This is a genomic window from Bacillus sp. N13C7, assembly GCF_026790065.1.
Classification (GTDB): Bacteria; Bacillota; Bacilli; order Bacillales; family Bacillaceae; genus Bacillus.
In genome coordinates this window covers 1-55,195 of the sequence record NZ_JALAMO010000025.1, presented here as the reverse complement: position 1 = coordinate 55,195, position 55,195 = coordinate 1, and the positions used below count along the sequence as shown (strand labels likewise).

The 55,195-nt window shown below is 42.9% G+C and carries 59 protein-coding genes and 2 tRNA genes; 1 reads left to right on the top strand and 60 read right to left on the bottom strand.

The features are described from left to right. Nucleotides 1–331: 331 nt before the first annotated feature. The 47 genes from lysS to metG form a co-directional block, all read right to left on the bottom strand. Nucleotides 332–1,831, bottom strand: coding sequence for a lysine--tRNA ligase (gene lysS, locus MOB98_RS19970; RefSeq protein WP_268360646.1), 1,500 nt, complete (start codon nt 1,829–1,831; stop codon nt 332–334). A 91-nt stretch (nt 1,832–1,922) separates the two neighbouring features. Continuing rightward, entirely contained in the window at nt 1,923–2,924 is a 1,002-nt protein-coding gene (gene dusB / locus MOB98_RS19965) for a tRNA dihydrouridine synthase DusB (protein WP_268360644.1), read from the bottom strand. Between the two features lie 14 nt (nt 2,925–2,938). Then, nucleotides 2,939–3,157, bottom strand: coding sequence for a helix-turn-helix domain-containing protein (locus tag MOB98_RS19960; RefSeq protein WP_268360642.1), 219 nt, complete (start codon nt 3,155–3,157; stop codon nt 2,939–2,941). Next, the gene (gene folK / locus MOB98_RS19955; protein ID WP_268360641.1) at nt 3,109–3,612 is read right to left on the bottom strand and encodes a 2-amino-4-hydroxy-6-hydroxymethyldihydropteridine diphosphokinase; all 504 of its coding nucleotides are present in this window, start codon (nt 3,610–3,612) and stop codon (nt 3,109–3,111) included. Before folK ends, MOB98_RS19960 begins: the two co-directional genes overlap by 49 nt. Next, on the bottom strand, nt 3,609–3,971 hold the full coding sequence (gene folB, locus MOB98_RS19950) for a dihydroneopterin aldolase (protein ID WP_268360639.1): 363 nt from the start codon (nt 3,969–3,971) through the stop codon (nt 3,609–3,611). Before folB ends, folK begins: the two co-directional genes overlap by 4 nt. Further along, entirely contained in the window at nt 3,964–4,821 is an 858-nt protein-coding gene (gene folP, locus MOB98_RS19945; protein WP_268360637.1) for a dihydropteroate synthase, read from the bottom strand. Before folP ends, folB begins: the two co-directional genes overlap by 8 nt. Continuing rightward, complete coding sequence (pabC, locus tag MOB98_RS19940) at nt 4,803–5,684, bottom strand: aminodeoxychorismate lyase (protein WP_268360649.1); 882 nt, start codon at nt 5,682–5,684, stop codon at nt 4,803–4,805. The genes folP and pabC overlap by 19 nt, the downstream gene beginning before the upstream one ends. After that, on the bottom strand, nt 5,684–6,268 hold the full coding sequence (gene pabA / locus MOB98_RS19935; RefSeq protein ID WP_268360635.1) for an aminodeoxychorismate/anthranilate synthase component II: 585 nt from the start codon (nt 6,266–6,268) through the stop codon (nt 5,684–5,686). Before pabA ends, pabC begins: the two co-directional genes overlap by 1 nt. A 13-nt stretch (nt 6,269–6,281) precedes the next feature. Further along, the gene (locus MOB98_RS19930) at nt 6,282–7,694 is read right to left on the bottom strand and encodes an anthranilate synthase component I family protein (protein ID WP_268360633.1); all 1,413 of its coding nucleotides are present in this window, start codon (nt 7,692–7,694) and stop codon (nt 6,282–6,284) included. A gap of 161 nt (nt 7,695–7,855) precedes the next feature. Next, on the bottom strand, nt 7,856–8,782 hold the full coding sequence (gene cysK, locus MOB98_RS19925) for a cysteine synthase A (protein WP_003218399.1): 927 nt from the start codon (nt 8,780–8,782) through the stop codon (nt 7,856–7,858). A 75-nt stretch (nt 8,783–8,857) separates the two neighbouring features. After that, nucleotides 8,858–9,751 (bottom strand): peptidyl-prolyl cis-trans isomerase, encoded by an 894-nt coding sequence (locus MOB98_RS19920; RefSeq protein WP_268360631.1) that lies wholly within the window; start codon nt 9,749–9,751, stop codon nt 8,858–8,860. 47 nt (nt 9,752–9,798) lie between these two features. Further along, the gene (gene hslO / locus MOB98_RS19915; protein ID WP_268360629.1) at nt 9,799–10,674 is read right to left on the bottom strand and encodes a redox-regulated molecular chaperone HslO; all 876 of its coding nucleotides are present in this window, start codon (nt 10,672–10,674) and stop codon (nt 9,799–9,801) included. An 11-nt stretch (nt 10,675–10,685) separates the two neighbouring features. Beyond that, entirely contained in the window at nt 10,686–11,462 is a 777-nt protein-coding gene (locus tag MOB98_RS19910; protein ID WP_268360628.1) for a type III pantothenate kinase, read from the bottom strand. A gap of 190 nt (nt 11,463–11,652) precedes the next feature. Then, the gene (gene ftsH, locus MOB98_RS19905) at nt 11,653–13,566 is read right to left on the bottom strand and encodes an ATP-dependent zinc metalloprotease FtsH (protein ID WP_268360627.1); all 1,914 of its coding nucleotides are present in this window, start codon (nt 13,564–13,566) and stop codon (nt 11,653–11,655) included. Between the two features lie 97 nt (nt 13,567–13,663). Continuing rightward, nucleotides 13,664–14,206 carry a hypoxanthine phosphoribosyltransferase gene (gene hpt, locus MOB98_RS19900; RefSeq protein ID WP_268360626.1) on the bottom strand — a complete coding sequence of 181 codons (543 nt, stop codon included), beginning with the start codon at nt 14,204–14,206 and terminating at the stop codon, nt 13,664–13,666. Continuing rightward, nucleotides 14,203–15,621 (bottom strand): tRNA lysidine(34) synthetase TilS, encoded by a 1,419-nt coding sequence (tilS, locus tag MOB98_RS19895; RefSeq protein ID WP_268360625.1) that lies wholly within the window; start codon nt 15,619–15,621, stop codon nt 14,203–14,205. The genes hpt and tilS overlap by 4 nt, the downstream gene beginning before the upstream one ends. 103 nt (nt 15,622–15,724) lie before the next feature. After that, on the bottom strand, nt 15,725–16,741 hold the full coding sequence (gene prkT, locus MOB98_RS19890; RefSeq protein WP_268360624.1) for a serine/threonine protein kinase PrkT: 1,017 nt from the start codon (nt 16,739–16,741) through the stop codon (nt 15,725–15,727). Next, complete coding sequence (locus tag MOB98_RS19885; RefSeq protein ID WP_268360623.1) at nt 16,707–17,444, bottom strand: VWA domain-containing protein; 738 nt, start codon at nt 17,442–17,444, stop codon at nt 16,707–16,709. Before MOB98_RS19885 ends, prkT begins: the two co-directional genes overlap by 35 nt. A gap of 84 nt (nt 17,445–17,528) precedes the next feature. Further along, the gene (gene spoIIE, locus MOB98_RS19880; RefSeq protein WP_268360621.1) at nt 17,529–20,012 is read right to left on the bottom strand and encodes a stage II sporulation protein E; all 2,484 of its coding nucleotides are present in this window, start codon (nt 20,010–20,012) and stop codon (nt 17,529–17,531) included. A 200-nt stretch (nt 20,013–20,212) separates the two neighbouring features. After that, a tRNA-Glu gene (locus MOB98_RS19875) sits at nt 20,213–20,284 on the bottom strand. 9 nt (nt 20,285–20,293) lie between these two features. Continuing rightward, nucleotides 20,294–20,370: transfer RNA gene (locus MOB98_RS19870), tRNA-Met, on the bottom strand. 167 nt (nt 20,371–20,537) lie between these two features. Beyond that, the gene (locus MOB98_RS19865; protein ID WP_268360620.1) at nt 20,538–20,924 is read right to left on the bottom strand and encodes a S1 domain-containing RNA-binding protein; all 387 of its coding nucleotides are present in this window, start codon (nt 20,922–20,924) and stop codon (nt 20,538–20,540) included. Nucleotides 20,925–21,004: 80 nt separating this feature from the next. After that, nucleotides 21,005–21,382 carry a cell division protein DivIC gene (gene divIC, locus MOB98_RS19860; RefSeq protein ID WP_268360619.1) on the bottom strand — a complete coding sequence of 126 codons (378 nt, stop codon included), beginning with the start codon at nt 21,380–21,382 and terminating at the stop codon, nt 21,005–21,007. Between the two features lie 17 nt (nt 21,383–21,399). Then, nucleotides 21,400–22,035 carry a spore cortex biosynthesis protein YabQ gene (gene yabQ, locus MOB98_RS19855; RefSeq protein WP_268360617.1) on the bottom strand — a complete coding sequence of 212 codons (636 nt, stop codon included), beginning with the start codon at nt 22,033–22,035 and terminating at the stop codon, nt 21,400–21,402. Next, complete coding sequence (gene yabP, locus MOB98_RS19850; protein ID WP_003226714.1) at nt 22,032–22,334, bottom strand: sporulation protein YabP; 303 nt, start codon at nt 22,332–22,334, stop codon at nt 22,032–22,034. The genes yabQ and yabP overlap by 4 nt, the downstream gene beginning before the upstream one ends. Before the next feature lie 78 nt (nt 22,335–22,412). Further along, entirely contained in the window at nt 22,413–22,673 is a 261-nt protein-coding gene (locus MOB98_RS19845; protein WP_003226716.1) for an RNA-binding S4 domain-containing protein, read from the bottom strand. A gap of 2 nt (nt 22,674–22,675) precedes the next feature. Then, nucleotides 22,676–24,145, bottom strand: coding sequence for a nucleoside triphosphate pyrophosphohydrolase (mazG, locus tag MOB98_RS19840; RefSeq protein WP_268360615.1), 1,470 nt, complete (start codon nt 24,143–24,145; stop codon nt 22,676–22,678). Next, nucleotides 24,135–25,733 carry a polysaccharide biosynthesis protein gene (locus tag MOB98_RS19835; protein ID WP_268360614.1) on the bottom strand — a complete coding sequence of 533 codons (1,599 nt, stop codon included), beginning with the start codon at nt 25,731–25,733 and terminating at the stop codon, nt 24,135–24,137. The genes mazG and MOB98_RS19835 overlap by 11 nt, the downstream gene beginning before the upstream one ends. Before the next feature lie 180 nt (nt 25,734–25,913). Beyond that, on the bottom strand, nt 25,914–26,450 hold the full coding sequence (spoVT, locus tag MOB98_RS19830; protein ID WP_003218365.1) for a stage V sporulation protein T: 537 nt from the start codon (nt 26,448–26,450) through the stop codon (nt 25,914–25,916). A gap of 135 nt (nt 26,451–26,585) precedes the next feature. Continuing rightward, nucleotides 26,586–30,119 carry a transcription-repair coupling factor gene (gene mfd / locus MOB98_RS19825; protein WP_268360613.1) on the bottom strand — a complete coding sequence of 1,178 codons (3,534 nt, stop codon included), beginning with the start codon at nt 30,117–30,119 and terminating at the stop codon, nt 26,586–26,588. Nucleotides 30,120–30,188: 69 nt separating this feature from the next. After that, nucleotides 30,189–30,419 (bottom strand): anti-sigma-F factor Fin, encoded by a 231-nt coding sequence (fin, locus tag MOB98_RS19820; protein ID WP_003243417.1) that lies wholly within the window; start codon nt 30,417–30,419, stop codon nt 30,189–30,191. A 59-nt stretch (nt 30,420–30,478) separates the two neighbouring features. Further along, nucleotides 30,479–31,045: an aminoacyl-tRNA hydrolase gene (pth, locus tag MOB98_RS19815; RefSeq protein WP_268360611.1), complete on the bottom strand. Its 567-nt coding sequence runs from the start codon at nt 31,043–31,045 to the stop codon at nt 30,479–30,481. Nucleotides 31,046–31,152: 107 nt separating this feature from the next. Next, a complete protein-coding gene (locus tag MOB98_RS19810; RefSeq protein WP_268360610.1) occupies nt 31,153–31,770 on the bottom strand; it encodes a 50S ribosomal protein L25/general stress protein Ctc in 618 nt (205 codons plus the stop codon). Nucleotides 31,771–31,852: 82 nt separating this feature from the next. After that, nucleotides 31,853–32,806, bottom strand: coding sequence for a ribose-phosphate diphosphokinase (locus tag MOB98_RS19805; protein WP_268360608.1), 954 nt, complete (start codon nt 32,804–32,806; stop codon nt 31,853–31,855). Between the two features lie 22 nt (nt 32,807–32,828). Continuing rightward, nucleotides 32,829–34,199 carry a bifunctional UDP-N-acetylglucosamine diphosphorylase/glucosamine-1-phosphate N-acetyltransferase GlmU gene (gene glmU / locus MOB98_RS19800; RefSeq protein WP_268360606.1) on the bottom strand — a complete coding sequence of 457 codons (1,371 nt, stop codon included), beginning with the start codon at nt 34,197–34,199 and terminating at the stop codon, nt 32,829–32,831. A 192-nt stretch (nt 34,200–34,391) separates the two neighbouring features. Continuing rightward, nucleotides 34,392–34,685, bottom strand: coding sequence for a septation regulator SpoVG (gene spoVG / locus MOB98_RS19795; RefSeq protein ID WP_003218346.1), 294 nt, complete (start codon nt 34,683–34,685; stop codon nt 34,392–34,394). Between the two features lie 194 nt (nt 34,686–34,879). After that, the gene (gene ridA / locus MOB98_RS19790) at nt 34,880–35,257 is read right to left on the bottom strand and encodes a 2-iminobutanoate/2-iminopropanoate deaminase (RefSeq protein ID WP_003218344.1); all 378 of its coding nucleotides are present in this window, start codon (nt 35,255–35,257) and stop codon (nt 34,880–34,882) included. Then, nucleotides 35,254–36,111, bottom strand: coding sequence for a pur operon repressor (purR, locus tag MOB98_RS19785; protein ID WP_003242134.1), 858 nt, complete (start codon nt 36,109–36,111; stop codon nt 35,254–35,256). The genes ridA and purR overlap by 4 nt, the downstream gene beginning before the upstream one ends. A 55-nt stretch (nt 36,112–36,166) precedes the next feature. Beyond that, entirely contained in the window at nt 36,167–37,036 is an 870-nt protein-coding gene (gene ispE, locus MOB98_RS19780) for a 4-(cytidine 5'-diphospho)-2-C-methyl-D-erythritol kinase (RefSeq protein WP_268360647.1), read from the bottom strand. 147 nt (nt 37,037–37,183) lie between these two features. After that, a complete protein-coding gene (locus tag MOB98_RS19775; protein WP_003218333.1) occupies nt 37,184–37,369 on the bottom strand; it encodes a small, acid-soluble spore protein, alpha/beta type in 186 nt (61 codons plus the stop codon). Nucleotides 37,370–37,528: 159 nt separating this feature from the next. Continuing rightward, a complete protein-coding gene (gene veg / locus MOB98_RS19770) occupies nt 37,529–37,789 on the bottom strand; it encodes a biofilm formation stimulator Veg (RefSeq protein WP_003218330.1) in 261 nt (86 codons plus the stop codon). Nucleotides 37,790–37,998: 209 nt separating this feature from the next. After that, complete coding sequence (gene prtG, locus MOB98_RS19765; RefSeq protein WP_268367110.1) at nt 37,999–38,871, bottom strand: sporulation-specific protease PrtG; 873 nt, start codon at nt 38,869–38,871, stop codon at nt 37,999–38,001. Nucleotides 38,872–39,032: 161 nt separating this feature from the next. Continuing rightward, nucleotides 39,033–39,911, bottom strand: coding sequence for a 16S rRNA (adenine(1518)-N(6)/adenine(1519)-N(6))-dimethyltransferase RsmA (gene rsmA, locus MOB98_RS19760; RefSeq protein WP_268360603.1), 879 nt, complete (start codon nt 39,909–39,911; stop codon nt 39,033–39,035). Then, on the bottom strand, nt 39,904–40,464 hold the full coding sequence (gene rnmV / locus MOB98_RS19755; RefSeq protein ID WP_268360602.1) for a ribonuclease M5: 561 nt from the start codon (nt 40,462–40,464) through the stop codon (nt 39,904–39,906). The genes rsmA and rnmV overlap by 8 nt, the downstream gene beginning before the upstream one ends. A 144-nt stretch (nt 40,465–40,608) precedes the next feature. Further along, a complete protein-coding gene (locus MOB98_RS19750; RefSeq protein WP_268367111.1) occupies nt 40,609–41,832 on the bottom strand; it encodes a ubiquitin-like domain-containing protein in 1,224 nt (407 codons plus the stop codon). A 245-nt stretch (nt 41,833–42,077) separates the two neighbouring features. Continuing rightward, nucleotides 42,078–42,845, bottom strand: a complete 768-nt coding sequence (locus MOB98_RS19745) for a TatD family hydrolase (RefSeq protein ID WP_268362811.1) — start codon at nt 42,843–42,845, stop codon at nt 42,078–42,080. A 78-nt stretch (nt 42,846–42,923) separates the two neighbouring features. Then, nucleotides 42,924–44,918: a methionine--tRNA ligase gene (gene metG, locus MOB98_RS19740; protein WP_268362809.1), complete on the bottom strand. Its 1,995-nt coding sequence runs from the start codon at nt 44,916–44,918 to the stop codon at nt 42,924–42,926. A 495-nt stretch (nt 44,919–45,413) separates the two neighbouring features. On the opposite strand from metG, the gene abrB reads away from it, so the two are divergent. Beyond that, nucleotides 45,414–45,704: a transition state genes transcriptional regulator AbrB gene (abrB, locus tag MOB98_RS19735; RefSeq protein ID WP_268362813.1), complete on the top strand. Its 291-nt coding sequence runs from the start codon at nt 45,414–45,416 to the stop codon at nt 45,702–45,704. 48 nt (nt 45,705–45,752) lie between these two features. Here abrB and rsmI read toward each other — a convergent pair whose 3' ends face one another. From rsmI to csfB, 13 genes are all read right to left on the bottom strand, one after another. After that, nucleotides 45,753–46,631 carry a 16S rRNA (cytidine(1402)-2'-O)-methyltransferase gene (gene rsmI / locus MOB98_RS19730; protein WP_268362807.1) on the bottom strand — a complete coding sequence of 293 codons (879 nt, stop codon included), beginning with the start codon at nt 46,629–46,631 and terminating at the stop codon, nt 45,753–45,755. After that, the gene (locus tag MOB98_RS19725) at nt 46,606–46,905 is read right to left on the bottom strand and encodes a GIY-YIG nuclease family protein (RefSeq protein WP_268362805.1); all 300 of its coding nucleotides are present in this window, start codon (nt 46,903–46,905) and stop codon (nt 46,606–46,608) included. The genes rsmI and MOB98_RS19725 overlap by 26 nt, the downstream gene beginning before the upstream one ends. Further along, entirely contained in the window at nt 46,892–47,635 is a 744-nt protein-coding gene (locus MOB98_RS19720; protein WP_268362804.1) for a tRNA1(Val) (adenine(37)-N6)-methyltransferase, read from the bottom strand. Before MOB98_RS19720 ends, MOB98_RS19725 begins: the two co-directional genes overlap by 14 nt. Before the next feature lie 57 nt (nt 47,636–47,692). Then, nucleotides 47,693–48,052 (bottom strand): replication initiation-control protein YabA, encoded by a 360-nt coding sequence (gene yabA, locus MOB98_RS19715; protein ID WP_010332687.1) that lies wholly within the window; start codon nt 48,050–48,052, stop codon nt 47,693–47,695. A gap of 14 nt (nt 48,053–48,066) precedes the next feature. Continuing rightward, nucleotides 48,067–48,894, bottom strand: coding sequence for a competence/sporulation regulator complex protein RicT (gene ricT, locus MOB98_RS19710; protein ID WP_003242158.1), 828 nt, complete (start codon nt 48,892–48,894; stop codon nt 48,067–48,069). A 2-nt stretch (nt 48,895–48,896) separates the two neighbouring features. Beyond that, the gene (holB, locus tag MOB98_RS19705) at nt 48,897–49,886 is read right to left on the bottom strand and encodes a DNA polymerase III subunit delta' (protein WP_268367112.1); all 990 of its coding nucleotides are present in this window, start codon (nt 49,884–49,886) and stop codon (nt 48,897–48,899) included. 11 nt (nt 49,887–49,897) lie between these two features. Further along, on the bottom strand, nt 49,898–50,338 hold the full coding sequence (locus tag MOB98_RS19700) for a YaaR family protein (protein ID WP_268367113.1): 441 nt from the start codon (nt 50,336–50,338) through the stop codon (nt 49,898–49,900). Nucleotides 50,339–50,350: 12 nt separating this feature from the next. Further along, nucleotides 50,351–50,680 carry a cyclic di-AMP receptor DarA gene (darA, locus tag MOB98_RS19695; RefSeq protein WP_003218295.1) on the bottom strand — a complete coding sequence of 110 codons (330 nt, stop codon included), beginning with the start codon at nt 50,678–50,680 and terminating at the stop codon, nt 50,351–50,353. 74 nt (nt 50,681–50,754) lie between these two features. Next, entirely contained in the window at nt 50,755–51,393 is a 639-nt protein-coding gene (gene tmk, locus MOB98_RS19690; RefSeq protein WP_268367114.1) for a dTMP kinase, read from the bottom strand. Continuing rightward, a complete protein-coding gene (locus MOB98_RS19685) occupies nt 51,390–52,832 on the bottom strand; it encodes an aminotransferase class I/II-fold pyridoxal phosphate-dependent enzyme (protein ID WP_268367115.1) in 1,443 nt (480 codons plus the stop codon). The genes tmk and MOB98_RS19685 overlap by 4 nt, the downstream gene beginning before the upstream one ends. An 81-nt stretch (nt 52,833–52,913) precedes the next feature. Continuing rightward, a complete protein-coding gene (locus MOB98_RS19680; RefSeq protein ID WP_268367116.1) occupies nt 52,914–54,071 on the bottom strand; it encodes a toxic anion resistance protein in 1,158 nt (385 codons plus the stop codon). Nucleotides 54,072–54,089: 18 nt separating this feature from the next. Next, a complete protein-coding gene (locus MOB98_RS19675) occupies nt 54,090–54,704 on the bottom strand; it encodes a 5-bromo-4-chloroindolyl phosphate hydrolysis family protein (RefSeq protein WP_268367117.1) in 615 nt (204 codons plus the stop codon). A 131-nt stretch (nt 54,705–54,835) separates the two neighbouring features. After that, a complete protein-coding gene (gene csfB, locus MOB98_RS19670) occupies nt 54,836–55,030 on the bottom strand; it encodes an anti-sigma-G factor (protein ID WP_268284243.1) in 195 nt (64 codons plus the stop codon). Nucleotides 55,031–55,195 lie beyond the last annotated feature (165 nt).

Here is a 55,195-nt window from a genome sequence, read left to right as displayed (position 1 = left end):
CAGGATCAAACTCTCCGATAAAGTAGTTTGACTGACTACGCACATCGCTGTGCGATTTATAAAAAATGAATTAACAGGTACGTTTTGTCTTGTTTAGTTTTCAAAGATCATTTTGTTCACTTCGTTCAAGCGACTTTATTATTATAACTCGTTGTCTCAGTGAAGTCAATAACTTTTTTTGAAGTTATTTTTTTCGTTATCGCCTTGTTTAGCGGCAACGAATAATAATATACCACCATGTAAATAATAGTGCAATAGTTTTTTTGAAGAAATACTTAGGAATTTAAAAAGAGCGGCATCCTTTCTCCATAAAGGATGCCGCTCTTCTATATTAGCGTTGTCTCATTTGCGGGAATAACAGCACATCACGAATAGAAGGAGCATTCGTTAGCAGCATAACCAGACGGTCAATACCGATGCCTAACCCCCCTGTTGGCGGCATACCGTATTCCAGTGCTTCAACAAAGTCTTCATCCATCAGATGAGCTTCATCATTGCCAGCTTCACGCTCTTTTAACTGCGCTTCAAAGCGTTCTCTTTGATCAATAGGATCATTCAGCTCTGTAAACGCATTTGCATGTTCACGTCCAACGATAAACAGTTCAAAACGGTCTGTAAAACGCGGGTCCTCAGGGTTTTTCTTAGCAAGAGGAGAAATTTCTACAGGATGACCGTAGATAAACGTTGGCTGAATAAGCGTTTCTTCAATTTTTTGTTCGAAGAATTCGTTAATGATATGGCCTACTGTCATAGACTCTTTAATCTCTACACCATGTTCTTTAGCATATTCACGCGCCTGTTCAACAGTAACCTCTTCCCAGAAGTCAACGCCAGTCGCTTCTTTGACTGCGTCAACCATATGGATTCTTTTCCACTCAGGTTTAAGGTCGATTTGTTCTTCCCCGTATTGGATCGTAGTCGTTCCAAGCACTTCTTGAGCGATATGGGCAACGAGGTTTTCTGTTAAGCTCATGATATCTTTATAGTCTGCATACGCTTCATACAACTCAATCATCGTGAACTCAGGGTTATGGCGTGTTGAGACACCTTCATTACGGAACACACGGCCGATTTCATATACCTTTTCTAAACCGCCGACGATCAGGCGTTTTAGGTGCAGTTCAATTGCAATACGCATATAGAGCGGAATGTCTAACGCATTATGATGAGTGATAAACGGACGTGCAGACGCACCTCCAGGAATGCTGTGCATTGTTGGTGTTTCTACTTCTAAGTATCCATGATCATCAAGGTATCTTCTCATAGCTTGAATGATCTTGCTTCGTGTGATGAACGTATGTTTGCTGTCTGGATTTACGATAAGATCCAGGTAGCGTTGACGGTAGCGCTGTTCAACATCTTTTAAACCATGGTATTTGTCTGGAAGCGGGCGAAGCGCTTTTGTCAGCAATTCAAAAGAAGTTGCTTTAACAGACAATTCGCCTACATTTGTTTTGAAGACTTTTCCGGTTACGCCGATAAGATCACCGAGGTCAGAAGACTTGAAGATTTCGTATTGATCGTCACCAACACTGTCTTTTCTTACGTAGATTTGAATTTGGCCTTCTAAGTCTTGAAGATGTGCAAATCCGGCTTTTCCTTTGCCGCGTTTTGTCATCATGCGGCCTGCGATTGTGACTTCAATCGCTTTTTCTTCTAACTCTTCTTTGGTTAGATCTTGATATGCCGAAATAACTTCCTGAGACTGATGAGTTCTTTCAAAACGTGCACCGAACGGATCAATGCCGTTTTCTCTCAGCTGATTCATTTTATCGCGTCTGACTTGCAGCTGGTCGTTCAATTCTTCATGGTTATGCTCTTCTTGACTCATTGTTATCACTCCATTACAGATATTGTTTCATAAAAAAAGCAGAAAAACTGCCAGCGCAAAACTGGCAGTGAGCAGCAAATAGAGGTGAGTATTATCCTACTTTTGCGTTTTGAAGCTCTTTTGCCTCAACTTCAACCGTAAATGCATCTAAAAGCTGTACAAACTCTTCTCTTGTCTCGCAATGATTGATTTCATTACGAACATTCGCATTGCCCCTTACGCCTTTCAGATACCATGCAGCGTGCTTTCTCATTTCTCTTACCGCTACATTTTCACCTTTTAAGTTAATCAGGCGGTCAAGATGCAGTTTGCATACCGCCATTTTCTCGCGTACTTGCGGCTCTTCTTTTAATTCACCTGTTTCAAGGTACTGAACCGTACGGTAAATCATCCACGGATTGCCCAATGCAGCGCGTCCGATCATGACACCGTCTACTCCTGTTTCATCGAGCATACGCTTAGCATCCTGCGGCGTCTTCACATCGCCGTTCCCGATAACCGGAATCGATACTGATTGTTTTACTTCTTTGATGATGTCCCAGTTTGCCGTTCCTTCGTACATCTGCACTCTTGTACGGCCGTGAAGCGCAACGGCTTTTCCGCCCGCACGTTCTACGGCCTGTGCATTTTTCACTGCGAAAATGTGGTCTTCATCCCAGCCCATTCTCATTTTCACTGTAACCGGTTTTTCAACGGCATCCACTACTGCAGAAACCATTTCGTAAATCTTATCAGGATCGAGAAGCCATTTGGCTCCCGCATCGCATTTTGTAATCTTTGGCACAGGACAACCCATGTTAATATCAATAATATCAGCAGTTGTGTTTTGATCTACAAACTTCGCCGCTTCTACAAGGGTTTCCTTTTTTCCTCCGAAAATTTGAAGGCTGAGCGGTTTTTCGCGTTCATCAATGTAAAGCATGCCCATTGTTCTAGCATTGTTGTAAAGGATTGCTTTGTCACTGACCATTTCAGCGCATACCAATCCAGCTCCGAACTCCTTTACGGTCAATCTGAATGCAGAGTTGCAGACACCAGCCATAGGAGCAAGCACAACCTGATTTTTCAATTGAATATCCCCAATTTTAAACAAATTTTCTCCTCCTTTCATTTGTTATTTTTTTCGGGCGGCGCCAATTCGTCCGCGCTTATATTTAAAACATCTGTTGCATCTTGAATGATGGCAGCTGACGGCAATCGGTTTCCGCGTTCAATTTCGCCGAGAATAGAAACTGATATACCTAATGCTTTTGCAAATCCTTCTTGAGTATAACCTTTCAGCTTTCTGAATGCACGAATTCGTCTACCCCAGATTTCTGCTTCCATACTCTTACACCTTCTTGGTCGGTTTCCGCGTTTTTTGCCTCTTTTTCAACCTGCGGGCAAATCTCCGCAAGCGGCGCAAGTACAAACATACGCTCATACATTCTCGGATGCGGAACAATTAGTTGCTCTGTTTCAATATTTTCACGATTAAACAGCAAAATGTCAAGGTCTGCCGTCCTCGGCCCCCATCTTACTTCCCTTGTTCTTCCTAATTCATTTTCGATGTGCTGCGTCAGTTCAAGGAGTTCAAAAGGGTTCAGTGACGTCTTGATTTCAACAGCCATATTCAAAAATTCATCTTGGTCTTCGTATCCGACAGGGTCAGTTTCATAAATAGAAGACACTTGAGTGACCATCACCGCATCATGCTGGTGCAGCAAGGCCACTGCTTGTCTTAAATACGTTTCTCTATCTCCAATGTTAGATCCAAGTGCAATATAAGCTATGTTGTTCATGATTTTTTTCTCGTGATTTCAATTGCTACTGATTTATAGTGTCCGGGAATTGGCGGGTCGGGCTTAATCACTTTCACAGTACATTGCTGCACCGGCTGAAATTTCCGAAGGACCGTATCAGCAATGCGTTCCGCCAGCGTTTCCACTAACTTCACTGGCTCCCCTTCTACGATATCCTTACATACGTGATAGAGCTCAGCGTAGTTGATCGTATGCTCAAGGTCGTCTGTTTGTCCGGCTTTGCTTAAATCCAGCTCAGCAGTTAAATCAACTTTAAACCGCTGGCCGAGCTTGTTTTCTTCTTTGAACACACCGTGATATCCGTAAAACTCCATGCCTTCTACATAGACTTTATCCATGGTGCACCCCTCCCTTATTCAGCATCGCATCCATCATTTTCGCCATTCTGGCTATTTGTTTTACGTCATGGACCCTGACAATGTCGCAGCCTTTTTGAATGCCGAGACATACGGTCGCACCGGTGCCCTCAGCCCGCTCCTCAGGCGGAAGATCCAGAACACGTCCGATGAATCTTTTTCGGGAGGTTGCCAAAAGAACCGGATACCCCAGTCCGCTGAAAATTTCCAGTCTGTTCATTACTGCCAAATTGTCATGATACGTTTTCGCGAAACCGATACCCGGATCAAGAATAATGTTCTTCTCCTCAACTCCGGCCCCAACAGCGATTTTTACACTCTCCATTAAGTCCGACAGCATATCCGGTAATAAGTCATTGTAATTTCTCTCTGGGCGGTTATGCATGAGAACGATTGGAACATTGTGTTCAGCTGCAACCGAAGCCATCTTCGGATCATGTTTCGCTCCCCAAATATCATTGATGATGGATGCGCCGGCTTTCACAGCTTCATCTGCGACAGAAGCCTTGTACGTATCTACGGAAATCGGCACGCCAAGTTCTTTTGTGATCCGCTCAATCACCGGAATCACTCTGGACATCTCCTCATCCTCTGACACGTACTCAGCACCGGGCCTTGTCGATTCTCCTCCGATATCAATGATATGTGCACCGTCATCAATCATCTCTTTCGCGTGCAGGAGCGCCTTGTCTAAGCTGTCATATTTTCCGCCGTCCGAGAAAGAGTCAGGCGTGACGTTTAAAATCCCCATCACCAGTGTCTTCTCTTTATATGATAAAGCGCTGGGCTTGGTGTGGATTACTTGTGTTTGGTCTATCGTTTGCTGCGCCATTCTCTTCCTCCCATTTCATGAATCATGTTCTTTATTTCTTTTTTGTAAAGCGTTTGAAGAGCAGAGACTGCTTCTCCGCTGAGACCCGCATAATTGACTTCTTCTATTTTCGTAAACGGGATGATCTCAAGAACCGAGTTCGTCATCCACGCTTCATCAGCTGTCAAAAGAGCTTCTGACTCATATAGGCCTGTTTTGAGCTCCAGCCCTATTTTCTTTGTATGTTCTATAACAAAACGTCTCGTGACACCGTCCAGAATACCGGTATCAAGTGACGGGGTATAGATGCAGCTGCCTTTTCTCCAGAAAACGTTTGATATGATGCCCTCTGCAACAGCACCATCCTCTGTTAAGAAAATCCCTTCGATACGGGGATCATTTCCGATTTCCCGCTTCGCATACATATTATTTAAGTAATGATGAGATTTTAACCGAAATGGCCCCTCTGGTGTGTTTCTCCGTATCGATAAAATCTTCCCTTCTTTTTGTAAAGGTAAGCTTTCTGGGTTCAGCTGGTTCACAAAGCATAAAACAGTTGGCTTATCGTAAGTCTGGGCAACAAAGCCTTTATCGCTGATTCCGGCTGATATGTCCAGCCTGACACGGGCATTCCCATCCTTGATATCATTCAGCCAAAGCAGCTTGTCCAGCATCTCAAGGATCTCATCCTTTGAAACCGTATATTCGATCTGCAGATCCTTAAGCGCCCGTTCAAGCCTTTCTATATGCCAATCAAGCAAAAATGGGCAGCCTTCGTAAAGCCTGAAGGTTTCGAAAACACCGATCCCATATAAAAATCCATGGTCAAAAGGAGAAAGAACTGCATCTTTCTCCTCTATATACCGGCCGTTTACATATATCATCACGCAATAACTTCCTTGCGGTATGTCTCAATGAAATTTCTGAGCATTTCTTTCCCAAAGGAGGTCATTATAGACTCTGGGTGAAATTGCACGCCCTCTATCGGGAGGTCATTGTGGCGAATGGCCATGATTTCTCCTTCTTTCGTTTGTGCTGTTACTGTGAAACAGCTTGGAAGCGTCTCAGGTTTAACAATCAGCGAGTGGTAACGAGTCGCGACAAGGGGATTTTTCAAACCTTCAAAGATTGTTTTGCCGTCATGCTCGATATCCGAGGTTTTTCCGTGCATCAGCCGTTCTGCCCTAACCACGTCACCGCCAAACACTTGGGCGATGGACTGATGTCCGAGGCATACACCGAAAATGGGAATTTTGCCTGCAAAATGTTTAATAGCTTCAAGGCTGATTCCTGCCTCATCAGGACTGCACGGTCCAGGAGAAATCATCAGGAAATCCGGAGACAGCTCTTCGATTTCTTCAACAGTGATGTCGTCATTACGTTTTACAATCAATTCTTCCCCAAGCTCACCTAAATACTGCACCAAGTTGTACGTGAATGAATCGTAGTTATCAATCATTAAAATCATTTCTCCGCTCACCTCATCTAATTTTTGTCTCTTCTTTGCTCAGCTCTAATGCCTTTTGCATTGCAAAAGCTTTTTTGAATGATTCCCTGTATTCGTGCTTTGGAACAGAATCAATCACAACTCCTGCGCCGGACTGCATAAATGCCTGCCCTCCGGTTGCATAAATGGTTCGAATGACGATATTAAACTGCAGATCGTGATTATATCCAAACCATCCTATAGATCCAGTATAAAGCCCGCGGCGTGTCGGCTCAAGTTCTTCTATAATTTCCATCGTTCTCACTTTGGGAGCACCTGTAATGGTTCCTCCAGGAAATACAGCATGAATAATATCTACAGCGTCATACCCATCCTGCAGTTCACCTTGGACGTTAGACACAATGTGCATCACATGCGAGTATTTTTCAATAGCCATGAATTCGTTCACGCGCACAGACCCGTAACGTGATACTCTTCCCAGATCATTTCGCTCAAGATCAACCAGCATGACATGTTCAGCTCGTTCTTTTTCGTTGTGGATCAATTCGTTTGCGAGCGCCTCATCTTCTTCATCGGTTTTCCCTCTGGAACGGGTCCCGGCAATCGGTCTCGTCTCTAATCGTTTGCCCTTTTTGCTGACAAGCAGTTCAGGCGATCCGCAAATAATTTGAAAATCAGGTGTTTCTAAATAGGCCATATACGGAGAAGGATTCACTTCTCTCAGGGCCTTGTAAATTTGATACGGGTGGGCAGACAGTGACTGTGACTGCCTGATTGACAGATTGACTTGAAACACATCTCCACTGGCAATGTATTGTTTGATTTTCTCTACTGCTTGTGAGAATCCATCCTCAGTAAATGGTGCCGCAAAGGAACCGTCTGCTTCATGCTTCATCTCTCGCGAAGGAACAGCAGGAAGCTCAGTCACCCACATGCGCTCCAGCTCAGATAGCTTCGCCTCTGCAGATTTTTGATCAGAACCATTAACATGAGTAATCAGCCACAGAGTCTCTTCTTGAAGGTCATAAACTGCTATATCATCAAAAACAAGAAAATATATATCCGGTGTTTCCAGGTCATCTAATGAAAGCATTTTAAAGTTCTCAATGTAACGTGCGTAATCATAGCTAAGAAACCCGATTGCCCCGCCTTGAAAATCCGGAAGCTCATCATCCGTTTCTGTTTCCAGCGTTTTAAACCAGCTGTGGAAGGCACGTAAAGGATCACCTTCCTTAAACAGCATCTCGTCACCATGCTTAATGGTGGTAATTCCGTCTTTTCCTTTTACAGTCGCAATTGGATCAAGACCGGCTATCGTGTATCTGCCGCCTCTTGCACTTTCAAGCAGTACATGCTGTTTTTTGGATTGCGCAAGTTTCTCAAATTGTTGTAAGAATGAATCTTTTTGGAAGGGTACTTTTTTGCCTGCCGGTCTGCGTTGTGCCATTTATATCATTCCTCTATTTTCTATTTTGCTTGTTTTTTATTGTAAAGCAATCTTGTTAGTGAAAAAAGTGAATTTCTCTTCCAAGAATAACATTCGTCGCAGACACGGCATATTTGATGCACAAATAAAAAAAACTCCCGGCGGACCGGGAGTTTGCTTTTTTAATCGAATTGGTACAGCGGCGTGCTCAGATAACGTTCGCCGTTACTTGGAATGATAGCTAATACTTTTTTTCCTTTTCCAAGTTTTTTCGCCACTTGAAGAGCAGCATAAATTGCCGCACCTGATGAGATGCCTCCGAGAATTCCTTCTTCACGTGCAGCTCTGCGCGCATATTCAAATGCTTCTTCATTCTTCACAGGGAAAATTTCATCGTATACTTCCGTGTTTAAGATGTCCGGCACAAATCCAGCTCCGATCCCCTGAATTTTGTGGGGGCCTGGTTTTCCTCCTGAAAGCACTGGAGAATCTGACGGTTCAACAGCGTAAATTTTGATGGAAGGGTATGCTTCCTTCAGAACTTCACCCGCTCCTGTAATCGTTCCGCCTGTTCCGATTCCCGCCACAAATGCGTCAAGCTGATCATCACCGAATTGTTCAACGATTTCCTTACCCGTTGTTTGACGGTGAATTTCTGGGTTCGAAGGGTTATTAAACTGCTGAGGCACAAAGTATCCATGCTTTTCAGCAAGTTCTTCAGCTTTCTTAATAGCACCTTTCATGCCTTCCGCACCAGGAGTTAGCACAAGCTCAGCACCGTATGCGCGAAGAAGGTTGCGGCGCTCCATACTCATTGTATCAGGCATAACCAAAATAGCTTTTAATCCTTTAGCAGCAGCAACCATCGCAAGACCGATTCCCGTATTTCCGCTTGTCGGTTCAATGATTGTATCACCAGCTTTTAATTTTCCTTCTTTTTCAGCGGCTTCAATCATGGCTAAGCCGATACGGTCTTTTACACTGCTTCCAGGGTTCATGTATTCAAGCTTTAGATATACATCCGCACTGTTTTCATCTGCAAGGCGATTTAATTTAACGATTGGCGTATTCCCAATTAATTCAGTAATGGAGTTTGCTACACGTACCATTCTCGACACCTCAATTTCCGACTATTTGTATTGGTATTATGTATATAATCTATCAATTTCAAAATTTTTTGTCAATCATTTAGTACTTTTTTCCCCATAAAACCAAGATACATCAGCTTCTTTCCATAGCGTTTTGACTGTAGCTTTATCACCTAACTGATCCATTGCGATTTGCCGCCTGATCTGATCCTTCACTTCATCATATGAGAATGTCCTTGCCTTTAGTTTTTCTTTCAGCTGAATCACGGCATATCCGTTACTGACCTTTATCGGCTCCTCAGACCATTCATCCTCTTTGAGTGTTTTAGCTTCTTCAATGTATGCTGACGGGATGTTGTCTGATGCTTCTGTGACAAAGCCTAAATCTCCGCCGTATGGTGATGTATATCTGTCTGTGGACCTTTCCGCTGCAACAGCTTCAAAGCTAGAGCCGCCTTTTAGTTCTTTCAGGACTTCTCTCGCTTCTTCTTCATCTTTTACAACAATGTGCCGAATTCGATACGAATCATCAAACTGATACAGTTCTTTATTTTTATTATAGAATGATTTCATTTCACTGTTTGAGATATCAATATCCCTCGTTAACAATTCTTCGAGGAGAATATTATAACGAATTTGGTCTTTCCACTCTTTTTCAGTTGTATGTTCGTCTTCGTAAAAGGAATTGTTGACCGCTTTAATCAGCAAAAATTCACGATCAATTTCATTTTTAGACACTTTGAGATCGTTCTTTTTGGCGAGCTGCTCAACGACACGGACATTGATCATATCTTCAAGAGTCGACTTTCCATATTGATCTTCCATTTCTTTCAGCCATTCTTCTCTTGTCACGCTTTTGCCTCCGATCGTCGCAATAGACTCACCGGACGGCGATGCGCCTGCTTGGGATTTGGTCAGCGTATACGCAACGGCAATACAGCAAACCAGCAGCGCCCCTAAAATAACGGTCCAGATTGTTCTTGATTTCAAACCTGCTTTCAGCCCCTTTTCTTAAATTAAAAAACCCGCTAAAGAGCTTAGCGGGTAGTTTGATCACGAAGCCCTTCCAGCTCTTCTTTTGTAAATAAGTACTTTTCATTACAAAAATGGCATACAGCTTCGGCTTGTCCATCTTCTTCTATCATATCTTGAATTTCATTTTTGCCTAGTCCTAAAATAGCTGTTTCGAAACGTTCTTTTGAACAAGGACAATGGAATCTAACAGGCATCGTTTCTAAAATCTCAGGCTTCTCACCTAGGACCTCTTCCAAAATTTCTTCAGGTGTAAGCCCTTTTTGGATGAGCTTAGAAATCGGCTCTACTTGAGATAGCCGCTGTTCAATTTTTGTGATCGTTTCATCATCTGTTCCCGGCATAAGCTGAATAATAAAGCCTCCTGCCGCAAGAATGGTATTGTCAGGATTCACGAGCACTCCTACACCCACTGATGAAGGAACCTGTTCCGATGACACAAGATAGTAGGTGAAATCATCGCCCAATTCTCCTGAAATAATTTCTACTTGTCCTGTGAAGAACTCGCGCAGCCCTAAATCTTTTACGACACTTAACGTTCCGCTCGTTCCAACCGCACGTCTGACATCAAGCTTGCCTTGTTCATTTAAATCAAAATGTACTTGCGGGTTAGAGACGTACGCTCTGACTTCCCCTTTTGCATTGGCATCAGCCACAATTGCTCCGATTGGACCTCCGCCCTCGATTTTCACTGTCAGCTTGTCATCGCCCTTCAGCATAGCGCCGAGCATAAGCGAAGCTGTCATTGTACGGCCCAGTGCAGCGGATGCTGTCGGCCACGTGCCGTGCCGTCTTTGCCCCTCATTTACCATTTCCGTTGTTCTCGCTGCATAAGCGCGAACTTTTCCTTCATAAGCAAGTGCTTTTACTAAATAATCCATTACAAAACCTCCTATACACTTCCTACGCGGTTTCGTTCATAAATCAATTCCAGCCCTTTAAGGGTTAAGAATGGATCAACGATATCTATACAATCTGATTCGTTTGCAATGAGCGGCGCAAGGCCTCCCGTCGCAATGACCTTTGGTTCCTGTTTAGCCTGCCATTTCATTCGCTTGACGATTCCTTCCACTTGACCGACATAGCCAAATAAAATTCCAGATTGCATCGCGCTTACAGTGTTTTTTCCGATGATATTGTCAGGCCGGGTGATTTCGATTCGCGGAAGCTTTGCCGCACGCGAGTAAAGCGCCTCTGTCGAAATCGTAATCCCAGGAGCAATCGCCCCGCCCATGTATTGTTTGTTTTCATCTATATAGCAGTACGTTGTGGCAGTTCCGAAATCAACAACAATTAACGGATTGCCGTATAAGTGTATCGCAGCGACAGCATTTACGATTCTGTCTGCTCCCACTTCTTTCGGATTGTCATATTTTATATTTAAACCGGTTTTCATACCCGGACCGACAATTTGCGGTTCGATATGAAAGTATTTTGTGCACATTCTTTCTAACGCAAACATGATTGGCGGCACTACTGATGAAATAATAATGCCATCTATCTGTTCAAACATAAGTCCGGAATGGTCGAATAAAGAGCGCAAAATCATCCCAAACTCATCTTCTGTTTTATGCCTGCTTGTTTCTATACGCCAGTGATATTCTAATTTTCCCTCATGATATACACCAAGTACAGTATTGGTGTTCCCCACATCAATAACCAGTAACAACCTCTATCACCACTTTTGAATAGTTTCTCTATATTACTTTTACAAACATTCTACAATACCATACACGATCAGCGGCTCATTTGTAAACAAATCGATACCAGAATTGGATGATTGCAAAAGCGGCTGCTTGAGGCAAAATTACATAAAAAAACTGCCAGCGTCAGCTGGCAGTTTTTAGAAAGAAAGCGAATTACTCTTTTGTATCGTCTTTCTTTTCTTCTGTCTTCGTCAGAATGTTTACTTTCACGTCATCATTCTTCTCATCATCAGAAAAATTGCGCTCTGGCAATGTTCCATGATCGACAAGGTGTTTGATTTGTTCAGCGTCCAGTGTTTCAACTTTCAGAAGCGTTTGAGCAATCAATTCAAGCTTGTCACGATTTTCAGTCAGGATTTGTTTCGCACGCTCATAACATTCTTTGATGATGCGCTGAATTTCCTGATCAATTTCGTAAGCGATCTGATCACTGTAGTTTTGTTCGTTGTTGAAATCACGGCCTAAGAATACCTGACCGCCCTGAGACTGTCCAAATTGCATTGGTCCCAGTTTATCTGACATACCGAATTCTGTAACCATTCGTCTAGCAATGTTTGTCGCACGCTGGAAGTCATTGTGCGCTCCTGTGCTAACTTCACCGAAGATAATCTCTTCAGCGACACGTCCGCCCAAGAGGCCGACAATTTTATCAAGCAGCTCGGGCTTTGTTTGGAAGTAACGGTCTTCTCTTGGCAGCATAACAGCGTAACCGCCTGCCTGCCCCCGAGGAACAATCGTTACTTTATGAACCATATCTGCCTCATCTAAAACAAGTCCGATAACGGTGTGTCCGCCTTCGTGATAAGCCACGATATTGCGTTCTTTCTTAGAGATAACGCGGCTCTTCTTAGCTGGTCCGGCAATTACGCGGTCCGTCGCTTCGTCAATATCACGCGCATCGATTTTTTTCTTATTTTGACGAGCTGCCACTAGTGCAGCTTCATTCAGGAGATTTTCTAAGTCAGCGCCCGAGAAGCCAGGTGTTCTCATGGCAATTGATTTCAGGTTAACCGTTTCATCCAGCGGTTTGTTTCTCGCATGGACTTTCAATACAGCTTCACGGCCAATGACATCTGGGCGGTCCACTGTGATTTGACGGTCAAAACGTCCCGGACGAAGTAAGGCTGGGTCCAAGATGTCCGCACGGTTCGTCGCAGCAATGATGATAATACCTTCATTGGCGCTGAATCCGTCCATTTCAACAAGCAATTGGTTGAGCGTCTGTTCACGTTCATCGTGTCCGCCGCCGAGACCCGCTCCACGCTGGCGTCCGACTGCGTCAATTTCATCAATGAAGATCAAACAAGGCGCATTCTTTTTCGCATTTTCAAACAAGTCACGCACACGGGAAGCACCGACCCCTACAAACATTTCAACGAAATCAGATCCGCTGATGCTGAAGAAAGGTACGCCAGCTTCACCCGCACAAGCTTTGGCCAGCAATGTTTTACCGGTACCAGGAGGTCCGACTAAAAGTACGCCTTTTGGTATTCTTGCACCAAGCTCGGCAAACTTGCGGGGATCTTTCAGAAACTCAACAACTTCAACGAGTTCTTGTTTTTCTTCGTCTGCCCCTGCAACGTCTTTAAATTTGACGCGTTTCTTTTCCTCTGTATAAAGCTTCGCCTTGCTCTTACCAAAGTTCATGACACGGCTGCCGCCGCCTTGAGCCTGATTGAGCAGGAAGAAAAACAGAATAAAGATAATGACAAATGGGATGATAGTCGTCAGGAACGTCACCCATCCGCTTGTTTCTTGAGCGGGCTCAACCTTTACGTCTGTCTTTTTCAAAGCATTAAATATCTGGTCTGCTCCCTTTCCTTCAGGAACATGAGTCAAAAAGTATTGATCTTTGTCGTAGTTTTTCAGCTGTCCTTTTACCTCATAAACACCTCTGACAGGCTGAACCGATACGCTATCAACTTTCCCGTCATCCAGGTTTTTGATGAACGTACTGTACGACATATTTTCTGTTTTCGGATTTGAGGTCTGGAAGTAGCTCACAACCCCGATTACTACTAATAAAATAAGTAAATAAAAAATGGTATTACGGAAGACCCGATTCATTCCTTACCTCCTCCCACAGTAAGCACAACTATGTTCAATAGTACCATAGAAAATCATTCCAATACAAACAATAACCATCTCGGAAGCAGGCTGCCGATCAGCTTTCATAAACTGCCGGTTTTAACACTCCGATATAAGGCAGATTGCGATAGCGCTCAGCATAATCAAGTCCGTAACCCACTACAAACGCGTCAGGAACTTTAAAGCCTACAAAGTCTGCTTTGATGTCCGCTTTTCTTCCGCTCGGTTTATCCAAAAGGGTAACAATCTTAATTGATTTTGCTTTACGGTATCGGAAGAGCTCTACTAGATAACTTAAGGTTAACCCACTGTCGATGATATCTTCAATAATTAAGATGTCCCGGCCCTCTACAGATGTATCCAAATCTTTAATGATTTTGACTTCTCCAGAAGAAACCGTAGACTTTCCGTAGCTTGATACATCCATGAAATCCATTTCCAAATATGTATCAATATGCTTGATAAGATCCGCCATAAAAGGAAGCGCTCCTTTTAACACACCGATTGCCAACGGAAATGTATCTTGATACTCGCTCGTTAATTCTGCGCCTAACTCTTTTACTTTCTCTTGTATCTCTTCCTCTGAGATCAGTACTGTTTCGATATCATGTTTCATCATGATTTTGCTTGCCCCCTACACTTTTCATGCTGTCTATATTGTAATACAATGCGGTCGCTGTTTGGAATCACAAGATCTTCAAAAATTGATTTTTTCAAGCCCGGTATCCAGATAATTTCACCGCTTGCGTCAGTCACAATCGGCCAGCTGTCTCTTTCTCGGAGAGGCAGTTTCTTATCAATAAATATATCCTTTACCTTTTTCGAGCCGTTCATCCCTTTTAGTTTAATCCGGTCTCCAGCTTTTCTTGTCCGGATCGTTAAGGGAAATCGAACCTTTTTTGCACTTGTAATAAAAACAGCATTCCCATGTTCTTCAGGCGATTCCGCATAATGCTTTGCCTCTATCAGAAATCCATTGGGGAGCACTGCCGTTTCGCCAGCAGCTCCGCTTATTTGGTATTCAAAGGGAACATTTTTGCACTGCCATTGTTCAAATGTAAACAAACATGTCTGATATGATTTGACCACCCTCAGCCCTCTTGGGAAATCCAATACTCCTGAAGGACTGCCTTTTTCAGCCCACTCAAGAAACTGCTGAATATGATGAGCTGAAAAGGATGATGGAACGTTTTCATAAAGATAGTTTAATATTAGTTGAACTCCTCTTCTTTGTAAAGGCATCGGGAGGGCAAGCAATTGAGAGGAATTGATTTCAACTGATGTATTAGACTGGCTTGTGATTACTTTATTCATTTCATCTTTCGTTAATGACTGTAAGAATTGCTCATCTTCCGTCAGTGCCTCGCTTACTTTCTGAAACCTTTTATGCACATCCGGCGACTCCTGTTTCAAAAACGGGAGGACTGTTTTTCTGAATCTGTTCCTGGTGTAATCATCTTTGGCATTGCTTTCATCCGTGCGGTAGCTCAAGCCGTTTTCACGGCAATAGTGAAGGATCTCTTCCTTAGTAATGGTTAAGAATGGCCTGATGATCCGTCCCGTCCCAAAACGCCTGACAGCCTGCATTCCCGCAAGTCCCGCTCCAAGCGTGCCCTTAGCCAGTCTCATAAGGATCGTTTCAATCTGGTCATCACCGTGATGCGCAAGTGCCAGATAGTCCGCTTGATGCTTTGACATGACTTCCTCAAAAAATTGATAGCGGCAATCACGTGCTGCAGCCTGTTTATTGAGACCTTTTTCCTGTGCATAAGCGGTTACATTGATTTGAGCCGTTTCACACACGAGCTGTTCAGCCTTACAATAAGCTTGGACAAAACGCATGTCCTCCTCGGATTCCGCGCCCCTGAACCGATGGTCAACGTGCGCCGCAATAATATTCGCTGAACGGCCGCATAACGTATGAAGCACGTGGAGAAGCGCCATTGAGTCCGGACCGCCGGAAACGCCTACAATGATTGTGGTCCCTTTTAATGAAAGATGATGTTTGCTAAAAAAATCTTTGACACTTTTCACAATGTCCTCCTCACAATGAGCAGGTTTTTTAAAGATATTCATATCCTATCACTTTCAATCCCTCCAAGCAAAGAAGAAGCACAGGCTTAGCAGATTCCGCCACTCAGATTAAGAAAAAGATAATGTAGGCAAAATAAAGCGCTAACACACTGACCACAATAAGCGTTGTTTCAAACAATCCGCCTGACTTCGCCGCCTTCTGTTTTGGAGTGTATCGCGTCTTCGTTACTTTCCCTTGGCGCGGTTTTTGCTGTCTTTGTCTTGTGACAGGCTGCGGTGAAGCTTTTACAGCTTGTTTTCTCTGTACTGCATTTTGCCCCGCGTCGAGCATATCCTTCTTCATTTCAACTGCGGATTGATAATCTCCATTCAATGCTGATAAAAGCACTTTTTTATACTTTTTCAGCAGCGCATTTCCTTCAATGAGAGATCTAAGCTGTTCCTTAGACTGGTTTGTTTTCTTGAATTCTTTTTTATACACGCTGTTGATCATAATCATGGCAACCGCGAACAAATCATAGGATGGCTCTGCTTTTCTTGTTCCATACCCCCAATACCCTCTGTCATAAAACTCTGTATACTCTTTTATGGCCCGGCCTTCCTTTGTCGTGCCGCCTACATCGATGCAACGGATTCTTGCAGGCGGACCGTTTACGATCAGATTATCAGGTTTAAGATCGCCAAATATCCATCCTTGCTGGTGAAGCACTGATAAGCTGGATAACAGTTGAATCATCAATACCGGTATCCATTCTGCCCCTTTATCATTGACGAATTTCAGAAGCAGCGGCCCTTTTATGTATTCCATTGCATAAAATGAAACTTTCGTATTGGCACTGGGGATATAGGCGTCATCCGTATCAAAAAAAGAAGGCCCCATCGTAACGGACTGGGCCTTTGAAAAAGATTTCAAGACATTCACTTCAGAAGTAATAGACAGGCTGTCATCACTCACCTTTAAGGCAACATGTCCATCTGATGCTTCTGCCAAATACACAATTCCATTGGCGCCTTTTCCTAGCTGTTTACGCAATGTATAAGTGTTTCCATTCCACTTGCCTTTGATTGTCGTACCCGGCTTAAGATTACATGCCAAACTCGTCAAGGCGTCGTTCATCATCTGCCAGCATGCTCCTTCTTGAGCGGATTTTTTGAAATTGCAGAGTCGCTTCACGTATCGCCGGACCTGTCGGCGTGATCCCGCCAGTTGAAAGCTTTGCAAAGAGAGTGGAAAGCGATTGCAGCTTCGGTGTCCAGTTCAGCACAAGCTCGACCTCTTGTTTTTTCCCGGGAAATATACACATCGCAAATTCGTTATTGCCGATTCGGGAATTGAGGCTGACAGACAAATCGATCAGCGCCTCTTTCACTGTAGGAAGCTTAGGCGCCATACTTGCGCTTGTATCAACCAGAACCAAAACCTGAAGATGCACCGTTTCTCCAAGCTCGTCTACCACTTCCATGACTTCGCCGCGCTTTTCCGGAGAAAGCTCCTCCATTTCCACATTCTTTCCGAGAATTTGTTTCAGCTCTTGATTAACCACGCCTTGTAAGGTTTGCGTCATCGCTTTTTTTGTTACCATTTGAACGGTTTGTGAAAGCTGAGACGCATATACAACCTGATGCACGCCGCCTCCGGCAAGTGCAATCCCTTCGACTTCCTTCATTGCCTCAGGGTCAATTTGGTTTTCTTCCATTATACCTATGACATTTACAGTAATCCCCTGCTCCTTAGCAAAAGCAGCCATTGCAAGCGGGTCTTCCCCATGATTCGAGCAGCCATCCGTTATCAGCAAAATTTGATTTAAATGTCCGTTATTCACATTCATTCCTCCTGGAGAATACGAGGATTCTCAGATTCATATATTCCCATCTTCGCCAGAAGAAATTTGATTTATACGGAAGCATTATGAAATTTCTTGTTTGTGTTGAAAGATGGCCGGAACAGGAATGGATGCCCATTTTGGTGTATTATGGTCAATCCGGACGACAACGACTGTCATATCATCCTCAATTTGGCCAGATCGCGTACGGATGACTTCTTCCATGAGCAAATCGGCAATCTCCTGCGGGTCAGTTGTTTTCAAGCCTTTCATTTTGCGCTTCATCCATAAGTCATGATTTTCTACATGCTTAGGCCCCTCAAAAATGCCGTCACTCATCATAATCAAAAGGTCGCCCGCTTTCAGCTGCTCACTCACAACCTCCACATCGAATTCATTAATAATACCGATTGGCAGATTGCTCGCTTGAACTTTCATTACTTGGTCTCCCCGTTTAATAAAGCTAGGGGTTGATCCGACCTTCAAAAATTTACAGCTGGCATCTTGAAGATCGATAATAGATAGGTCAAGCGTGGAATATATCTCGTCAGTTGTCCTTAAAGACAGTATGCTGTTGATCGTTTTAATGGCTATTTTTTCATCAATGCCGGATTCAAGGATTTTCTCAAGAAGCTTGATCGTTTCATTGCTTTCGAAGTGCGCCCTAGCGCCATTGCCCATTCCGTCACTGATTGCAGCAGCATACTTTCTTGCTCCAAGCTCCATCATGCTGTAGCTGTCGCCGGAGACAAGGCCGCCGCCCTTCGCAGCGTGAGCCGCACCCGTAGATACCCTGAATGATTTTGTTGATCCAAAGGCGACATGGCTGTATCCATTCGGATGCGGAGAATGCTGTTCAGCTTTCACGAGAATTTGTTCCTCCAGAATGTCAGAAAGCATAGGAGCAATAATTTTTTCACTTTCTCCATGTCCGCTGAACGGAATGGTCATTTCAATATCGATATTTCCTTGTTCAAGACTATAGATCTCCACATGCTGAATCTCGATTCCGAAATGCTGAAGCGCCTCTATAATTTGCTCTTCCTGCAGGAAATGCTGTTCTCGTTCTCTTTTTATTTCCCGAGAAAAGTCTGCCATGACTTCAGAAACACCTAAAAGCTGTTCAGCAACAAGACGCCTGCTGTCCTGCACTTTTTTCTTGAGCGTCAAGTGGGCATGATGGTGTGCGAGTTCATCCTCAATCAGCTCTTCAACCTGTTTTGATTTAGAACAATGCTGATGAAACTCTTTCTTCAGTCTTCGGTTTGATGCATATTGTTTTTCTTCTGTTTCAAGCATAACTTGTTTCATTAAGTCATATGTTTTATCAAAGTTCTGTACCCAGCACCTGTTTTTCTTGTAGCACGTCTGACAGGAATGCTCCGTAATCTTGCTTAAAAACAGATCAACTTCGCTGTCATCTGTCTGTTCGTCCGATGCTTGGTAAAAGGTTGCAAAGCTTTCAGACAGCGCATGAAACACATTAGAGAATTGGTCTACCTTTTGAGCAGTGACATCTCTGATTTTCCTTGCATATTGCTGCTGCTCTTGTAGATGCTCCACAGTTCCCGGAATATATCGCGCCACTTTCCTTGTAATAGATTGAGGTGTTAGCAAAAACAGACCGACTGCGATTAATGACTCATAGAGCGTTGTCATCAATCCGGCAGAGCCTTCACCGTACAAAGAAATAAGAAGCGACCCAACAATCAGACCGATTGCTGCACCCGCTTTTTTCCCTTCCTTCAGCAAACCGCCTAATAAGCCGGAAAATGCGAGCAGACTCATTTGATAAAGATTTCCGATATTCGCCAAGCCAAGAATCAGACCGGTCACAACACCAACCATACAGCCAATGCTTGCTCCGCCAATAAAGGAAAAACTCAATACAACATAACGAGCCAATATATGTTCTGCCTGCATCCCTTGATAGGACAAGCCGGCAAGTCCCGTCAGCACGGAAGCGATAAGGATCATAAAGCAAATAATTTCTTCTATTTTTAAAGATTGTTTTACTTTTTTCACAGTGAAAATCGGAAGGCTTTGAAGGAAAATCAGCGTTAGAATAAAGGATAGTCCAGCTTCAACGACAGCCATTACATAATCATAGGTTGTAAACGCGCCATTTTGAGCGTAAACAAACCCGGCTCTTGCTGCAGCCATGGAGAAGAACACGACAATCGGAAGTGCTTTTACACGATCGTCGGTGATGAAGGCAGCCACTTTAGAAAATACGAAGAAGGCGAGCAATGCCGCTAGTATGAGCAAGGAGTGCTTCGGAGAAATGGTCAGCGCTCCTGCAAGCACAGCCAAAACCGCATAAAGCGCCTTGTCTCTTCTGATGAGAAGCATTGCTCCAAAGAAAGGAAGTGCGAAAGGAAGCACCTCGGATAATATGAAAGCTCGTCCAAGCAAAAACCCGATGACGACATAAATGAATCCTTTATAGAAAAACAGTGAATGCACATGATGAGTCACCAGCTTCGCGCCCCTGTTAAAAAACGATTGGAGTTTTTCCAAAGCTTGTCCCGCCATTGGCCCGTTCACTCTTCTTTCTGCTTTTTCCATTCCTCTCATCTCCCACCTGTTATATTCGTTGCCTGTCATTATAGCGAAAGCACAGATAGGATTTTGTCAAAAGAAGGTAACAATACCAAAGAAATCTTCGACGGTTTCTGCCTTGATATTCGTTTATGATAAGAATTTCTGGAATGATGTCTAAAAATGAAAAAAATCGGCTTCTGCAAGAGAAACCGATTTTCTTAGGATGACCCGTACGGGATTCGAACCCGTGTTACCGCCGTGAAAGGGCGGTGTCTTAACCGCTTGACCAACGGGCCAAACAAATATGGTAGCGGCGGAGGGGATCGAACCCCCGACCTCACGGGTATGAACCGTACGCTCTAGCCAGCTGAGCTACACCGCCATATTGTTTTGTGCTTCTAAGCACAAGTTATATAATACAAAGGTTTGTCCTTTTCGTCAACAGAAACTTTAATGTTGTAATTTTCTGAATTCTCCATGGTGGAGGATACTAAAAAAAGCATCCGTCGGGATGAACGGATGCTTCATTTATTTATAGAAAGCAGCAAGTTATCCTCTTCTTGCTCCGCGCCCTCCACGTTTTGATTCCGTATGGCGTTTTAAAGATGACAAGCGATCTTCGCTGTCTTTTAAAAACTTATTCATTTTCTGTTCAAAAGATTCTTTCGGACGGAAATCATTTCTAGGTCTGGCTTGCGGACGGTCTTTAGCTTTTTTAATAGATAAACCAATTTTCCCGTCTTTTTCAACGTTGATGACTTTCACTTCAACTTGGTCGCCGACTTTTAAGTGGTCGTTAATGTCTTTGACATAATTATCTGCTACCTCACTGATGTGAACGAGACCGGTTGAGCCTCCAGGCAATTCAACAAATGCTCCAAAATTTGTAATACCTGTAATTTTCCCTTGCAACTTGCTGCCAACTTCAATCGACATAAAAAAAGTGCTCCTCCTTAGGCTTATAAAAAGATCGTTTGCTTAATTATACCTAAATAAAAATTTAAGTGTCAACAAGGCTACTTGCTCTTCTTCTCCACATTGAAGATAATTTCTCCGTCTCCAGACATGAATAAGTCCCTTCTGGCAAGCTCTGTGACGTAATCTTCATCCTTCAATTTGGATATTTCTTCTTTTAAATCCGCCTGTTTTGTCTTTAAACTCTTCAGTTCTTTTTCAAGCTGTTCTTTCTTTTCTTCTTTTGCACTAAGGGAAGATGTTTGGGACCATACAGAGCTTGCCAGCACAATTGCCGTCAGGAATACGAGGGCGCCAAAAACGGTTAACCGTCTGTACAGCCCTTTGCGTCTTCTTTTCTTCAGCTGATTTTGCCGCTCTACCTGTTCTTTATAGTCGTTTTGTATTTCAGCTATCGTTCGTTCCCTGGATAAATTCAAATCAGACGGTCCTCCTTTCACCTCTTCAAAAAACGTGTAATGGTCGTTCTTATGGTTATCAATAGTTTCTTCTTCTTTTTGAGAAATCCTGCACCTTTTTCAAAATAACGTCTAAAAGTTAGACGCATCTTTTCAGGAAGAAGTTTCAAACATTGTTTTGCGATGAAACGGATCGGAAAACACAGAACCATAATGATTTTATATAGACACAACAGGAGAAAAGCGATCAGGCGGTATGTTTTCTTTACTAAAAACGCTGCCAGCCAGATGATTACTCCGCATGTCCACACAATAGGACGAAATAACACGTGCTGAATGAGCTTTTTGAAGAATTGATAAACAGAAACAACAAGGTAAATGACGAATTTCAGTATTTTTATATAGATTCGTTTGCAAATGCTCTGATACGTCGCAACGCCCAACAGAACCGCTAAAAAGATGTACAGCCTGAATTCTCCCTCATTTACGTGGAGCAAGACATAAAAGAAAAGCAGCCCTTGTACAATCCAGAAAAGAATATCATGAATAAATAATAGCCATCTGGCTGTTTTGGCACGAATGACAAAGAGCCGGTATGTATCAAGTGACGCGCCAAGCCATAGACCCATACCGGACATCGCCAGCATTGTATAGAATTGTGTCGTCAGCGTCATTTAAACAACTTGCTAAAAAACCCTTTAGCTTTATCCCCTTGTTGTTCGTCTAAGTACACTAAATCAAATACCCTGCCTTTTATGGACACAATCCCTTTTTCTACATCTAGATTTTTCATCTGGAGGTTTTGGCCTCTGACTGAGAGCATTCCCATCACAGTTTCCAGCAGAAATTCTTCATTATCAAAGCTTTCCACATGCTTAACCCCAGAGATATCTAAATGCTTCCGGCCTTTCATTGTCACATCATGCTGTTCCGGAACAGACGAAGAACCTTTTTGATCATAATATGAATTCATCTATTCAGCCCCCATATCCTCGATACTTTTAGCATTATTACTGCATTGTATGAGGCGGGGGGTTTTTTTAGAACAAGCCTATTCGCCGAGTTTTTCTTCCTTTAGGATTGTATACATGTTTGCAGCTTCTTCTTTTTTCGTCGTGTCTTTCAACTCATTGACTTGCACCGTTACAAGCTTCTGGCCGAAGCGAACCGTTAGTTCATCTCCCGGTTTGACGTCAGAGCTTGCTTTAGCCTGGTTTCCGTTAATAGAGATGCGGCCTTGGTCGGCTACTTCCTTTGCTAGTGTACGTCGTTTGATCAGCCGTGATACTTTCAAAAATTTATCTAGTCTCATATTTATGATCTCCTCTCAGTTTCTTTTGCTTCATTCCACAGTTTGTCCATGTCCTCAAGAGACATATCAGCCAGTTCGATTCCCTTTTCCTTCGCTGACGTCTCAATATATGAGAACCGTCTCCGGAATTTGTCATTGGTCATGGCCAGCGCTTCCTCCGGCTCTATTTTGTAGAAGCGGGCTACATTCACCAGCGCGAACAAAATGTCGCCAAACTCGGCTTTAAGATTGTGTTCGTGAGGAGCTTCAGAAACCTCAGAAGAAAATTCCTTCATTTCCTCACTTACCTTTTCCCAAATATCGCTGACGTCTTCCCAGTCAAAACCGACCTTCGCTGCTTTTTTCTGCAGTTTAGCGGCTTTCGAAAGAGCTGGAAGAGTTTTCGGCACGCTGTCTAATAAGGATGATTCGGATGCGTTTTTTTCGGCTTTTTTTATGTCTTCCCAATTTGCCAAAACATCGTTTTCATCCTGAACCTTAACATCTTTAAACACATGGGGATGTCTTCGGACCATTTTTTCACTGATTCCTTTTATGACATCATCAATTGTGAAATAACCTTCATCTTCACCAATTTGCGCGTGAAGTAAGACCTGAAGCAAAACGTCGCCAAGCTCTTCAATCATATGATCTGTGTCTTCTTCGTCAATTGCTTCGAGAAGTTCATAACATTCTTCAATCATGTACTGTTTTAATGACTGATGCGTCTGCTTTTTATCCCACGGACATCCATTAGGCCCTCGAAGCTCTTTGATAATGCTTCGGAACGCGGAGAATTCGTGATAAAGCAGCTTCTCTTCTTTAATCGGCGGAACATACACACTTGTTAAGTTATTCAAGGCGACATTGCGGTCCAGCTCAAATAAAGGCACTCTCAGAATCTCCTCGTCACGGCTTCCTGCTGCAGTCACAATCACAACCTCATAATCATCAGGCAGCTTCTCCATCAATGTCAGCTTGACTTCAGAAGCCGTCATTTGGTCGTAAACCTGACAAATGATCAAGTGGTGTCTGAGTTCAAGCTCATCCGCGGACAATGTGCCGGCATCCACAAACTGAAAGCCTTCAATTGGGTCGATTTGCAAGGCATTAAATGTGGCATCAAGAAAGCTTTGTCCTCCCGCGACTTTTACTTGAACATTTTTCTCTTCCTGCCGCTCCGTCAGCAGCTGTACTGTTTTTTCCGCGACAAAAGGGTGTCCTGGTACAGCATAAACCACGTCCTCATGCTGCGCCTCTTCAAAGAGGATATCGGCAATTTCTTCATATACTGCGTCAAACTGGTCGTGCTTCTCATATATATCATCAAAAAAACGGATGTTCTTCGTTTCTTTCTCAAGCTCCTGAATTAAAGGATGATCCTTGGTTCTGACGTACAGCGTATCAGCTTTTGTCAGCAGCTTATGTATACCAATTGTCAATTGGTCCATATCCCCGGCACCCAGTCCGACGACTGTAATTTTACCCGCCATTTTGTTCTCTCCTTCTCATGATTTTGCTTAACTTGCTGCCAAAAGGCACACTGTTCAGCTCTTCATCTGTAAATATTCCCAATTTCATCATACAATAAATAAACACCGCGCCACCAATGGCAACAGCAGAAAGACTTTCAATTGCGGCTGCTCCTCTTCCTGCTTCAGGAAACAGGAAAGCCCAGAGACGCATATACGCAAATAAGACAGCCGACATCAAAAGAGCACATCCAATGATCGGAATTACAACAGCTCTGAGCTTATCAAGCCATTTCTTTTGTCGAAGCTGATACAGGTTAAGCCCGGCGACAGCTGCAAAGGATGCCGCTGTTGCAAGCGATGCACCTTCAATCCCATAGCGCGGAACAAGAAGAGTGTTTAATACCCATTTCACTGCAATACCTGCCCCCACCGCGATCGCAGGAAAAACTGTATAGCCCGCTCCTTGCAAAACTGCAGCAGCCGTGACGGCCAAGGATGCAAACAAAATGGAGCAGCTGAATACTTGTAACGCAGCTGTCCCTTCACTATTTTGAAACAGCATGATATTGACCGGCTCAAGGATGCAAATCAATCCAGCCGACGCGCCTGTACCCAGGACAAGACATAGTTTTAAAGAAGACGTGACTTTTTCTTTCATGATCTTAAGCTCTTTGTTCTTTACAGCCTTAGAAATATACGGAACAAGTGACGTCGCAATGCTCACTGCGAAAACCGAACCAAGCTGCAGCAATGGCTGCCCCCGATCATAAATCCCTTTTAGGCGTTTCGCTTCTTCGCTTGCCTCACCGCCCGAAAGCAAAGCATATAAATTCAAAGCATCGACGAGCTGGATAAACAAAAGCAGCAAACTGCTCACACAAATGGTAACCGAATATAAAAGCAGTTTTTTTATCAGTACGCTTGTTGTGATGACATGTTCTTTTTGCCTATCTGTTTGATTGTCTCTCTTTGCTTTGAACCAAAAAAATCCGAGTAGGATCAACGCAATGAAACTTCCGGCAAGAGAACCGGAAGCGGCTGCCGCTCCCGCAGTATAAAGCGAAGCTCCCTTTTTGACGAGCCAAAATGATAAGCCAAGGAGCACCGCAACCCGCAGAAGCTGTTCTGTTATCAGTGATACGGCTGACGGGAGCATATCGTGCCGCCCTTGGAAACCGCCTCTAAGCAACGCGACAAACGGGAACAGCAGAAATGCAAACGCAGTCACTTGAATTAACAAGGCGAGATGTGAGTCTCCCATAAAAAGCGCGATGGGAACAGCACCCATATATAAGCAAAGAAATAATAAAACACCGATAAAAGACAGAAACAACGCTGATATTTTTAATATGGTACGGTGGCTTTTTTCACTATAATCATTCATCAGTTTCGAAATAATAACCGGAAATCCTGATGTGGACAGCATGACCGCAATACCAAGAAAGGGGTACACCTGCTGATATATATAAAATCCAACATCGCCGACAATGTTTTGGAACGGGACTCTGTAAACAGCGCTTAATACTTTTGAGATGATGCCTGCCAGAATTAAAACAACAGCCCCCTGCCAAATCCAATGCCGTTTGACGCCTATTGAATCATCCATCCAAAAGCTCCTTCCCAACATCAGAGCAATACGGTTCACGTATTACCGCGGAACAAATAAAAACGAGGTTATTATAACATATCCCAACCCTTGGAATCCTTTTTGGGCATGCACGAAAAAAGAACAGCGTCCCAAGGAGAGCTGTTCTTTTCTTGCCTATTTCGATAAAAGGAATAAGACCTACTGTTCCATTTGACGCGCTAAAAATCCAGCTGCTGTCTCAACAGCTTTATGCTCTACCTCGCCCATTGTCTGATCCTTTGAAAAAATGACCACGGCGCCTATCGGATCGCCATTCGCCACAATTGGGCCCACAGTATAAGAATTCATATCCTCATCTATGCCATTCACAAGCTGTACTGATTTCGCATCACTCTCAAGCACGGAACTGCGCTGATCCATTGTTCTTTCCAGCATTTCGCTAATTGATTTGTTTAAGTAGTCTTTTTTCGAGCTGCCAGACACGGCAATATATACATCACGGTCACAAATCAGGACTGAATGTCCGAGACTGTCGTAAAGCGCATCCGCATACTCCTTTGCAAAGTCTCCAAGCTCACTGATCGGAGAGTATTTTTTCAAAATCACTTCTCCGTCACGATCTACAAAAATCTCAAGCGGATCGCCTTCCCTGATTCTCAGAGTTCTGCGAATTTCTTTAGGAATTACGACCCGACCTAAGTCATCAATACGACGTACGATACCGGTTGCTTTCATCTCTGGTGCCTCTCTTTCATTTGATGGTATATAGATGTGGGAAAGACCTAAAGCAGCTACTTTATGTACCTTCCGCCTCGCTTGAAATTAGTATCCGTCACATCAAATGTAATATACACCAGAGAGTAACAAAATTTACGTTGATGAAATGGTTTGCTTTTTCACATCTTTTAGGCCCTTCAGCATGCCCAGCACGGTTTCGAGCCATTCATCAGCACTCCGGCCTTTCGTTTGTATGGAGATTTTGAGTTTTTTGCCTTCCATTCCCAGTCCGATTTGTCTGCCGTATTTATTGCCGAGCTCGAACAGCTTCTGGCCGTCAATTTCAGCACTTGCTTCTTCAGAAATCGTCAATCTGACGGCATCTTTATCCTGCTTAATCAGCTCAACACGTTCATGTTTCGCATAAACCTTCATCTCTGCAACAGTAAACAAGTATTCGACTTCTTTTGGATAGTTTCCAAACCGGTCGATCATTTCATCCTGAAGTTCATTCTTCTCTTCGATTGTTGCCACAGACCTGAAGCGCTTATACATGTCAATTTTCTGTTTGCCGTCTTGAATATAGGTTTCAGGAATATACGCATCAAGCTCGACATCAATCTCGGTTTCAAACTGCTCCGTCTTCGCTGTGTCTCCTTTACGCTCCTCAATGGCCTCCTTCAGCATTTGTGAATAGAGGTCAAACCCAACCGAATCGATGAAGCCGTGCTGTTGGGCACCAAGAAGATTCCCGGCTCCGCGAATCGTTAAGTCACGCATGGCAATCTTAAAACCGGAACCAAGCTCTGTGAATTCCTTAATAGCCTGCAGCCTTTTTTCAGCCACTTCTGTCAGGACTTTATCCCGGCGATACGTAAAGTACGCATACGCCACACGGTTAGAACGGCCGACACGTCCCCTTAGCTGATAAAGCTGGGAAAGCCCCATCTTGTCAGCGTCAAATACGATCAGGGTATTGACGTTCGGGATGTCTACGCCTGTTTCAATAATCGTTGTGCTGACGAGAACATCTGCCTCTCCTTCTAGAAAACTTAGCATAACGGTTTCTAATTCATTTTCTGTCATCTTCCCATGTGCATATGCTACCTTCGCGTCAGGGACAAGCATTGAGATTTCATCCGCTTTCCGCTCGATATCCTCTACCCGGTTGTACAAGAAATAGACCTGGCCACCGCGCGCAAGCTCACGTTCAATCGCCTCTCTGACAAGGGCTCCGTTGTATTCCACAACATACGTCTGTACGGGGAAGCGGTTTTCCGGCGGCGTCTCAATGACAGAAAGATCCCTTACGCCAAGCATAGACATATGCAGCGTACGCGGAATTGGCGTCGCTGTTAATGTTAATACATCAACATTGGCTTTGATCTGCTTGATTTTTTCTTTATGGGTGACACCGAAACGCTGCTCTTCATCAATGATGAGAAGCCCTAAGTCTTTATACACGACATCTTTTGATAGCAGCCGATGCGTCCCGATGACGATATCAACAGTCCCGTTTTTCAACCCTTTGATTGTTTCGTTCGCTTCTTTTCTCGTTCTAAATCTGCTGAGCAGGCCGATATTAATCGGATAGTCCTGGAAGCGCTCTTTAATGGTTTCATAGTGCTGCTGTGCCAATATTGTTGTCGGTACGAGCAGAGCTACCTGCTTCCCGTCACCGATTGCCTTAAACGCGGCACGTATCGCAACCTCTGTTTTACCGTAGCCTACATCTCCGCACAGCAAGCGGTCCATCGGACGTTCTCTTTCCATGTCCTTTTTGATTTCGTGAATCGAACGGAGCTGATCTTCAGTCTCTTGGTAAGGGAACGCTGATTCAAATTCACGCTGCATTTCATGGTCAGGAGAAAACGCATAGCCCTTGCTCGCTTCCCTTTCGGCATAGAGCTTAATTAAGTCATCAGCAATATCCTGAACGGATGTCTCTACTTTTTTCTTAACCCGTTTCCATTCGCTTCCGCCTAATTTATACAGCTTCGGCTCTTTTCCTTCGGAGCCGACATATTTTTGCACCTGGTCAATTTGATCTACAGGGACGTAAAGCTTATCGCTTCCCTGATAATGAATGTTTAAATAATCTTTGTGGATTCCATTGATTTCAAGGGTTTCAATCCCCAAGTACTTTCCGATCCCGTGATTAATGTGCACGACATAATCACCGATTTGAAGCTCAGAATAGCTCTTGATGCGCTCCGCATTGGTAAGCTTCTGTTTTCTAGGTTTCTTTTTCACACGGTTTTTGAACAGTTCTTCTTCCGTAATAACAGCAAGCTTCATTAACGGCAGCTCAAACCCCGATTGGAGCTCACCTTCCATGATATAGACCTGTCCCTGAACAAGCGCTTTTTTGCTGTCTGTCACAGCCGCTTCGATATCATAATCAGCCAGAACAGATGATAATTTCTGTGTGCGTTCCTTGTTAGCTCCTAAGAATACAACGGTGAAATTTGACTTTTTAAAGCGCTCCATTTCACCCGCGAGTACGTTCATTTGGCCATGAAAACTCTGCATTTGCCTGCTGGACACATTGACGATATTTTGCGGACTTGTATGCTGTACGTGCCGCAAAAACAATGAATAGTACAGCAGAGGCCGTTTTTGTTCAGCCACTATTTTTTGGAAGTTAAATGACAAACTGATGTCATGCAAAATCTTCCCTTCCTCGAGAAGGTTTGTTATGAACTCCGCTTCTTCTTTCTGAAGCTGGTCTTCCATCTCATGAATCCGGCTGACCTCATCCAAAATCAGAAGTGTGTTATCAGGTGTATAATCTAGCAAACTAGCAGGCTTTTCATAGAAATATGAGAGATACTTCACCAGTTCCTGATCTGTCTGGCCTTCAGACAAGCGCTCTTTGTCGTGAGAAATATTCGAATGAAGAATTTCTTTTTGTTTGTCGAGCTTTAATTTTTTCAAGCTTTCGGCAAGACCCTTATCGATTTTCTCTATCGCCCGCGCTTTTTCTTCAGGTCTGATAATCAACTCCTTCGCAGGACCGATATGAATAGAGGTAAGTGTCTCAATTGACCGCTGATCATCTGAGTTAAAGCTGCGGATTGAATCTACTTCGGTGTCAAAAAGTTCAATTCTCACCGGATTGTCTGAAGTTAGCGGGTAAATGTCAATGATTCCTCCGCGAATACTGAATTCCCCGGGTGCTGAAACCATATCAGACCGCTCATATCCTACCTCTATCAGCCGTGATGCAAGCTGATCAGGCTCGATATCATGGCCCACTTGAATAAGCATTTGGCTGTTTTTCCACACCTCTACAGGCGGCAGCATTCTTCTGATTGCAGCTACAGGAGCAACGACAATTGGCGCTTCTCCATTCGTTAATCTATTAATGACATCTAATCGCTGCGCCCGCAATTCAGGGCTTGCGACTGCAATTTCTGATGAAATGAGTTCATTGACGGGGTACAAAAGGACAGACCGATCCTCTAAAAGTGAAGTCAGATCATCCGTTACTTTCTGGGCTTGGTATAAGTTATGGGTGATTAGAAAGATAGGCTTATTCGTTTCGTTAGCCAGGGCAGAAGTAAAAACAGAACGCGCGGAACCCGACAGACCCGCGAGCAGCTGTTCCTTCAGCCCCTCGTGTAAACCGTTGATGATGGATTTAAAGTCATCGCTTTCTTTGATATAGGTTTGAATGTTGTCCATATGGCCCCTCCTCTCTGTTTCCTGTGAGAACAGAAAAACGCTTTGGTCTAGTGTCTACACCAAAGCTTTTTATTGAATAAATGTGTGATATTCGTGGTAATGCGGATTTCGGTCAAGCGCCTCTTGGCAATCTTCACATATTGTCAAAACATGGACATCTCCATTTTCTTTATAAGAAATCATATCGTTTCTTTCCTCATTTGTTAAGTGCTGAAATCCAAGTGAGTCTGTCGATACCATGGAAGATTCGAGACTGCCTACTTTCACTCCGCAATGACGACAATAATAATGCAAAGCCATACAAGGGACCTCCTGATGAAAAAGTCATTTTGGTGTAGTATGGACTTTGTTGTTTTATTTTATACCTTTGCGTTAAATTCGTTCATGACTTCTAAAAACGGTTTACTCAGAGAAGCCTCACAAGCCTTCACAGATTTATCGACCGCTTCATCAATTGAAGGCGCCTCTTCCTTAGTAAAGGAGCCTAACACATAATCAACGACCTTCATGCCGTTTACAGGCCGGCCGATTCCGATGCGGATACGGTCAAACTCGGATGTTCCAAGATGCTGGATCAGTGATTTGATGCCATTGTGCCCCCCGGCGCTTCCTTTTGTTCTTAAACGGATCTTGCCAGTCGGAAGATCGAGATCGTCATAAATGACTGTCAAATCCTCGTTATCGACATCATAATAGTCCATTAAAGGCCGCAAACATTCTCCTGATAAATTCATATATGTAAGCGGTTTAACAAGTAGAACCTTTTTGCCGGAAACAAATCCCGTTCCGTATAATCCGTTAAATTTATTTTGATTCAGCTCAATATTCCATTCCTTCGCGAGCTGATCTATCACCATAAATCCGACATTATGCCGTGTATTTTCATAGTTCTTCCCCGGGTTCCCGAGACCGGCAATCACAAGCATGGCGAATCCTCCCTTAGTCACTTAAACTCCCGGCTTCATAAGCGGGCTATAATTCTTCTCATTCTAGCACAAAAGACGTAACCGCGGGAGGGTTACGCCTTAAGCTATTATTGTTCTTTGTTTTCACCTTCAGGCTGAGCGTCGGCAGATTCCTCTTCATCGATCTCAGCTGCTTCCTGCTGCTGCGGAGGAAGGATAGAAGCCACGACCTCGTCTGATTCATGATGAAAGGAGTAGTCACCGCCAGCAGGCAAATCCGCAATCGTCAGTACTTCATTCACATCGAGATTTGAAATATCAGCCTCAATGGTTTGCGGAATGGCTTTTGGCTTAGCCTTTACAGTAAGTGCATACAGCGGCTGCTGCAATACGCCTCCGTTTTTCACTCCAATGGCTTCTCCGGTCAGATGAATCGGGACTTCCACCTCAATGTCTTCACTCATATTGACGACTTGAAAGTCAGCATGAGTGATTTCATTTTTCAGCGGGTCCGTTTGCAGGTCTGTTACCATGACAGAATGTTTTTCTCCGCTGACATCCAGTGTGATGACTGTATTTTTGCCTTCGTCTCTCAGCGTTTTGATCAGCTCCACACTGTCTAATGATATAGGTTTATTTCCCGTGTCTTTCCCATATATGATACCTGGAACATGTCCTGAAGTACGGATATTCCGAAGAGATGAACGCGTAAAGTCCGTTCTTTCTTTTGCCGTTAAAGTTGCCATATTCAGCACCATCCTATTATCGTTTTATTGTCCTATTACAAACAATACCCATAACGATAAGGATTTAAACCTTCAAATCGGTTTAGCTGAACAGATAGCTGACGGATTGCTGCTCATGAACGCGAATAATTGCCTCAGCCAGAAGCGGTCCGACTGAAAGCTGCTTGAACCGTTCAATTTTCTTTTCTTCAGGAAGCTTGATGCTGTTTGTCACCACAAGCTCTTTAATTGTTGAATTATTAATCCGCTCAACAGCAGGGCCTGATAGTACAGGGTGTGTACAGCATGCATATACTTCTTTCGCTCCGTTTTCAACGAGCGCATTAGCAGCAAGGGTAATCGTACCTGCAGTATCAATAATGTCATCGATGAGGATAGCAGTCTTCCCTTCGATGTTACCTACAATATTCATGACTTCCGCCACGTTCGGACGCGGACGGCGTTTGTCGATGATCGCAATCGGCGCTTTTAGTCGGTCAGCCAGTTTGCGGGCGCGTGTCACACCGCCATGGTCTGGTGAAACAATGACGATATCTTCAAGGTTTTTGCCTTCAAAATATTCTCCTAAAATCGGAACACCCATTAAGTGGTCAATCGGTATATCAAAGAATCCTTGAATTTGCGGCGCATGCAGATCAAGTGCAATCACACGAGTCGCACCAGCTGTTTCAAGCAGGTTAGCGAAAAGTTTTGCTGTAATTGGCTCACGGGATCTTGCCTTTCTGTCTTGACGCGCATAACCGTAATAAGGAATAACAATGTTAATCGTTTTTGCAGAAGCGCGTTTTAACGCATCTACCATAATCAGCAGTTCCATAATATGCTCGTTAACGGGGTCACTTGTAGACTGGATGATATAACAATCACATCCGCGAATACTTTCTTCGATATTAATCTGGACTTCCCCGTCACTAAATCTTGTGACAGAACATTTCCCTAATTGAACTCCAACTATATCTGCGATTTCTTTTGCAAGCTCTGGATTCGAATTCAAAGAAAAAATCTTTAAATTCTCATCTCCGTATTGATTAGACATGGATAAACCTCCGAATTTAGGATTATTTTTTATGAATATTTTTCACATAATCATCTTTATTTACTTGTCTCGCTCTGGCAATAGCAAGCGCTTTTCCAGGTACATCTTCTGTAACAGTTGAACCTGCCGCCACATAAGCGCCTTCTCCGACTGTAACAGGGGCAACCAAGTTAGAGTTGCAGCCGATAAACGCGCCGTCTTCAATTTTCGTCAAATATTTATTCTTTCCGTCATAATTGACAGTTATTGAACCGCACCCCAAGTTTACATCTGTACCTACCTCAGCATCACCGATATAGCTTAAATGAGAAGCTTTACTTCGGTCTCCGAAATGAGTCTTTTTGATTTCAACAAAATTCCCGATCTTCACTTCATTCCCGATGACAGAATCAGGTCTGATGTGAGCAAAAGGTCCTATGTTTACATCATTCCCCACTTTACTGTGATTGACTACCGATTGTTTAATGACTGTCCGGCTGCCAATTGAACTATTCATAATCTCCGTATGAGGGCCGATAATCGTATCTTCTCCGATTTGCACCTCACCTTTAATCACAGTTCCAGGATAAATCACAGTGTCGCTTCCGATAACAGCTTCAGGAGAAATATACGTGTTCATCGGGTCAATCAGCGTTACGCCATTTTGCATATGCCGTTTATTAATGCGCTCTTTCATAAATTGTTCTGCCTGAGAAAGAGCAACTCTATCATTAACTCCGAGCGTTTCTTGGAAATTACCAGTCTGGTAAGCGGCAACAGTTTCGCCTTCGTTTTTAAGAATCTCTATGACGTCCGGCAAATAATACTCGCCTTGAGCATTGTCATTAGACACCTGATCAATGGCCCGGAATAACGCTTCATTATCAAAACAATACGTACCGGTATTGATCTCAGTTACAAGACGTTCTTCTTCAGAGGCGTCCTTATGCTCAACGATTTTTTGAACCGCTCCGTTTTCGCCGCGAATAATGCGGCCGTATCCGGTTGGATCTTCTGCAACCGCAGTTAAAATCGTAGCTTTCGCTTCTCTTTGTGTATGTTCTTTCAGCATCTGTTCCATTGTCTCTGCTGTTAAAAGCGGCGTATCTCCGCAAATAACAATCGTGACGCCTTTTTCGTCAGCAAGAAATGGCTGTGCCTGTTTTACAGCATGAGCAGTGCCAAGCTGTTCTGCTTGAAGCGCGTACTCGCTTTTATCACCAAGCTGCTTTTTCACTTCTTCCGCACCATGTCCGACAATCGTGACAAGCTTCGATAAAGATAACTTTAAGGCTTCGTCCACGACGTGCTCTACCATAGGCTTACCGCAAACTGGATGAAGGACTTTATAAAGCTTCGATTTCATTCTCGTTCCTTGTCCAGCCGCTAAAACAACTGCAAACCGCTTATCCATTTATTGGCCTCCAATATCCCTTTTATCCATAGAAAAATATATCCTAAATATCTTCTGATTTCAAGGAGACTTCATGAAGTGCAAGAATTTTCTATTGAGTACAATTAAGTTTGAAAAATCAGAATTAAAAAAGGACTGCCGGAAAAAGGCTTTTGTCAGCCCTTACAGCAGTCCTTGCTTTTTGGTTATTTTTTAAGAAGCTCCAGCTTCTTCGAATTCTAATGCTTCAGTGTCACCCAGACGATGATACTCATTTAACACGGCATCTTGAATCTTTCCTCGCGTGCTTGAATTAATAGGATGAGCAATATCGCGGAACTCTCCATCAGGGGTGCGTTTACTCGGCATCGCAACGAAAAGACCATTGTTTCCATCAATCACACGAATATCATGTACAACAAATTCGTGATCCAGCGTGATGGATGCAATCGCTCTCATGCGACCATCGGTATTCACGCGGCGTAATCTTACGTCAGTAACTTCCACAGTAGTTCACCACCTTTTCCCTATATAAAAGCATTAGTGTATCAATTCCACGATTTTTTCTGAAATCCTGCTCGTTTTTAAAATATTTTTTGAAAAAATAGGATATAGTTACACAATTAGGTCATAACGCTTTTAATTCGGGCATAAGGTAAATAAAAAAGTGATTCCAAGCTTACCCAGAATCACTTTTCTTATTATTTTACCAATGCAATTACTTCAATCTCAACCAGCGCGTCCTTCGGAAGTCTCGCAACTTCAACGCAAGATCTCGCCGGTTTGTGAGTGTCAAAATATTGTCCGTACACTTCGTTTACTTCCGCAAACTGTTCCATATCCGCGATAAATACAGTCGCTTTTACAACTGTTTCTAAAGAAGCGCCTGCTTCTTCCAGCACCGCTTTTAAATTGCTGAATACTTGATGAGTCTGCTCCTTAATATCACCGTTCACCATTTCGCCTGAAGGAGTTAACGGGATTTGGCCAGAGCTGTAAAACATATTGTTTACGATAATCCCTTGTGAGTATGGCCCGATTGCCGCTGGGGCGTGTTTTGTGTGGACTGCTTTTGTCATGATTCTGTCTCTCCATTCTTTAAAAGATTGTCTTTAAAAAAACGCAGAAAATTGCCATTCTGAATTTCAATGGACTTCTCTTTCATGTTGATGGTTGAAAGAGTAAGAAGTGACATATATTCATCAACAAGACGTTCATCTACTCCCTCGGCTTCAACCAAGACGCCGATCCCCGCCACATTTGCGTTAAACTCATCCAACAGGTTAATCATACCATTAATTGTACCGCCTGCTTTCATAAAGTCATCGATAATGAGTACGTTTGAACCCGTTTTCATGCTTCTTTTCGCAAGTGACATCGTTTGGATGCGGTTGGAGGAGCCTGAGACGTAATTAATGCTGACTGTGGAGCCCTCGGTTACCTTGTTGTCTTTGCGAACGATGACGACAGGCACATTCAGATAGCTCGCAGCTGCGTACGCCAGAGGGATGCCTTTCGTGGCAACGGTCATGACAACATCAATTTCGCGATCTGCAAACACAGAAGCAAACAGCTTCCCTACCTTGGAGAGTACAGATGGCTTTCCTAAGATATCCGTTAAATATACATAACCGCCCGGAAGGATACGCTCAGGATTTGCCAGCGACTGTCCAAGTGTCTGCACAAACTCTTCTGCTTCAGCCTGCTTCATTTTCGGAATATATTTGACGCCTCCGGCAGCTCCGGGAACAGTAAGCAAAGTACCAATTCCCTGCTGTTCAAAGGTTTGCTTAATAATTGTTAAATCTTCACTGATCGATGATTTTGCAGATTCATACCGCTCAGAAAAAAAGGTTAGCGGTATTAACTCGTGCGGATGGGTTAACAAGTAATTTGTTAAGTCCACCAATCTGCCGCTGCGACGAAACTTCATGAACTTACCCCCAAAATCCGAATATTTTAAGAACAATATAACTTAACATACGGATTTAATCAAGAGCGTTCTGTTCGCCGATCATTCTCACCGCATAAACTTGATCGCAGAAGCCTCTTAACCCGTTATAAATTCTTTGCACCTTCGATTCATACTGAACCAATCCAAACACTGTCGGGCCGCTCCCGCTCATTAACACGGCATCTGCGCCAAATCGTTTCATCTGGTTTTTGATCATTGCGACTTCAGGATGCATATCAAGCGTTACAGATTCAAGCACATTGCCTAAACGGCTGCACATCTTTTGAAAACTCTTTTCTTCTATAGCCTCAATCATACCATGTACATCTGGATGCTCTACCTCATCTAGCTTCAGCTGTCTGTACACCTCAGCAGTTGATACACCGATTGTCGGCTTCGCTAGAATGACCCAGCAATGCGGAGGCGTGCTGATGTGTTTAATCTGCTCGCCGCGTCCTGTTGCTAGTGCAGTCCCACCATAGACACAAAATGAAACGTCAGAGCCAATTTCCGCTCCAAGCTCAGCAAGCGTTTCTGCAGAAAGATTTAAATTCCACAGTCTGTTCAGCCCTCTGAGCGTCGCCGCCGCATCACTGCTTCCGCCGGCAAGACCGGCAGCCACCGGAATCACCTTCGTAATCATGATGGAAACTCCCTTTTTCACGTTGTATCTGTCTTTGATCAGCTTGGCAGCCTGATAAGCTAAGTTTCTTTGGTCGTCAGGCACAAAACGGTTGTGGGAGGAAACCCTCACTTCATCCTCTGCCAGCTCCGTCAATTCAATCCGATCCGCTAAGTCAATCGTCGTCATAATCATTTCAACTTCATGATAGCCATCCGGGCGTTTTCGGGTTACGTCAAGTGACAGATTGATCTTCGCTGGCGCTTTTTCTAAAATACGCATAGCTTTCACCTACTTCTCCATCTAAACATAAGTATGAACATTGTATCACATTTGAAGTACAGGATGAACATATCCATATTTCAGACCATTATGTATTTATATCCAACACAAATAACCGGGGAACGGCATGTCCCCCGGGTCACATCCTTATCGGTTATTCTGATTCTGAGCCATTTGCTGTTCGGCGATTTCAATAGCGCGCTTTACCATATTACCGGCATCACGGGCCCGAATTTCGCCCCAGCCCCCATTTTTGACTGTGTCATAAAAACCAAGGTCTTTAGCCAGCTCATATTTAAACTCATCTGACATAACTCCACGACGTCTGCCCAAACGAAACAACCCCTTTTTTAGAAGTGATAGCCATTCGTGCACGTCACGATAATATGTGACCGTTTTATCTTTTGTTAAATCAGATGGAACTTTCATTAAAATTATTGGAAACCAAAAAAGGGCAAAACAAAAAGCAGTAAACAAAAGGTTCACTGCCCATTAAAATGCCACTGAGCTTGCGGCGTCATCATTAAATGTCAGCTCAACAGTCTCAGTCAAAATATCAGCATAACTGTATGAAACTCTTTCAAACGAGTTCTCGTCTTGATCTAGTTGTATCACAAAAACAGAAGGGTACGTCTCAGCTAAAATGCCCGAACGCTCAATCGTTTTTCGGCGGCCACCGTTTGCTTTTAACGTCAGCCTTTTACCTAAATTCCCATCAAGCGATCTTTTAATATCGGACAACGTCTTCGCCATTGCATCCACCTCACTACATTTATTGTACAACACGAGCCCATTTTTGTCAAATAAAATTTAAATTATATCAACGTTAATAAGACGTTGTCAATAAAATTATTTTGACAAAATTCTATGATTCCTCAATTATTTTCCGCAAGTTTCGGTAAATTATGTATCCTTATGTAAAATAAAAAACCCGCATAGATCCCTATGCAGGTTTTCATCTGTTAATTGGACTTATAAGGCATTCCAATTCTCAGCACTCCTCTTGTTTCAATACCTCCAAGCCCTTTCTCTCTTGTCAGCGTATTACGGAGCACTTCCCATACATTGATTCGTTCCATAAACGGTGTGAAACTGATTTTCGCGACGATATATACCGGATCAAGCGCATGAATATTTACTCTTGATGGTGAACTCGCAAAATTTGCCCCCGCTTTTATGAGCGATTCAAAATGGGATTGGCACGCCCCCGCAAAAATAACAAGCTGATCTAAGTGAGGGATCTTTTTTCGGGCGTTCTGAACTGTTTCAACAAAGTGCTTTGAATGTCTATACGCGTTCAAATCATCAATGCTGCCCTTTTGCTTTGAGTACGCATCATGCCCTGTTATGACCAGGATGTCAGGTCGATATTTGTCGAGCAATTCTTCTATAGAAGCAGACATCTTCTTTTCATGGCAATGGATGCCGTATACTGGCACTCCAATTTTTTTATAGACATTCAGGCATTTTTTCAGATACGCTTCATCACCGTCCAGATGAAGCACCTTGCCCGGCATGTGAAAATAATGCTCCTGATGCTGATATTGGCTTGTCGCATAGTACTCCTGCTTTTCTCTGAGCAGCTTATAATCCTGGCGGAGCAATTCGAGCGATTCATTCATTCTGCTCTCATCTTTCTTTTTCCGCATCATCTGCTCATCTTTTTTTACTGCGACCAGATCAGAAAAATCCGAATCAGCAATCAGCCTGACTTCATCACCATGCAAAATGGCGATTGAATTCCCTTTGCTTGTTTGCTCTATTCCTATAATGCGAAACAAAACATCCATTTGATAGGATTTTCTGGCTACCATATCCCCTATTTGAAATTGCACGTTCCTCACTCCACACATAGACTAAGCCTCATCATGAAAGAAAGAGCCTTGAGAAAGCGCCTTTTTTCGCTGAGTCCAAGTTTTTCTTATCATTGAATTTAAAGGTCCTTCTCTAGCCTATGTAGCGGCAGTCCATGTGGTGCGCAAAACAAAAAGCCCTTTTAGAAAAGGGCTTTATACAATCCGTTAGACAGCGCCGCGAACTCCTCAATAGACAGGGATTCACCTCGGCGCCTGCCGTCAATATTCGTTTCTTCCAGCACTTGCTCAATCGTTGATTTTTGCATTTTTCCTTCAGGCAGGTTGTTGACTAAGTTATTGAGCAGCGTTTTACGGCGCTGAGCAAAGCTCGCCTTGATTAACTGAAAGAAAAAGGCTTCGTTTTCCACATCAACTGCCGGGCCGTCACGCAGAATCAGCCGAATAACTGCAGAATCGACATTAGGCTGAGGAACAAATACGGTTTTCGGAACGGTCATTACCGTTTTGGCTTCTGTATAAAATTGCACCGCGATAGAAAGTGAACCGTATTCCTTGGATGAAGGGTCTGCCGCCATGCGATCTGCCACTTCTTTTTGCAGCATGACCACAATTCCTTTCAGCGGAAGATGCTCTTCAAGCAATTTCATGATAATCGGCGTTGTCACATAATAAGGAAGATTGGCTACAACCATGATCTCATCACAGCCTTGGAATTGTTCTTCAATAACTGATTTGACATCAGCCTTTAATACGTCCTGATGAATAACAGTCACATTGTCGTAAGGGGACAGTGTATCTTTCAGGATCGGCAATAATCGCTGGTCAATCTCAAATGCCACAACCTTTTTCGCCCGCTTGGCAAGCTGTTCGGTCAACGCCCCGATTCCCGGGCCAATTTCAATAACACCGGTATTTTCCGTCACTTCCGCGTGGTCGACAATTCTGTCTAAAATGTTTGTATCAATTAAGAAATTCTGTCCTAAGCTCTTTTTAAAAGAAAAACCGTATTTTTTCAGTATCTCTTTCGTTCTTATCGGTGTCGCAATATCTTTATTCATTCTGTTCCTCCCGCAAAACGGTATCGAGCGCACTCATAAAATCACCTTTTTTAATTTGAAACATTTGAAGCCGTTTTTGAAGCTGTTTGCCATTGGTATAGCCGATTTTCAACAGATCCCCCAACCGTTCGCGGCGCCGTTTGGCCGCAGATCCGCCAATCAATCCGGCATGAATCAGATCCTCAGCTGAAATGTCACTGGGCTGCGCTTCCATCTCTTCGTGCACGTTTTCTAAACATGCTCTAATGCTTTCAATCGATGCGTGCTCCACACCGATTCCCCGCTTGTTTTTAGGTTTGGCAAGATGCTTTGGCAAAAATGCATGCTTACAGCCGGGTACAGCCTCTGAAATGGTTTTGCGGATCTTCTCTCCCGGGAAGTCCGGATCCGTTAAAATGATGACGCCTCTGGTCTTCTGGGCCAAGCGGATTTGGTCAATCACATGATCATCGATGGCTGAACCATTTGTTTCAATTGTGTCTGCATCAACAGCCAATTTGATGCGGGCCGTGTCATCACGCCCCTCGACCACAATGATCTCTTTTATTTTCATTATTTCCTCCAAGACAAAATAAAAACTTTTGTATATTCATGAAACTTTTTCTTATATCGAGCGTCTAATAAGCAGAAAATACACTTTGTCTATTATAACGAAAAAAACAGAGGGCGCAAAACCCTCTGAATACATAAGTATATATTAATTTAAGATTTTAATTTTGACTGTTTTATTTCCCCATCGGTAAGCCGATGATTTCTCTGGGAAAAAGACATCTATTTTGTTCCCTTTAATCGCTGAACCCGTATCTGCAGCAATAGCATATCCATAGCCTTCAACGTGGACTTTGGAGCCTAGCGGAATGACATTGGGATCCACAGCGATGACCTTGGCATTCGGATTATTTTTTAAATTGACGCCTGTCGCAGTGTGTCCAGAACAACCGCTGCAGCTTGCCGTATAAGCCGTAGATGATACAGTCATGACCTTGCCTGTTGATTCATTGCTGCGGGACACAACTGTTTTTGAATCACCGGAAGCACTGACCTTTTCAACCTTTGGACTGCTTTGCTTTGTGCCGACAGCAATCACTTTGTCTTTGCTTTGTTCAGCTGTTTCTTCTTTAATAAGCTCTCTAGACACTTCTTTGCCGTTTTCTTTTACGACTTCGAAATGTTTTTTAAGCTTGCCTTCTTTTCCTTTTTGGACGACCTTTTCTTTCCCTTTTTCAAGAGAAGCGTCTTCTTGCTTTTTCACATCGAACGCAATTTTCTCTTCAACTACATCGGTGACCTTTTCGATACGAGTAATTGTTATATCAGCCTTTCCTTTTGTCAGCTTTGCATCTAACGCAGGCTTGATTTTATCTTCGTCTTTTATGCTCATCTTTTGCTGTTTTAAAAAGTCAGCGACCGTAGTCGAAGTCGTCCAGATCTTCTTTTGTTTTCCTCCATCATTCACAGTAACCTGGAATGCGGGCTGTATGTTAATCTTCATGTCTTTCGAAATATCTGTATCTATTGCAGGATCAATTTGATCGTGTTCTTTCACATCAACATCTTGTTCGTCCAGTAATGCACCGACCGTTTTTGCTGTTGACCATAATGTCTTTTCTTCCCCGTTTATAGTAAGCTTCACAGGTTTTGCAGCCTCATACACAACGTCCATATCTGCTGTTATCTTTGTCTGTTTAGCAGGTGTGATCTTGTCTTCGTCTCTTGTCTTTATATCAAGCGTCTCTAAAAGATCACCGACTGTACTTGCATGTGTGCGTATATGTTTCTTTTTGCCATTGATAGAAATTGAGACTGATTGTTTCGTCAGCTCATGAGCTGCGTACGCAGTCCCGCTTCCTGCCAAAAGCAAACAAGCAGCAACCAGAATGACTTTGCTTTTGCTAAGCTTTACGGAAAACAGCTTTTTCATTTTTTGTGTGATGAAAAACGCCTCCTTCTCCTCGGAGAGATTATATAGAGTATCTAAAAGGCTGTCAACCCTCCCTTCTCTTTCTCCTAAAAGCTCAGTGTCTTCTTCATTATCCTGAAATACACTGAAAAACGGAAGAAAGACTTGTCGACAAACCTATCATATGAGGAGAAGAAAGCATGTAGAACTTTTATGAAAAAACGCTGTAAGGGACAAGCACTTACAAAACCCGCTAGCGTTTTTTGTCAGTTTATACGGAAAAGTCTTTTTGCATTTTCAGTCGTGATTGATGCAACTTCTTCGAAGGTCAATCCTTTTAATTCAGCGATCTGCTCTGCCACATATTTCACATAACTTGGCTCATTTCTTTTCCCGCGGTAAGGGTGAGGTGTGAGGAACGGGCAATCGGTTTCAATCAGCAAACGGTCATTTGGAATTTCCTTCACAACTTCCTTCGGCTTCTTCGCATTTTTGAATGTCACCGGTCCCCCAAAGGATAAATAAAAATTCATTTTCATGCATTCTCTTGCCACTTCCGCACTTCCTGTAAAGCAGTGCATGATGCCGCCCACAGCTTCTGCGCCTTCCTCTTTCAAAATGGTTACGACATCCTCCGTAGCATCACGGTTGTGAATGATAATAGGCAGATTGACCTCTTTTGCCAGGGCAATTTGTTTTCTGAAGACTTCTTTTTGAACATCTTTAGGAGATTTATCCCAATGATAATCCAGCCCCATCTCACCTATCGCTACCACTTTTTCATGAGCAGACAGCTCTTTAATCCATGCTAAATCTTCCTCTGTCATGTCAATCGCATCAACAGGGTGCCAGCCGATGGCTGCATAAATAAAATCATATTCCTCAATCATTTCCATCGCACGGGTAATGGTCGGGCGGTCAAAACCAACTACGACAATCCGTTCAACTTTTTCAGCTTTTGCCCGTTCAATAACCTCTTCCAGATCAGTATCATATTGTTCTGCATTTAAATGTGCGTGTGTGTCAAACAACATAAATGAAAAACTCCTTTCTTGTCGAAACACAAAAGGTGTTCGACGAATTGTTACACGTGAAACACCTTTTGTTTGTCATTATTTAATTCTTGTTCCCTTTGGTAACGACTGATCGATAGATACGACTTTTAATACGCCGTCTGCTTCCCCTGCAAGGATCATACCTTGAGAAAGCTCTCCTCTTAGCTTAACCGGCTTTAGATTCGTTACACATACGAGTTTTTTCCCAACAAGCTCTTCAGGCGTATAATGCTTCGCAATACCGGATACGACTTGGCGTTTTTCAAAACCAAGATCCAGCTGAAGTTTCAATAAACGGTCTGCTTTTTTCACAGGCTCTGCCTCGATGACCTCTGCCACGCGAAGTTCTACATCCATGAATTGATCAATCGTAATTTCAGGTAAACGATCGACCTCTTGTGGTTCTTCTTCTTTTGTTTCTTCTTTCGCTGGTGCTGAACCTTGCATTTTCCCTTTGATGTAAGCAATTTCTTCTTCTGCCTCTAGACGTGGGAACAACGGCTCGCCTTTCTGTACTTTTGTATCTTTCAGCTGACCGAAAGCTGTAATGCTGTCCCAAGCTTTTAGAGATTCATCAGTAATGCCCAGCTGCTCAAACATTTTTTTCGGTGTCTTTGTTAAGAACGGCTGAAGCAGTACAGCTGAAATACGCAATGATTCAGCCAGGTGATACATAACGGATTGCAGTTCTTCTTCTTTTGCCGGGTCCTTTGCAAGCACCCATGGAGCTGTCTCATCAATGTATTTATTTGTACGGCTGATGAGCTGCCATAATGTCGAAAGAGCTACCGAGAATTCCATGTTTTCCATTGCATTCTCGTAAGCCTTCACCGTTTCTTCAGCGACTGACACGAGTGTTTGGTCAAATTCCGTTACGGCGCCTTTGTACGAACCGATTTGTCCGTCAAAATACTTATTGATCATCGCAACTGTACGGTTCAATAGGTTTCCTAAATCATTCGCTAAATCATAGTTAATTCGCTCAACAAATCCTTCCGGCGTGAAAACACCGTCGGATCCGAACGGCACTTCGCGAAGCAGGTAATAACGAAGTTCGTCTAAACCGTAACGTTCAATTAATGTAACCGGATCTACAACATTTCCTTTTGATTTCGACATTTTTCCGTCTTTCATCAAAAGCCAGCCATGCGCGAATACCTGTTTTGGCAGCGGAAGATCCAGCGCCATCAACATAATTGGCCAGTAAATAGTATGGAAACGCACAATTTCCTTACCGACTAAATGAACATCGGCAGGCCAATATTTTTGATAAAGTTCATCATTTTCTGTATCATACCCGAGTGCTGTTAAATAGTTAAATAGCGCATCGATCCAAACATATACAACGTGCTTTGGATTTTCCGGCACTTTCACGCCCCAATCAAAAGTGGTCCGTGAAACAGCTAAATCCTCTAGTCCAGGCTTGATAAAATTGTTAATCATTTCGTTTTTGCGTGATTCCGGCTGGATGAATGTCGGATTTTCTTCATAGTATTTCAGAAGACGATCCGCGTATTTCCCCATACGGAAGAAATAAGATTCCTCTTTGATCAATTCAACTGGGTGTCCGCTGTCAGGGCTTTTTCCGCCGATGACCTCTCCCTTTTCATTCCGCTCGATATCAACCAGCTGAGTTTCCGTGTAGAACGTTTCATCCGGGATACTGTACCAGCCTTCATATTCATCAAGATAGATGTCTCCGTTATCAAGAAGCTTTTGAAACACCTTTTCAATGACCACTTTATGCCGTTTTTCTGTCGTACGGATAAAGTCATCGTTTGAGATTTCAAGCTGCTTCCACAGTTTCTGAATATCTGCCGCTGCGCGATCCACATACTCCTGAGGTGTAATGTTTTCCTGCTCAGCTTTTTGCTGGATCTTTTGTCCATGCTCGTCCGTTCCCGTTAAATAGCGAACATCGAACCCTTTTAATCTTTTGTAACGTGCCATTGCATCTCCCGCCACTGTTGTATATGCATGGCCGATATGTAATTTTCCGCTCGGATAATAAATCGGTGTTGTAATATAAAATGTATTGTTTTCTTGCGGCATCTTGAAACCTCCCAATCAGAATGTCAAAAAGCTCCCGCCCAAAGGACGAGAGCGGCGATAAATGCAAATCATATATGATTATTCTTTATATTTTATCCTGTATCTATGATACCATCTTAGCCTTTAAGATCAAGAATATATACGTATACCCTGAAAAAGAATAATTAAAATTAAAAATCTTTAATGAAAATAAAAAAAGTCTATTAATGTCGAATTTTGTCGTATATAATCAAATGAAATAAAAAACCTTGGTTCGAAAGTCTTGATTTAAAAGGATTTTTAGTAGGATAATAGCTATATTAAAAGTTTATAAAATGCTGTTATTCCAGTAGTTTCCGAGGCATTACTGACTATAAGAACTAATTCTTACAATCAATAGTAAACAAAATGATTGACGATTATTGGAAACCTTGTTATGCTATGAAGGTAAGGATTTTGTCGAATAATGACGAAGAAAAATATAATTTAAACAAATAATTATCTCTTGGGAGGAGACTGTTTATGAAATCTACTGGTATTGTGCGTAAAGTTGATGAATTAGGACGTGTAGTTATTCCTATCGAATTGCGTCGCACTCTTGGAATCGCAGAAAAAGATGCTCTTGAAATTTATGTTGATGATGAAAAAATCATCCTTAAAAAATATAAACCAAACATGACTTGCCAAGTAACTGGTGAAGTTTCTGATGATAACCTTAAACTTGCAGGCGGCAAATTGGTTCTTAGTAAAGAAGGCGCTGAGCAAATCATCAGCGAAATCCAAAGCCAGCTTCAAAACCTTAAATAATCATTTCTTGTACAAAAAACGTTCTTGTTATGACACAAGAACGTTTTTTTATTGCTGAATATGGTAAGCATCGTATACTTCACGCTTTGGTACATTGCGATCAACTGCTGCTTTTTTAATGGCCTCTTTAGATGTTGCGCCTTTCGAGATGTAATGCTCAACATGTTCTTTCGCCGTGAGAGCTTCCCACCATTGTGTTTCTTCATCTGAATCCTCAGCTTTACTTCCTTCTACGACAAGGCAAAACTCACCGCGGATCTGATCCTCGTTTGCCCATTCGATGATCTCGGATATCGTGCCTCGGATAAACTCTTCATATTTCTTCGTGAGTTCGCGCGTTACAGCAATTTCCCGATCTCCTAATATTTCTGCCATCGCTGACAAGGTTTCCTTCAATCTGTGAGGCGCTTCATAAAAGATAATCGTTTCCTGCCGTTTTTTAAGGCCTTCAAGCTCCTTCTTCTTTTCTTTTTTCTGCCTGTTGAGAAAACCGTAAAAGAAGAATGGCTGCGGTACAATCCCTGAAGCGATTAGAGCCGTTAAAGCAGCATTTGCTCCCGGCAGCGGAACAACATAACCGCCAATCTCCGTAAAATCCTTTACGATTTCCGCTCCCGGATCAGAAATCGTTGGCAGCCCGGCGTCACTGACCAAAGCAATGTTTTTTCCTGATTTCAGCCATTCAATAATTTTGTGGCCACTGCTTTCTTTATTATGTTCGTGATAACTGACGAGCGGTGTCTCAATTTCGTATACATGACAAAGCTTCTTCGTTTGTCTCGTATCCTCCGCGGCAATTGCATCCACTGATTTCAGCGTGTCGATGGCCCGAAATGTCATATCCTCTAAATTTCCGATTGGGGTTGGGACCAAATAAAGAATCCCCATGTCTGACTTGCCATCAAAGCTCTTTTGGCGCCTTAACATATACAGCCTCCTTGCTGTTCCGCTTTTCTTCTATATAAAGCTCTTTTTTCTTTCGAGTCATTTTCTTGAAAAAGTATTCTGCCTGCATGGCTTCCCGCTTCGTTGTGAAAGCTTCTGCAAAAATCAATTCAACCGGGCGTCTTACTTTTGTATACTTTGCGCCCTTTCCGTCATTGTGTTTTTTCACCCGTTTCTGCAGATCGTTGGTATACCCGGCATACCAGCTACCATCCTTACATTGCACGACGTAGAAAAAATGATTATTTGTCTCCATATAAAATGGTCCTGATTTCTTTTGTATATTCATTTTGTTCGTCATAAACGAACAAAGGGGGAAGTATTTTCAAGTCGGGGCGTCCGCCTTTGATGCCCTCAACCAAAATGGTATTGGCTTCTTTTCCTTGCTTCGGGTAGACAAATTGCACACGCTTTGGCTCGATTTGATAAGCCTTCATCAGTTCAAAAATTTCTAAAAGCCGGCCCGGCCGGTGAACAAGGGCTGCCTTTCCTCCTTGTTTGAGCAGCTTGCTGCTGACTGAAATGACATCCTCCAGTGTGCAGTGTATTTCATGTCTTGCGATTCGGAGATGCTCGTTCATGTTTTGTTCAGTTTGCTTCGGCGTTTTAAAATACGGCGGATTGCAGGTAACAACATCATATCGATTATGCCCCAGCTTCTCCGGCATGTTTTTCAGATCATCAAGTATGATCTGAATTTGATCCTGCAGCTCATTATACGCCACACTGCGAACGGCCATATCATGAAGTCTTTCTTGAATTTCAACTCCAAGAATGTCGGCCTTGGATCTTGTACTGAGCAGCAGCGGCACAATGCCATTGCCCGTGCATAAATCAACGATTTTTCCTTTTTGAATCGGAACGTATGCAAATTTGGACAGAAGTACAGCATCCAATGAAAAAGCAAACACCGTTGGACTTTGTATGATTTTCATGTCCTCTGCCAGCAAATAATCTAATCTTTCATCATCACGTAATGAAACCATCTTCTTATCCTTTCAGTACCTTTGAAAAAGGCTCCCGTCGTATGCGGAAGCCTTTTCCTATTTTTTATTTAAGAATGACAGACAGAAAAGACAATCTTCTTTTCGAACACTTCCATAGTGGACATTGCAGATATGAAATCCTTCTTGATACAGACGTGCCAGATTATCATATCCTTCCCCTATATCAGCTTGCTCTGTCTTCTGTGTTTTTGATTCTTTTTTATCAGCTTTGAACTTTTCAATCTGCTGCGTCGTATCGTCCAGCCGTTTGCGCAAATGCTTATTTTCAAGCTGTAAATGATGATTCTCTTCAATCATCTCACCGATGTGCTGCTTCAAATCCCCCAGCTGCCGGTATAGTGAGCCAATTTGTTCTTCTAAGTTAATGACTGTATCAAATAACTCTTTTTTATCCAAGGTTCCACACCTCGTTAATCTGTGGTTTGTGCGGATACGACGCCCTCTTCCAAGAGCTCTTCCCAAGTATATTCTATCACTTTTTCACGGTTTATCAGTTCCACCTGAAGCACCCGTTCCAGAATATTAAGTCCAACGACCTTCGCAGGGCCGTTTGCTGTCGTAATCATTTCTCCTATATCCGGAAGCTGTTCTTTTGCCGTCTCATACTCATCGTTCTCATATTTTAGACAGCACATTAAACGTCCGCAAAGACCTGAAATCTTCGTAGGGTTTAAAGACAAGTTCTGATCCTTGGCCATTTTAATGGAAACAGGTTCAAAATCCCCGAGAAATGTTGAGCAGCAAAGCATTCTTCCGCAAGGGCCGATTCCTCCGAGCATTTTTGCCTCATCCCTTACCCCGATTTGGCGCAGCTCAATCCTTGTTTTAAAGATAGAAGCCAAATCCTTTACAAGCTCTCTAAAATCTACTCGGCCGTCAGCAGTGAAGTAAAAAATGACTTTATTGCGGTCAAACGTAAATTCAACATCAACCAGCTTCATATCCAAGCCATGTTCAGCCACTTTCTTTTGGCAGATGTCAAATGCTGATAAAGCTTCCTGTTTATTTTCCTCTACGATGAGAAGATCGCGTTCGTCAGCCACACGTATCACTTTTCGCAGGGGCAGCACAACATCATGCTCATCCACCTGTTTATTCGCAATCACGACCTGGCCGTACTCAACGCCTCTGACAGTCTCTACAATTACGCAGCTGTCATGTTCTATATGAAATCCATTCGGATCAAAGTAATATATTTTACCCGCTTTCTTAAAGCGGACACCAATTACATTGTACAAGCTTATCCCTCCTGCAACATTAACACCAAGTGCTCCATTAATCCTTGTACATTCACATTGGAATGAAGCCGTTTCTTTGCTTCTAAAACAGCAAGAATTTGATTCGTAACGCTTTGTTGTGTTGATTGTAGCGCATGCTGTTTTATTGATTGGAATAAGTCTTGATAAATCAATTTATCTTCATTTCCTATTTGGATGGACAACACATCACGATATATCAATAAGAGCATATCAAGACCCATTTCTTGATGGGTTTTTTCTTTGAAAAAGGGCATCCATTGATCTTGAATAAAGAAAAAAGCATGTCCTTTCCGCTGGTGTAGGACTTCATACAATTTTATCACTTTCGCTCTAGACTCTGCAAACTCATCATTTCGACTTAATTCGACTGCTTCTGCTACATTGTTGGTCATGTTGGCCAGAAGCCTCGCCATATGAGGCGAGACATCCTGTTCGATTAGTCTCTCTTCAATTGCTTTGGGCTGCAAAGGCTGAAAAGGAAGGGTTTGGCATCTTGAAATGATGGTATCCAATAACCTTTGGGGCTGCTCAGTGATGAGGATCGCCATTGTGTCTTTATTTGGTTCTTCTAAAAATTTCAGAAGGCTGTTTGCCGCATTTGCTGTCATTTGATCTGCGTGCGAAATAATATACAGCTTTTTATGCGATTCAAGCCCTGTCTTAGAGAACTCTTCCTGCAGCGCTTGAATTTGCGCCTTTTTGATCGATAAACCATCAGGCTGAACAAGATGGAGATCAGGATGGTTCCCTGACGCTATCCGTTTACAGTTTCGGCAGCTCTCACAAGGCTCCGCGCCACCCTCCAAGCAAAAAAAGCTTTTCGCAAGAAGCAGCGCGGCATCAAGCTTGCCTGTTCCCTTTTTTCCCTCAAATAAATATGCGTGTGATAATCTGTCCTTCTCAATACTATTATATAAAAGCTTCATCACTCTGGGCTGAAGCTCGGTCATTTCCTTCCAGGATATTGCCATTGTATCACTCTCTATGTGTAAAGGTTAATCAATAAACCTTTTATTTCGCCAATACGCTCCAGCAAATCAATTGCCGGCTTTTCCTGATCCATCATCTCTTCCGTAAGCTGTATCAATTTGTCATCTATTTCTTTCACAAGTCCCAGCGTTCTGCTGTTACCGTACAGGTCAAAGCTTTGCGCCGTTTCATGTGAAAGCCCGCTGTCTACAGCTTCTTTGACAAAACGTTTCACGAGTCCCTTAAATCTCGCTAGGTCTTTAAAATTCCGGGACTTCGTCAGTCTTTTTCCAAACGCTTCTATATCCGATAACAGCCTAGTCAGCTGATCAAATTTCAATTTGCTGCTTTGGTTTTCCATTGATGTTTTAAACGACGCTGTGATCTCAGATGTTTTCACAGAAGGAAGCTGCTTATTATCTATAAATGTACGTATATCTTTATTAATTTTCACAGTTTCAAATCCTTAAAATTGATGAAATTCATCGACTGGAAGAACAAACACTGTCGCTCCGCCAACTTCAACTTCGACTGGATAAGGGACATAAGAATCGGCATTTCCGCCCATTGGAGATACTGGGGCAATCATCTGATCGCGTTTCTGCCCATTTTCTTTAATGAGACTTAATGCTTTATCGACGCGTATATCCTCGACACCAATCATAAACGTTGTATTGCCTGATTTAAGAAATCCTCCCGTCGTCGCAAGCTTTGTGACTCTAAAGTTGTGATCCGTTAAGGTTTTCAAAAGTCTGTTGCTGTCCTGATCTTGTACAACTGCCACTATCAATTTCATCTGTGAAGGCCTCCTTTAGATTGGAAACAACAATGATCTCGTTTACATTATTATATCAACTATTGGGAAACAGGTCACAATTGAATTTTTTTCAACGCTTCATTGATAACCTTTAGGACATCCTGAACGACGAGGTCTTTGGACTGGCCGGCATCAACTGAATGAAATCTTTCCGGAAATCGCTTCATCAGCTCTTGATAACCTTCCTGTACCTTTGTATGGAAGTCTAATTTTTCTAAATCGAGCCTGTTTTTCTCCCGTGAGCCGTTTGCGTGAATACGCTTCAGCCCCTCTTCTGGATCAATTGAAAAATAAACCGTTACATGGGGCATCATATCTCCGATGGCGAATTCATTAATTGACAGAACCTCATCAATCCCAAGTCCCCTTGCATATCCTTGGTATGCGAGTGAACTGTCTATGAATCTGTCGCAAAGAACAACATGCCCCTGTTCTAATGCTGGTTTTACTTTTTCGACTAAATGCTGGCGTCTTGCAGCTGCATATAAGAGAGCTTCTGTTTTTGGATCCATTAAGGTGTTGTTCTCATTCAGAATAACCTCTCGAATTTGTTCTGCAATATCTATGCCGCCTGGCTCTCGAGTTGCCGTAACCTGAAGGCCTTCTGCTGTCAGTATGTTTTTGATTTCCTGCAGAACAGTCGTTTTTCCCGCACCTTCAGGACCTTCGAATGTAATAAATAAACCGCTCATGACTTCTCCTCTTCTATATAAACAAGTAGTTGTTTCTCTTTGATTTTCATATTCCCTTGAACATGCGTTTTCATGCTGATCAAGCGGCTGAGCTTTTGCACACTTTCTCTCGATATTCTTTCTCCCGCCATGATCATTGGAATACCCGGAGGATAAGGAATGATATCCTCTGCGTTCAGCCGGCCTGCTGCTTCATCAAAGTCCACATATTCTTTCTTGAACGTATGCAAGACCTTTTTTGGATAAGGCAATACGGTAACCGGCTGTGCTTCCCATTCTGCAGAAACAAACATCTGATCCGGAGGCGTTTTTTCAATTTCTTCATCAATGCTTTTAATGATTTCAGCGTTTATTCTGCGTTTTCCTCCCAAGGGAAGAACGAGCAGCACTTGATTTTCATCAGCAAGCTCAGTGAATATGTTGACACGCTCTAAGATGTTTTGCAGCGTATACCCAGAATGGCCCCGTGTGGAACGAATGGTGAGCTTCAACGGATCCGATATCAACCGTGAATCGGCCGGTTTGACAGCTTCTGCATTAGTAAGTAAATCAAACGTTTGTTTAAGTGATTGTATTCGCTGCAAAATGCCGGAGAGCTTTTGTTCTTCTATAATATGCTGAACATAAGCACGGGCAATGTCTAATGAAGCCATGATCGGATAAGACGGGCTGCTGCTTTGTAAACGGGCCAGGTTCTCTGCCACCCGATTCCGATCAACTCTGCTGCCTCTATTGAGATGCAAATAAGAACCCATCGTCATGGCCGGCAGCGTTTTATGAGCCGACTGAACAACAATATCTGCCCCCATCTCTAAAGCTGAGACAGGAAAAGGCTCTCCTAAAACAAAATGTGCACCATGCGCTTCATCCACCAAAACAGGAATCCCGTAATGATGGGCTTCTGAAATGATTTCGGTTAAGTCAGCACTATGCCCGTAATATGACGGATTGGTCAGCACCAAGCCTTTTGCATCTGGATATGCTGCCAAGGCTTCTTTAACTGTATCAGGCGGAACATGCGTAGGCACATGCATTGCTTTATCAACGTCAGGTGCGAGATAAACCGGCTCAGCACCAGCCAGATCAACACCATGAAATACAGACTTGTGACAGTTTCTCTGGACCAGAATTGTATCCCCCGGGTCACAAACAGATAAAATCATTGCTAAGTTCCCGACAGTCGTACCATTGACAAGCAAAAAACTTTCCGCCGATCCATATAATTGACTGACAAGCTCTTGAGCTTCCTTAATCACCCCAGTAGGATGGTGGAGATCGTCCAATCCTGCCAGTTCAGTTACATCAATGGTGAGTAGCGGATTGAATATCGACTTAGCGTCATCAAAAAAGACATCTCCATTGTGATGTCCCGGAACATGAAATGAATGAGAATTTCTTCTCGCATGCTGAATCAGTGCTTTATATAAAGGTGTGTTCATTAAAACAATCCTTTGAATGTGTTTTCTTACACTTTATTATATCGTGCCTCTGACAGAACTTAAAGCTAGACTTACTGGTAACTATCTTTCCTTTATTGTAAGCAGTTTTTGCTTCAGATCGCCTTCCATCATCATGAGTTCTTGTTCTGCCTGATGCCGCTTAATTCGTCCCTCTTCTTGTATCGTCAGCGTTTCTTCAAGCGTGCTGATTAAGCTTTCCTGAACCTTCTTCAAAGTATCGATATCAACAAGGCCTCGTTCATTTGCCCGTACAGTTTCAATTGTATTGGTTTTTAAAAGCTCCGCATTTTTCAGTAAAAGCTCGTTGGTTGTATCAGATACTTTCTGTTGTGCATCTACTGCATTGCGCTGCCTTAAAAGCGTCAGCGCAATTGCTACTTGGTTTTTCCAAAGCGGGATTGCAGTCACAATGGATGATTGGATTTTTTCAGCTAACGCTTGGTTTGTATTCTGTATCAGCCTGATTTGCGGCGCACTTTGGATGGTAATTTGCCTGCTCAGCAGCAAATCGTGCACCCTTTTATCTAACCGGTCAGCAAATTGAACTAAATCGTTTACTTCTTGCACGGCCATTTGGTTGTGCTCACTTGATTCGGCTTGTTGCTTCAGTTCAGGAATTGTTTTTGTTCTTAATTCCTCCAGCTTCAGTTCCCCTGCAGCAATATAAACATTCAGTGCGGCGAAATACTCTTTGTTTTTTTCATATAACTGCTCTAACAGTTTATTGTCACTGATTAAGGCATTTTTTGAATGCTCCAGCTTCAAACTGATTCTGTCTATCTGCACACTGGTCTTTTGATATTTAGACAGCACCTCCTGAAGAGAACTCGATACTCTTCCAAACACGCGTGCCAAAATACCCTTTTTCTTTGACTGAAGATCATCAGGGTTTACTTGCTCCAGCTTTTTCATCAGCTCTCCAAGTATCTCGCCAATCTCTCCGACATCCTTCTTTTGAACATGATCAATCATGGTATGAGAAAAATTCAGCAGTTTAGATTGGGCTTGTGAGCCGTATAAGACAATGCTCTGCATATTATTATGGTCGATCTGTCCAGCAAGCTGAATTGCTTTTTCCCTGTTTTCTTCAGGAAGAACATCGACAAGGCGTACTTGCTGCTTCTCTGCTTTTACAGCCTCCACCCTGGGTATTTCTATATCACCAAAAGGGTCGGCCAATAATTCATCTATTTGAAGGTCGCTTTGATCTCTGCTCATCGCTCTTACCCTCTTCCATTATTTCTTTAATGAATGCTTTGCTGCATCTAATTCAAATTGCAGGTCATCAATTTCATCACCCATTAAATGAGTTAAATCTTCCTCTAAACGCTTGGTCAACTCAGCAAGTGTGATACGCGCCTCACTTAACGACATCGACAGCTCTTTGCTTTTTTTCGGGTGAGAAGAGAGAAAGGCATACTTCTCTGTTAATTCAACAACTGAATCGAGAGTTTGATAAAAAAAGCGCTCAGCCTGATAAAACCGTTTCGGCTCTTTTTTGGTGAGGATATAAATCCTCCTGACAAGTCTCAGCATTTCTGCATTTTGTTTAAACATTTGAATGCTTTTTGCCTGAAACAAAGCTTTCCGAAGCCGTATGATTTTCTGCCTTGCTTCCTCGAGGTTTTTCTTAATGTAGGCATATTCTCTTCCTGTCAGTTCATGCCTTTTAAGAAATAACCGTCTCGAATTCCAAATACCAGCTGTATATACCACTGCTCCTGAAGCGAGCCCATAAACAAATGATAAGAAAAGTGACTGATTTAAAGCGAAAAAGCTCAATATCCCTATGAAAACAAAAGTCGCACCGCTTGTTAAACTCCATATCAAAAAGTGAAGAAACCTCTGCATGAGATAATCGACTCCTGTGTATATACTCAGTTTTAATATTATTATCTACTACGTTCAATCCCTAAACAAGTTTCACCTTCTTTTTATTAACCCATTCCTTATAAATGGTACAAAAAAAGACCTTTTCAGGTCTAAGAATATAATGGCGGTGTATGAATGCTTTTTAGTTTCTTTACGTAAAAGGCATAGTCAGGATCGGAAGTTGATGTAGAAATTACTTTTCTCTCACAATCTAAGCATATGAATTTCGTATAAAGATGGATGCCTCTATTCTTCTCTTGATCACAAATCACACATGTATGATTAGGTTTAACTGTTTCGTCCATCGTCCCCACCTCCGTACAATTAGCCTTCCCTTAAACTGGATATTGTATACACTATTTAGATCTTTTCGAAACTTGAAATCAGTATATGGGCTATATAAGCTGTCGGTGTTTGTATTTATTTGATTTTATCGATCTAGAATAAACAAAAAACCCAGCTCATTGAGC

What these genes read in the sequence shown, in the direction of transcription:
- lysS (WP_268360646.1), bottom strand. Translation starts at nt 1,831, where the DNA reads ATGAGTCAAGAAGAGCATAACCATGAAGAATTGAACGACCAGCTGCAA.
- MOB98_RS19960 (WP_268360642.1), bottom strand. Translation starts at nt 3,157, where the DNA reads ATGGAAGCAGAAATCTGGGGTAGACGAATTCGTGCATTCAGAAAGCTG.
- folK (WP_268360641.1), bottom strand. Translation starts at nt 3,612, where the DNA reads ATGAACAACATAGCTTATATTGCACTTGGATCTAACATTGGAGATAGA.
- folB (WP_268360639.1), bottom strand. Translation starts at nt 3,971, where the DNA reads ATGGATAAAGTCTATGTAGAAGGCATGGAGTTTTACGGATATCACGGT.
- folP (WP_268360637.1), bottom strand. Translation starts at nt 4,821, where the DNA reads ATGGCGCAGCAAACGATAGACCAAACACAAGTAATCCACACCAAGCCC.
- pabC (WP_268360649.1), bottom strand. Translation starts at nt 5,684, where the DNA reads ATGATATATGTAAACGGCCGGTATATAGAGGAGAAAGATGCAGTTCTT.
- pabA (WP_268360635.1), bottom strand. Translation starts at nt 6,268, where the DNA reads ATGATTTTAATGATTGATAACTACGATTCATTCACGTACAACTTGGTG.
- MOB98_RS19930 (WP_268360633.1), bottom strand. Translation starts at nt 7,694, where the DNA reads ATGGCACAACGCAGACCGGCAGGCAAAAAAGTACCCTTCCAAAAAGAT.
- cysK (WP_003218399.1), bottom strand. Translation starts at nt 8,782, where the DNA reads ATGGTACGTGTAGCAAACTCCATTACTGAATTAATTGGGAATACGCCA.
- hslO (WP_268360629.1), bottom strand. Translation starts at nt 10,674, where the DNA reads ATGGATTATTTAGTAAAAGCACTTGCTTATGAAGGAAAAGTTCGCGCT.
- ftsH (WP_268360627.1), bottom strand. Translation starts at nt 13,566, where the DNA reads ATGAATCGGGTCTTCCGTAATACCATTTTTTATTTACTTATTTTATTA.
- hpt (WP_268360626.1), bottom strand. Translation starts at nt 14,206, where the DNA reads ATGATGAAACATGATATCGAAACAGTACTGATCTCAGAGGAAGAGATA.
- prkT (WP_268360624.1), bottom strand. Translation starts at nt 16,741, where the DNA reads ATGATGAACGACGCCTTGACGAGTTTGGCATGTAATCTTAAGCCGGGT.
- spoIIE (WP_268360621.1), bottom strand. Translation starts at nt 20,012, where the DNA reads ATGGAAAAAGCAGAAAGAAGAGTGAACGGGCCAATGGCGGGACAAGCT.
- MOB98_RS19865 (WP_268360620.1), bottom strand. Translation starts at nt 20,924, where the DNA reads ATGTCGATTGAAGTTGGCAGCAAGTTGCAAGGGAAAATTACAGGTATT.
- yabQ (WP_268360617.1), bottom strand. Translation starts at nt 22,035, where the DNA reads ATGACGCTGACGACACAATTCTATACAATGCTGGCGATGTCCGGTATG.
- yabP (WP_003226714.1), bottom strand. Translation starts at nt 22,334, where the DNA reads ATGAATTCATATTATGATCAAAAAGGTTCTTCGTCTGTTCCGGAACAG.
- MOB98_RS19845 (WP_003226716.1), bottom strand. Translation starts at nt 22,673, where the DNA reads ATGAGACTAGATAAATTTTTGAAAGTATCACGGCTGATCAAACGACGT.
- mazG (WP_268360615.1), bottom strand. Translation starts at nt 24,145, where the DNA reads ATGGCGGGTAAAATTACAGTCGTCGGACTGGGTGCCGGGGATATGGAC.
- MOB98_RS19835 (WP_268360614.1), bottom strand. Translation starts at nt 25,733, where the DNA reads ATGGATGATTCAATAGGCGTCAAACGGCATTGGATTTGGCAGGGGGCT.
- spoVT (WP_003218365.1), bottom strand. Translation starts at nt 26,450, where the DNA reads ATGAAAGCAACCGGTATCGTACGTCGTATTGATGACTTAGGTCGGGTC.
- mfd (WP_268360613.1), bottom strand. Translation starts at nt 30,119, where the DNA reads ATGGACAACATTCAAACCTATATCAAAGAAAGCGATGACTTTAAATCC.
- fin (WP_003243417.1), bottom strand. Translation starts at nt 30,419, where the DNA reads ATGGCTTTGCATTATTATTGTCGTCATTGCGGAGTGAAAGTAGGCAGT.
- pth (WP_268360611.1), bottom strand. Translation starts at nt 31,045, where the DNA reads ATGCTTGTGATTGCCGGTCTCGGGAACCCGGGGAAGAACTATGAAAAT.
- MOB98_RS19810 (WP_268360610.1), bottom strand. Translation starts at nt 31,770, where the DNA reads ATGGCAACTTTAACGGCAAAAGAAAGAACGGACTTTACGCGTTCATCT.
- MOB98_RS19805 (WP_268360608.1), bottom strand. Translation starts at nt 32,806, where the DNA reads ATGTCTAATCAATACGGAGATGAGAATTTAAAGATTTTTTCTTTGAAT.
- glmU (WP_268360606.1), bottom strand. Translation starts at nt 34,199, where the DNA reads ATGGATAAGCGGTTTGCAGTTGTTTTAGCGGCTGGACAAGGAACGAGA.
- ridA (WP_003218344.1), bottom strand. Translation starts at nt 35,257, where the DNA reads ATGACAAAAGCAGTCCACACAAAACACGCCCCAGCGGCAATCGGGCCA.
- purR (WP_003242134.1), bottom strand. Translation starts at nt 36,111, where the DNA reads ATGAAGTTTCGTCGCAGCGGCAGATTGGTGGACTTAACAAATTACTTG.
- ispE (WP_268360647.1), bottom strand. Translation starts at nt 37,036, where the DNA reads ATGCGTATTTTAGAAAAAGCGCCAGCGAAGATCAATCTGTCACTTGAC.
- veg (WP_003218330.1), bottom strand. Translation starts at nt 37,789, where the DNA reads ATGGCGAAGACGTTGTCCGATATTAAAAGATCGCTTGATGGGAATTTA.
- rsmA (WP_268360603.1), bottom strand. Translation starts at nt 39,911, where the DNA reads ATGAATAAAGATATTGCGACACCGATAAGAACGAAAGAGATACTGAAA.
- rnmV (WP_268360602.1), bottom strand. Translation starts at nt 40,464, where the DNA reads ATGAAAATAAAAGAGATCATTGTGGTCGAGGGGCGTGATGACACGGCC.
- MOB98_RS19750 (WP_268367111.1), bottom strand. Translation starts at nt 41,832, where the DNA reads ATGAAAAAGCTGTTTTCCGTAAAGCTTAGCAAAAGCAAAGTCATTCTG.
- MOB98_RS19745 (WP_268362811.1), bottom strand. Translation starts at nt 42,845, where the DNA reads ATGTTGTTTGACACACACGCACATTTAAATGCAGAACAATATGATACT.
- metG (WP_268362809.1), bottom strand. Translation starts at nt 44,918, where the DNA reads ATGCCGCAAGAAAACAATACATTTTATATTACAACACCGATTTATTAT.
- rsmI (WP_268362807.1), bottom strand. Translation starts at nt 46,631, where the DNA reads ATGTTAAGGCGCCAAAAGAGCTTTGATGGCAAGTCAGACATGGGGATT.
- MOB98_RS19725 (WP_268362805.1), bottom strand. Translation starts at nt 46,905, where the DNA reads ATGGAGACAAATAATCATTTTTTCTACGTCGTGCAATGTAAGGATGGT.
- MOB98_RS19720 (WP_268362804.1), bottom strand. Translation starts at nt 47,635, where the DNA reads ATGGTTTCATTACGTGATGATGAAAGATTAGATTATTTGCTGGCAGAG.
- holB (WP_268367112.1), bottom strand. Translation starts at nt 49,886, where the DNA reads ATGGCAATATCCTGGAAGGAAATGACCGAGCTTCAGCCCAGAGTGATG.
- darA (WP_003218295.1), bottom strand. Translation starts at nt 50,680, where the DNA reads ATGAAATTGATAGTGGCAGTTGTACAAGATCAGGACAGCAACAGACTT.
- tmk (WP_268367114.1), bottom strand. Translation starts at nt 51,393, where the DNA reads ATGAGCGGTTTATTTATTACATTCGAAGGTCCTGAAGGTGCGGGAAAA.
- MOB98_RS19685 (WP_268367115.1), bottom strand. Translation starts at nt 52,832, where the DNA reads ATGAACACACCTTTATATAAAGCACTGATTCAGCATGCGAGAAGAAAT.
- MOB98_RS19680 (WP_268367116.1), bottom strand. Translation starts at nt 54,071, where the DNA reads ATGAGCAGAGATCAAAGCGACCTTCAAATAGATGAATTATTGGCCGAC.
- MOB98_RS19675 (WP_268367117.1), bottom strand. Translation starts at nt 54,704, where the DNA reads ATGCAGAGGTTTCTTCACTTTTTGATATGGAGTTTAACAAGCGGTGCG.
- csfB (WP_268284243.1), bottom strand. Translation starts at nt 55,030, where the DNA reads ATGGACGAAACAGTTAAACCTAATCATACATGTGTGATTTGTGATCAA.